We start from the raw sequence: 57,671 nt of genomic DNA, 5'->3' as shown, positions 1-57,671 counted from the left end.
TTGAAGAATCGGTTGGTGCACTAGCAATGGTTAGAGAATTTATTCATTCCTCTGCCCCAGATCGATCCTTCGATCCTACACGTAAAATTATAGTAATAAACGTCTACGCAGTAACACAGCGGCATCTACTTTCAAGAGAAACATGGGCACATTTGATTGCAACACTGATCAAAAATACTGACAACGCCTATTTTCTTTTCACACACGGTGGAGAGATGGATAGAGACACCTTCTATGTCGATGATATTGTAAAACTCGTACAAAAGGAATTACCTGAAGCTAAGGACAATATCATTATGCCGCGAATGAATGTCTACCCGCATATTAATAATATATTAGGGATAACAAGCGGGCTTGTAACGCTCGATACCGGCATGAGTCATCTTGCGAGCGGGGTGTACAACATACCTACCGCTATATTCACAACACCGAATATCATGCATTGGCTCACTCCTCGAGACAATGTAAAGCCTATAATACTTGTTTCGGAGTACGATCTCCTTATGTCGTATGCCGGCTATGATACTGATGTAATCAAAAAACGCGCATTTGAATTAGCTGAAAAAGAGTTGATCTCATTTGCTCATCTTATCGAAACTATGCCGGAACGGGCAGAATCACAAGCGGCAAAAGCAGCGGTTGCCTCTCCTTACGAAAGACATCGTTTAGATTTTGAACTGTTTAATAAAAGTGTTGAGATGCATCAAACAGAAAAACATTTGAGAGACACTTTAGAACACTACATAGACATTCTTGATATGAAAAAATATCTCGCCGCAATGAACATATCTTTAGAGCAATTGATCCCTCCGGTGAGATTTGTCAATAGTGCCACACAGACTGGCGTTGATATTCCCCGATTTAGCGCTAAATTATTTACCACACATGAGGGTAAAACTTTTCTTTTCGTTGATTTAAGCACACTGTCTGTCGCACCAACAGAAGACGGCGACACGGTAGCAACAATAAACCCTGACGTAATCAACTTTGATATTGTGCATGAAATACTCGGGCATATGCTTGCACGGCTTATGTACACTGAACTTCAGCAGTCTCATGAATGGAGACCGGACATTGATGAGAATACAATCCTTGAATTGAGAGCAGAAGAAGAACTGCTAGCACGATTTACGCTCTATCTTTGCCTCTATAGACTCGAAAAACTCGGCGAGATCCGCCTCAAGGAAAACCTCAGAAAAAGGCTAACACGAATGAGGGCCATTAATGATATAGATAGTTTTGTCAATATCACAACACGATTTGTAGGGATACTGATAAAGAATGAATGTCTCAGCACATTTCGCTATACCGGCCTGCTGCATAATAAAGAACTCACAAATAAAATTAAAAGCAAATTGAAACGCACCTATTTACCTCATATTTTGGAACTCTTCGGGTTGACGCATATGTTTAAAGACTATGTTCCACCTACATTAGAGTTATTCCCCCAGAGACCTACATCGCCAGTATCAACGAGTGCGTAAGCACTTTTTTCTTGTAGCGCGCTATGCATAGTTATACAATGATGCCGGTTTATTAATAACTATAATAACAGTTTCGTGCCATGGGAAGACAATGCACATATTGATTTTTCTCATTTTGTTTCCGCTGGTAATCGCGTGCGCCATTCTCTTCGCCAAACACGATTCATTCCGCAACACCATAATCACCGCTTCAGTTTTTATTATTATATGCGGGACACTCTTTCTTCTGGGAACACATTACCATAAAGAGCTACTATTTTATCCGGCACAATACGCATTCATTCAACCTCTCATGATAGTTATTGAGATAGCACTCGCAGGATATGTCTTGTTTACGGGCATTAAGCATAAACGACCACTCACCTATATACTCATATCTATTCAAACATCGATCATGATCATTTTTGAACTTCTCAGCACAAAAAAAATAGTTACTACCAACAATCTTTTTGTCGATAGATTCTCAATCATTATGGCGCTCATTGTCGGCATTGTTGGCGGGCTTGTCGCATTATATTCTATTGGCTATATGAAAGAACTGCACAATAACCATAAAGAATTAAAAGATAACAGAAATTTTTTGTTTTTTGTCGTATTCGTGTTTCTCTCGGCAATGTTCGGCATAGTGTTTTCAAACAATATTAAATGGCTCTATTTCTTCTGGGAGATCACAACTCTGAGTTCCTTCTTCCTGATCGGATACAAACAAACGGATGAGGCAAGAAGAAATTCTTTCTGGGCTCTCGAACTAAATATCATAGGGGGCATAACATTTCTACTGGCAATCATATACCTCAGTAATACATCAGGAGTGATCGAACTGGACAAGATGATCGCTATGGGTAAAGTTACCATGCTTATACCCGTAACCCTTATCTGCGTATCCGGCCTCATTAAAGCGGCGCAACTGCCATTCTCATCCTGGCTTTTAGGCGCAATGGCAGGACCAGCTCCATCATCTGCCCTGTTACATTCAAGCACCATGGTTAAAGCAGGTGTGTACATAATGTTACGCTTCTGCCCTATTTTTCAGAATACTTATACAGGATTTATTATCGCCCTTATTGGCGGAATATCATTTTTAGTATGCTCACTGATTGCTATTGCGCAGAAATCTTCTAAAAGCGTTCTTGCATATTCAACTATTGCCAACCTTGGATTAATCGTTCTCTGCGCAGGTATCGGTACTGCAGAAGCAATGTGGGCTGCATTGCTCCTCATAATGTTTCATGCAGTATCAAAATGTCTTCTGTTTCTTTGCGTCGGTACCGTTGAAAACAAGATTCACAGTATTCAAATTGAAGATATGTCAGGACTTATACTTCGCCTGCCAAAAATATCGATCATGATGCAAATAGGTATGGCAGGAATGTTTCTTGCACCGTTTGGCATGCTTATCAGCAAATGGGCTGCACTAAAAGCGCTTGTTGATTATAACCCTTTATTTTGTGTCTTTGTTGTATTTGGCGGAGCCGCAACTATTTTCTTCTGGATAAAATGGATCGGCACTTTAATTACTGTTACCGAAACTAAAACAAATATTGAGCATGACACACCAAAAAGTGAAATGTATTCTCTTATGACACTTTCATTTCTCACTGTCGGTCTTTGTCTTTTCTTCCCCCTTATATGCAACATACTCATCGAACCCTATCTCATTGAAATGTACGGTTCACCGGTAACCCTCGGCTACGACAACATTCTTATCATGATAACCATGCTTGCAATGGTTCTGCTCTTCCCGCTCAGTTTTTATTATTACGGAAAGAAAGTAAGGGTTACAAAGCCTTATCTTGGCGGCGCGAACACAGAATCAGATAACCAGTTTTATGGCGCGGCCGGTTCAATAAAGAATATGAGCATGGAAAACTATTACATGCAAAATTACTTTGGTGCTCAAATATTATCTAAACCATCGGTCATTATTACATTGATTCTCACACTCTTAATGGTAGGACTTTCATTGCTATGACAAAACTCATTATTGTTCTCATATATATTATTGGCGCCCCGATTCTTGGGGGACTTCTCTCAGGTATTGATCGAAAAATTACTGCTCGCATGCAAGGGAGAGTAGGCCCCCCAATCATACAGCCGTTTTATGACTTTTTTAAACTTTTGCAAAAAGAAACACTTGTTGTGAGAAGATCACAAAATCTGTACATCCTTTTTTATCTTATAATGACAATCTTTACCGGTGTAATATTTTTCGCAGGAGAAAATCTTTTACTGGTTATTTTCGCACTTACCTTAGCTGAGATTTTTCTCGTTCTCGGCGCTTTTAAAGCAAGTTCTCCTTACAGCACTATAGGCGCACATCGTGAACTCATACAAATCATGTCTTCTGAGCCTACACTTATTTTTTGTGCAATTGGCATGTATCTAACAACAAAAAGCTTTCATGTTTCACACATAATTACTTCGCCCCAAGCACTATTTCTTTATTTACCAGGCCTCCTTATCGCGCTCATTCTCACTCTTGTCATTAAGCTCAGAAAATCACCGTTTGATCTTTCAACATCTCATCATGCACACCAGGAACTCGTAAAAGGTTTAACGACAGAATTTTCAGGTAAGGCACTGGCAATGATTGAAATTGCTCATTGGTACGACAGCATTATTATGTTTGGTATAGTGTATTTGTTTTTCGGGTGCTATCCTGTCTTTGGACTCATAGCAGCATCCTGCATCTTCTCATTAGTACTTTTAATTGATAATACAACCGCTCGAATTAAATGGCAGCTCATGCTCAAAAGCTGTTGGCTTATTAGTATGATATGTGGATTTATTAATGTAATGATTGTATATTATGTAATGAGGTAACCGTATTATGTCATCACTAAAAAAATCACCGTGGGTATTCCACTACGACGGCTCAAGCTGTAACGGATGCGATATTGAGGTTGTCGCTTGTTTAACCCCAGTTTATGATGTCGAACGGCTCGGGATCATTAATACGGGAAATCCCAAGCATGCAGATATTCTCCTTATTACCGGCGCGATAAACGAACAAAATAAAAGTGTTGTAAAAACTATTTATGAACAGATGCCTGAACCAAAAGTTGTCGTAGCAATTGGTGTCTGTGCAACATCAGGAGGTATTTTCTCCGAATGTTATAATGTTGGTGGCGGTGTACATACCGTGCTTCCGGTAGATATTAATGTTCCCGGATGTGCCGCACGGCCTGAAGCAATTATTGACGGCATTAGTCAGAGCCTCACCATATTGGCACAAAAGAATACGTTACGTAAGGAGCGCTCATGTTAGAAGAACAAAAACTTGCCACAATACAAAAAGATGATTTACTTAAAAGCGTAAAAGAATATCATGATAAAGGATATCGCCTTATACAAATATCATGCACAAAGCTTGATACATTTGAGCTGACATATTCTTTTGATAAAGACTACGAATTTACCAGCATCCGATTGCAGATTCCTTTATCAAATCCCCAATTACCAAGCATAAGCAACATATACTGGTCTGCGTTTCTGTATGAAAATGAAATCCATGATCTTTTCGGAATAAAAGTTAAGGACTTAGCACTCGACTACAAAGGGAATTTTTACCGCATGTCACTAAAAACACCTTTTAATATTACTAAAAAGGAATAATGTTCATGGGAAAACGCACAATAATGCCCTTTGGGCCACAACACCCTGTTCTTCCGGAACCCATACATCTCGATCTTGTTTTAGAGGATGAAACAGTTATTGAAGCTATTCCTTCGGTGGGCTTTATTCACCGTGGACTTGAAAAGCTTGTAGAAAAAAAAGATTTTCATGACTTTGTGTATGTTGCGGAAAGAATATGCGGCATATGCAGTTTTATTCACGGCATGACTTATTGCATCGCTATCGAAGAAATCATGACCGTCGATGTCCCTCCCCGGGCACATTACCTACGCAGTGTATGGTCAGAACTCTCACGAATACACAGCCACCTTATGTGGTTAGGATTTCTCGCGGACGCATTTGGATTTGAGAATCTCTTTATGAACGCGTGGAGAATCCGAGAGAAAATACTTGATATCATTGAAGAGACAACCGGCGGTCGTGTAATATTCGGTTCGTGTAAAATTGGCGGCGTGAGAAAAGATATCGATACTGATACATTACAGGCTATTGTTCTAAAACTGGAAGACTACGCAAAAGATATTACTGATATCACCAATGTATTCTTAAATGACAGCACGGTAAAACACCGTCTTTTGGGTACCGGTATCGTAACAAAAGAGCAAGCGTATGATCTTGGGTCAGTCGGGCCAACGCTTCGCGCAAGCGGTGTTCCACAAGACATGCGTGTTCTAGGATACGCGGCATTTAACGCAATTGATTTTGAGCCGCTCATTGAAACGACCGGAGACAGTTATGCCAGGTGCAAAGTAAGAATTAGAGAAATATTTCAATCGATCGAGATAATCAAACAGCTTGCAGAAAAGATTCCATCAGGAGCTATAGAAACAAAAGTAACCGGTACGCCTAACGGTGAATTCTTTGCCCGAACAGAACAACCGCGCGGTGAAGTCATCTATTACGCAAAAGCTAATGGAAGTAATTTTTTAGAACGGTTAAGAATCAGAACACCGACATTTGCGAATATTCCCGCAGTTGTGAAGATGCTTGCAGGATGCCAGCTTGCCGATGTTCCATTACTTATACTAACTATTGATCCCTGTATTAGTTGTATGGAGAGATAACTATGCCACTTTTTAGCATGACAAAAACAACTTTGAAAAGTTTATTCAAAAAACCCGTAACAAGAAAATATCCTTTTGGCCCGCTTCGCACGCAATATAAAAATACGCGCGGAACACTCTGTATTGATGTTTCGCAATGTATTTTTTGTGGAATATGCGAAAAAAAATGCCCTACGCAGGCAATTTCGGTAATAAAAGAAGAAAAAATGTGGAAAATTAACAGGCTTCGTTGTATTATTTGTGGAAGTTGTGTTGAGCATTGTCCGAAAAAATGTCTTCACCTGGACAATACATACACTAAACCTGGAACAGGTAAGATGGAGGATACATACCACCATGCATGAATATCATATCGTTTCTGAGTTCATCAACCAAATCCTTGATACGGCACGAAATAATGATGCATCTAAAGTAACTGAAGTGGCTGTTGTTTTAGGGCAACATTCGGGTGTAGAAGAAAGTTCATTAAGGCTTCACTTTGAAACACTCGCGCAAGGAACATCCATTGAAGACGCACAACTTCTGGTTAGTTTTGTAAAAACACAACTGCATTGCACCAAATGCAATAAAAATTTCGAATGCAATAACAATACTTTCAATTGCCCAAAATGCGGAGAGCTCGGCTCACCTACTCAGATAGGTAAAGAACTCTACATAAAGAATATCGAGCTAGAAACACAATATACAACAGAAGTATTGACCTGCTAATTTTTCTGCAAGTTATGAGTGCTCGAGTAGAATTCTATTTCTTATCTTTTTTATAGATAATCACCGGTGGTTTTGTGGCTCTAGGCATCCTCATCCATGACTTGGTCATCTCTGACTTCATTGCTTAATTCCTGTAATGCAGGATCATTTACTGTTTTTTCACCACTCGTACCGCAACCACATTTACATCCGGCACAGCTTATACACGCTAACAAGGCTACCAAAAGTATTGCTCTTTTCATTGCAGTGCTCCTTACCTTATATATACTATAATTTTATGTTCTTTATACAGAATAAAGAATCAATATACCAACAAGTATCGGCAAACAGGCAACAAGTCTTAAAAATGGCTCTGACCTTTCCTGGTACCAATCAAGTACGTTCCTGCACCTTTCAAGCCCCATAGCAAAAATACTAATACCACCTATAAGAAGCAAAATACCGATAACAATTATCACGCCTTCCCATTTACAATTTGAAGCGGAAAGCAACAATATAGTCCCTACAAAAATTCTTATTACACCAATTGTGTAAAGCTTATTACCTTCTTTCATATTAAGCACAAACTTCTTCAACATCTTAGGACTTATAACAAATGTAATACCAAAACAAATAATAACAATGCTTATTATTTTAATTAATAAGAGCATCGCAACCCCCTTTCGTTTTGTGGGATATACTTCATTTCAATAACACGTACATTATACACCTTATCACACAAACCTGAAATAAGAATTTTACTCCCTATACAAATAATTACACTCAATACATACTATTTATATGTGCTATACTTACCGACTTACATAATAAATATTGCTCAACCTACAATAAACACGCTATGAAACCTAATTATTTCAAAGGTATAAGCAAAAATGTCTTACTCCTCGGTGTCATTAGTTTCTTTAATGACTTTAGTAGCGAGATGATAACCCCTATCTTGCCAATGTTCATAACAGCGTTAGGCGGGACAGGGATCATAATTGGTATCATTGGCGGGATACGCGACAATATTGCCAGCATCTTAAAGGTGTTTTGCGGGTACTGGTCCGATAAAACCGGTAAGAGAAAAATATTTGTTCTATCAGGATATCTTTCATCCTCAATATTCAAAATACTACTCGCATTTTCAAAAACCTGGCAGCACGTATTAAATTAGTGCCTGCAGCACATTCGTGATTGATTTATACTGATATTATTATTAGAATGTAAAAACAAAAAGGAGGAACCATGAATAAATATTTTGTTGCAGCACTTTTGGTAGCCATGATGGCAACCGTTTCATTGAACGGATGCGGAACAAAAAAAGCATCTTCAGGAGCTGAAGCAATCGAAATATCCGAGACAATGGAGACAACAAATAAAAAAGTCGATTTTCTTATTGTACAAGCAAAAGAGTTTTATAAATCTAATGATTATAATGACGCGACAACCGTCTTGAACCATGTATTAACGAAATTGGACACCGAATCGGAAAAAGCTAAAGATCTCTTAGCAAAAATGAAAAAAGATACTGAAGATTCGATAAAAGAAACAGCCAATGATCTTAAAAATAAGTATGACAACTGGAAAAAATAAATACCTACGGCGGTATCTCTATAAAGACAAAGAAAGCGCCCCAAATAATTTGGAGCGCTTTCTTTTTAATCTCTAAACAACACCAACCATCATTTCTTTATAAAACGTTTTCTTCCCGCTATAAAGAACCCCAATATACCCATACCAAAAAGTGCATACGTCGACGGTTCAGGCACGCTGTTCATTGCAAAACCGATAAGGTTGGGGTTTGTCATTTGTAAAGTGTCCGCCACATCTCCTACAGCATACTGTAAATTACCATCATATGTCCCCGCAGCTAGACTTCCTGTTAACCCAACGGATGATCCGTTACCGATCTCTCCTGTTGTCTTTGCGATATACCGGCCCTGAGACTGATCCGTATACGTACTAAAACCAACAGCGGTTGTCGCATCAATATCCGAACTGGTAACAATCTCAAGATTATACTGCGCGCCAACAAACACTTTTCCAGCTTCATCTAGCGTAAGGCTTGGCGACAATCCAGCTACATTTGTTAAAGTGGTGCTATTTGTCGTATCCGATGCAACTGTGGCTTGAAACGATTCAAAATGTTCGCCGGTTGCACCGCTATCCGAAAGAGTCACAGCAGCTAATGTAGCATTTTGTGTGATGATAGATTTTCCTGCATCGTCTGTCGATGTCCGTACGCGAACATTAAAAGTCCCCGTACTTGATAGTTGATCGGATACAGCCATGAGTGTTACAGAACCGGTATCACTGGTGCCGCTTAAATATCTCTGTGTAGAACTACCGATAGTGCTATATGTACCCGAATTAGGTGAGGTTTCAACCTGCAGGTCCCATGTACCTGTTCTTGCACCGCTACCTGTATCACCCGTTTCCGTCTCTATAGTACAAAAAACCGCAATTTTACCCGCACTGGCAAGCGCCACGCTTGTGGCTAAACCAGTTACCGCTGTGAGTGATTCCGAAGTATTATCATATGCGGCTGCATTATTTTTCATTCCACTATTAAGCACCACGCTCGAATCAGACGATGTAAGCGGTATAACGACGAGATTTCCGCTTCTCGTTGTAACACTTTTTGATGCGGTACTCTGATGCTGAAGCGAAATTGTATCGGTATTGGACACACCCGAAAAAACACTTACGGCTGAAACGAGTCCCAGATCATTTGCCCCGCTTAAAAAACGGCTTACTCCGGTTGAATTAGTTGTGCCATCAGTTAAACGCCACGAACCCACCCGCGATCCTCCGAGACCACCACTCTGAGAGGAAAATGTTGCTATCGCTAACACGCTGTGCAATCCCCCAGGCAAATTTGCCGTAGTAGAAAAACCTGTTACATCTACATACGTCGAGCTTGCCGTTGTCGCCCCAGTGTTATCTAAAGTATCGTTACTTGCATCAAGCGTTGCCGCGTTTACATACCCACATTGCAATACAAACACAAAAAATAGTATCCCAATTATACTGGAATTAAGTGAAAATATTTTTCTTGTTTTATTATACTGCATAACACACTCCTTTCAGATGTTCCTAGAAGATTTACAAGTATTAACACAACTCATACTTTCATGGCATTATGACAACATATCTTTATAATGTCCATGTGTATCAAGCACTTAAAAAATATACTTTACGCTAATACTGTACTATTTCTGTACAAGTTTTTTTATTTGTTCAGTATTTAATTCTTTAACAATGATCTTATTTCTAAGGGGTTGAGAAGGTTATTGAAATATTTTTCTAAAGCGTATAGCCCCTAAAAAAAACACTGTGGAGCCAAGCACAATAAGACTCACCACTTCTTTCCACATCAGTAAAAGCGTATTGCCTTTCAAGAATATTCCATTTACTAAATCAAGATAATACTTAAGCGGTGAAAAATAAACTATAAATCTCATCCATCCCGGCATTGATTCAAGCGGTATCCATGCACCCGATAAAAACATTACCGGCACAAGGACTAATAATGAGAATAAGACTGTTTCGGAAAGATTATTTGATAACGTAGATATAAAGAGCCCCAAACCGGTAATTGAAAAGAAGTAAATGATCGATACCAGAAAATACGACCAAATATCACCCCGTATCGGTACTCCCACTACAGCTTTTAGAATTACAAACACTGCGATAAAAGATGTAATAAAAAGAACAACGATCATCGGAACGATCTTTGAGATCATTATCTCATGAGTCCTCAGCGGTGTAACCATAAGCTGTTCTATGGTTCCAAACTGTTTTTCGTTCACCATGGCTGTTGCGGTAAGCATGATCCCGATAAGTGTTATACACATAAAAAATTCCTGCATACAAAACGACCACCTATCCGATAAATTCTCATTATACATATAGCGTATAGACGAACTCACATACGGCACAATCTTTTTTGTCACACTCGACATCTTCCATTTAGTGACCAGTATATCCATACCGTATCCGTATATGATATTGCTGATATATCTCAGTGCAAGCTCGGACGAGTTACTGTTTGATCCGTCAAGAATCACCTGCATTTGGGCCGGTCTATACGACGCTATTTTCTTCCCAAAATTCTTTGGAAACACTATAACAACAGATACCGTACCCTTTTCAATAAGATCAGTTATTTCATCTTCATTGGTAATAATATGGGTTATATCAAAAAAAGGTTCACGAATTACAGTCAAAACATCCCGGCTTTGTTCTGAATCATCAAGATCATATACTGCAATGGGATAATCTTTCACATCCATTGATACTTCACCGGCAGAATATATGTCAAATGTCGCAAAATAGAGGACAATAACTAATAGCGGTATATTTCTGAAAAATTGCAGAAATTCTTTTTTCATCAATAAATACATCCTAAAAAACATATGTCAACCAACCCTTTTTTTAAAAAGCTTAATACAGAGAACATATATCCCGATACAAAAAATAATTATTGCAATAGTATCCAGCCTAACATATGCAAACGTTGCGCCCTTTACCATTATCTTTCGCATAAAATCAATGTAATATGTTGCCGGCAAACTGTAACACATCCACCTGCTATTTTGGCTGATACTCTGCACGGGAACCATAAAACCACTATAGAGAAATGACGGTGTTAATGTTACTACGGTTGTAATAAGTATTGCCGCAACCTGAGTACTTACCAGTACCGCAACAAGCAGACCTACCGCAATGGCTGTAGCAACAAAAAAGAATGAAACAATCAGTACGAGAACTATGCTGCCACGCATTGGCACATTGAATAAAAATATCGATAACACAAAAAACAGCGCAAAATTGATATATGAAATAACAACATAAGGGAACATTTTTCCAAGCAAATATTCCGTTTTTGTAATACGCGAACAATACATATTAAGTATCGATCCTGTTTCTTTTTCTTTTGCGAGAGACACTGCCCCGACCATAGGGGGAAAAAACATCAACACCATTGCAATGATCCCGGGAAGAATAAAATCTTCACTTCTAAACGACGGGTTATACCATCCGCTGACCATAACATCAATAGGCATATACACAGCGCCCTGAGATCCAAGTTTCTTCAAAAAATATTCTTGAAGCACCTGCATTCTAAATGCTGTTATGATAGCTTCAACGTATGCACTATTTATATTAGCCATATTCGGGTACGTACCATCAATGAGCACTTGCACTGTTACCGGCTTACTTCTTAAAATATCCTTTGAGAACCCTGATGGAACAACTATAATCTGTCTTAAATTACCTAGATCCATCTCTCTTTCAAGCGGGGCATAGGTGCTTCCAACCATTTTTATATTGAATAAATCCGTTGCACAGGAAAATGTATCGATGAGCATTCTGCTTTTCGCGCTTTTATCCAAATCAACAACACCTGTGGGGATATGCTTTGAACTTAGCGGAAACCCGTATGCAAAAAGAAAATATAAGATTATCGGCGCTAAAACTGTCAGCACAAAGAAAAGCTTGTTGCGCTTTATTTCAAGAAACTCTTTTTTAGCTACCGCATTAAATCGCCTCAATGAAAACATATACCCTCTATTAGACTGTTATTCCCGCGGTTTTTTGAGAGTGCTCGCAAAAATAAACGAACACATCTTCAAACGGAATACTTGAGCTGCGAATATCCTTAATCTCAATATTTTGTTTCAAAAGCATATCTTGTATCGATTTTCTGGCCTGCGTTTCGTCATGAGTATATAAATGCACATACGGTCCATATACAGAACAATAGGGAAACAATGGTTTTAGTATCTCTACCGATGCAAAAACATCATTTGTTTTAATCTGTAAAAGAGAACCAATCTGGCTATTAACTTTATCTTTTAATCCCTGTGAAGTTCCTAAAGCGACAATATTGCCGTGTGTCATGAGCGATAACCTATCGCAATGTTCAGCTTCATCCATATAATGCGTGGTAACAAGTATTGTTACGCCCATCTTTCTCGATAAATAATAGATAACATCCCAGAATTTTCTTCGCGCAATAGGATCAACGCCTGAAGTTGGCTCATCGAGAAAAATACATCTTGGCTTATGAATAATCGCGCATCCAAGCGCTAACCTTTGTTTAATACCCATAGGCAAACTTCCCGTAATGGTGTCTCCCTCACCTTCCAAGTCAGCAATTTGCAATATCAGATCTCTTCTTCTTTTCAATTCCCGCGACTCAACCCCGTATATCCCGCCGTATAACTCAATATTTTCCGCCACGGTCAAGTCTCTATAGAGAGAAAATTTCTGTGACATATATCCAATACTTTCTTTTATTTTGAATTGGTTCTTAAAGAGATCAAGACCAGAAATAATACCTTTACCGGAACTCGGCGGATACAAACCACAGAGCATTTTGATCGTTGTTGTTTTACCCGCGCCGTTTGGCCCTAAAAATCCGAATATTTCACCCTGCTTAACATTAAAGTCAATTCGATTTACCGCGACAAATTTACCAAACTTCTTTTCAAGCTTTTCGGCAACAATCATGTCAGTCTCTTGTTTGTTCTGGCAAGACACATTTACAGAATCATCTTTGCCTGATGAAAAGAACTCATCAAAAGCTTTTTCTTTAATACCGGTCTCTCCTTCTGTGATCTTTGAAAGAAATACATCTTCAATACCAGCCTTCCCTTCAGTGACAGATGCAAATACAACCCCGACACCACCGGCATGTTGCACGATTGATTCTATAGTGCAACCTTCATATATGATATTTAGCTTGTCCCCCATTGCATACATTACCTTTATTCCGGGGATATCTCTCATTTTCCGTAACGCTTCATGCTGATTAGCTACGGAAGCTTCGATAAACGATCCTTCAAGCTGTAATGGCAATGTGTCAGGCGTCCCTTCTGCAATTACTTTTCCACGATGCATGAGACATATCTGATGACATCGTGCGGCTTCATCCATATATGATGTTGTAAGAAACACGGTAAGACCTTTTTCTTTTACCATAGTATTTATCAGCGTCCAAATATCTCGTCGTGATATAGGGTCAACACCGGTCGTCGGCTCATCAAGAAATATTAGTTCTGGTTCGTGTATGAGTGTGCAGCATAAAGCGAGTTTTTGTTTCATGCCTCCGGAAAGGTTTTTTGCTTCACGATCTCGAAATGGGTCAAGCTGCGTGCTTTCTAAAAGTAATTTTTTTCTCTGGTCGCGGACGTCCTTCTGAACATGGTTAATCTCAGCAAAATAATCAATATTCTCCTCTATACTGAGCTCGGCTGCGAGCGACAAACCTAGCCCTTGAGGGAGAAAACCTATTACTGATTTAACACCTTCAGGATCACGAGAGACATTTTTACCAAGAACGGTAATTTCTCCCTCTTTTAACTGCAATACACCGGTAGCGGTATGAATGAGGGTGCTTTTTCCTGCACCGTCCGGACCAATAAGACCGAAAATTTGTCCTTGGCGTACGGTGAGAGAAACGTGTGATAAAGCATGAACATCTTTATAGCTCTTCGATACATTGTTAACATGAATAACAGAACTCATAAAAGCCTCCCACTGAAAGGGGCAAGAATAACCAGCATTCGTCATGAAACAACACTATTATTTCTTGTACACATCCCAGGAAACAGCTTTATCTATTTTTATTACCGCATCCGAAGGCATCCCTGGTTTTAACCGAGAATCAGTGTTATCTATCACTTTCAGTTTAATTTGAAACACTAATTTAGCTCGTTGGCTCTTGGTTTCTACATTCTTAGGGGTAAACTCAGCTTTTTGAGCAATCTTATTTACATACGCATCAAATGCTTCATCAGGGTAACTGTCAGGATATATTTTCGCTTGATCTCCAAGCGATACTTTTCCTGCCTTATCGGTTGCTAAAAATACTTTTAAATACAGTTCGTTCATATTGATAATCGATATAATGGGTGTTCCTTCAGCAATAACCTCACCTTTACGAACAATCTTTGTAACAACCGTACCAGATATTGGCGCAACAATCTTTAGATCCTTTAAGTCTGCCTGTCTTTTCTCAACTTCTTTTTGCGCCCCTATAACTGCTTCTTTTTTGAGGGTATATCTATTATTAACGTGATCAAATTCCATTTTTGGAACAGCATTCTCTTCATAGAGCTTTTTGTAGCGCTCATATTCCAACTCAGCAAGTTCAAGATTTGCTTGCGCTTCTTTTAATCGAGCTTCTGATCTCCCCAGCATAGCTTCACGCTGTTCGGAATATATCAATGCTACTATCTGACCTGCTTTTACTGTATCGCTTTCTTTTACGTACAATTCGTCAACTCTTCCGGCAACCTTTGTCGCCGCATGATATTCTTTACCTTCTATTCTTCCGCTCACCTCTACAAACTGACGTCCCAGCTTCTGACTCTGAAAATACATTCCGGTAAACACATATACTCCATATCCTATTAAAATGAGAAATATCGCGCACAGCACAATAGAGACAATATTCTTTGAATGCATCACTTACCTCTTTCTTATATATCTTATCAACATTATTTCTTATCTTTTATAGAAAGGTCCATATGTATAGATGAACCTGTCGCCCGTTCAAGCTTTGCTAATGCAACATTATATTCAAAAAACGCTTTATAATAATTAAAATTCGACTTACGAACTAACACGAGCGCATCATTAACCTCCGTAGATCTCGCAACACGTTCCTCATACCGCAAACTGGTAATACGATAATTTTCTTCCGCATATTCTATACCCTTTTCAGCTACCGAAAACTTATTTTTTGCCGCAAGCATATTAAGATGCGCTTGCCTTATATCAAGAAATATTTTTTGGCCGATAATTTTTTGATTTTCGATCAATTGCTCGATTTCCTCCTTATTTGCCATCACATGATCACGAGCCTTAAACCAGTCAAAAATATCCCATTTAAATATAACTGTTCCCATCAATATATTGTTGGTGAAAAAATCATCTCCTTTTAAAGCAACTGTTCTTCCATGTCGATAATAACTTAATCCGGCGTTTACCTTTGGGCGGGTAGGAGTTTTGGCAAGCTCCATTGCTTTTTCTGCACGTTTTTTTAAGAACGTAAAAGCAACTAGAGACGGATTATGTGTTTTCGCCTCTTCATAATATTCATCAATAGAAAAGTCCGGTTCTTTATATGTGGTAATATCTTCAAGCTCAAACTTTGAATCTATGTTAATTCCCATACTAACTTTTAATGCGGCATTAGCGAGAACAAGATCTTTTTCTGCAACAATCAAATCCTGCTGAACATTTGCTCTCTTGGCCTGCACTTCCAAAAGGTTGTTCTTTCCAACAACACCTACCTTGAAGTATTTTCTTGTCATATCTTCATGCTGCGTAAATCGCTCAACGTTTTCTGCAACAACTTTCACATAATTCTGTAATTTAAGCACATTGAAATAATTAATAATGACTTCTTGTATGAGATCGGCTTTCGCTTCATAAAACCTCATTCTCGTAACATCAATCCCGAATTTTGCGATACTCTCTTTATAAGCAAGCGCACCGCCGGTATAGATAGGCATTTTCACATGCGCGCCCCACATAAAAGATGTGGTATATGCTATTGGAGTGGTTACTCCATCAAAATCTCCATCAAGCCCCTTCTGAAACCAGGTAAAATTGTAGTCAGTACTTACAACCGGTAGCCGTTCTTTCGTTGATGCCGAGTGGATATACACTGATTGCTGTACTGCATGTATCATCTTATTGATGTTCGGATTATGCTGCAGAGCAATCTTTAGAGCATCATTGATCGTAAGAGGACCTTCATGAGAAATTCTCGGTGCATCAGGAAAATGCACATCACTTTTTATTAGTATCGTATCTGTTTTACCAATAGAGTATTTTTCTGCACCCCATACACAAGACTGGATAACTATAGTAACACTTAAAACTATAAAAATATAACAAACTGTTTTCTTCATGGTAACTACCTATTTTTATATAGTTTATTTTCTAAACATATGTGAGAAATAATACTACAACAATATATGCACGTATTCTACTTTATATCTTCCATAAACTCAATCAAATGTCCGTCGGGATCATACCCAAAACATACTTTTGTTCCGCCATGCGGAGCTTTCTTTGGTTTTGATATAAATGTAAGGCCACACTTTTTAAGACGTTTATATTCATTATCAAGATCAGAGCTGGTAAGCGCAATATGATCATATGTCACTCTCGGCCTAAATCTTGGATTATGCCAATAATGCAGCTCAAACATAGGCTCACTTTTTTTGGACTGCTCCGGAGAGTGCAACTTAGCGTACGTTAATCTTACTTTTTTTCTTTGGAAAAGATAATCTGGATAAAGCCCGCTAACGGTAACTTTCTTACACAAGGAAAAACCGAGTCTTTTTGTATAAAATTCTATCGACCGGTCAATGTCCTTAACAACAAGGCATACATGCCTAAAACCTTTTATCATATATTTCTTTCATGTAAGAAAACTAATCCTATGGGACTTAGAAGTAATAATATGACCAACTTGGCTGAGTCGATTTTGGAGCGAAACAAGGAACGAAGAGCGCCGCGTATCCCCTGCGATACGCAAACGATGAGTGACGCAGTTGCAGCCCAAAAGCGGCCAGCCCCTTCGGGGAGGCACATCGTTGGCCGTCTGCTTCGTTACTCCTCCTTGACGTGCCGCAGAAGGGCACGCCAGCGTCGACGCGCCTTGCATACGGCTCAAATCTGAGCCTCCAAATTTGTCATATTATTATTTCTCAGTCCCTTATAAGCCATGAGCCAAGAGACACAGCTTTTTTAACTTGTCTATCAGTTAATTTCTGATCGGAAGTAGCGCACACCTTACCAAAATACAGTGATTTAACAGTTTTTGAACCCACCATCTTTGCCGCTTCTTTAAGTAAATAGGGGGCATTTGGCATAAGTATCTTTGCAAGAAATGACGGACACGAGCTTGAAGTGATAATTAAAGACTTTTTATATTTTTTCTTTATCCTGCTTTTCGGTATTGCCGCGCCCCACGGCCAGTATGTATATCCTATCAATCTTTCAATACATTGTTTCATAAGTGCGGTAACAGTGGAAAAATTAACCGGCGATGCAAAAATAACGCTGTCTGCGCTATCTATCTCATCGCATATTTCGTTTAAATCGTCATCAATGATGCATCTGCCTCGTTCGTTCTCTGCTTCAGCCTGTGTGCATGTTCTGCAATTCCTGCAATACTCAAGGTGCCGATCTATCAGGTGTATTTTCTTCGCTTCAACTCCATTTTGGTCAGCTGCCTGCATGACATTATTAACGATCTGATCTGTAATGCCATCCTTCCGGTAACTACCTATTATTGCCACAATTTTTTTTCGCATAATATCTCCTCCATTTAAGCTATAAAATAATAAAAACTATACTACGTGCGCTAAGCTTTTAGGGCTCGGGGGAGAGTAAAGGTAAATGTCGTTCCTTTTCCCATTTCACTTGAAACCCATAGCTTCCCACTGTGGAGTTCTACAAGATCTTTTGCTATTGGAAGACCTAATCCCGTTCCTTCCTGATTATCTTTAATGATCCGCTCATATTTATCAAATATCTTATCGTAATATTCTTTAGGAATGCCGGGCCCCGTATCACTTATCTCAAATTTTAGCTCATCTTTACTGCCACTGGCCTTGATTTTTATAGTGCCGTCACAAGGAGTATATTTGATTGCGTTCGTAAAAATATTGATAATTATTTCTGTGAGTTTATCCCTGTCAGCACATACTTTCCCAATATCATCTTGCATATCAACATTGAGTATTAATTCTTTTTGAGCCATGGTGTTTTTATACAAAGACAGTATATCATCCAGCAGTTCTTTTACATCAATAGTCTCTTTCCGCAAAACTGCTTTACCGGACTCTATTTTTGATACATCCAATAAATCCTCCACCAATCGAAGCAAGCGATCAATTGATTTTTTACCAAGCTCTATCGTATGTTTCTCATCCTTGGTAATATGATCGGTAGAATCCATCATAAAATATTCCAGAGACATTCTCATCGCGGTAAGAGGATTAATAAACTCATGCGATACATTTGCAACAAACTGTGTCTTTACTTTATCAAGCTTCTCTAACCGCTTGTTTGCATCCTGCAACTGCTCAATTAATGCTTCTCTCTCTTTTTCAATGATCATACGTTTAGTAATGTTAAAGTTAAGCATATACATTACGTAGATACCGATACATCCGGCTAAAGCAATTTCAAGGAAAAGTTCCGGCCAGTTAACGGGCGTTACGGAAAAACCGAAAAGATAATGAGGAATATCAAACACTTCATTGCCAAGTTCTAGCAAACCAAGCGCAATAAAAAGCATTGCTATTCTATATATGAGCCGCTTGTTCATGTATCTTCACCCAAACCTTTCCTCACTGTGCCGACCTTTTCCTTAGCCGCAAACTCACCTATTCTATCAACTATTGCGGTATTTTATTATTTTTACTTTTTCTATTGTAACTAATCCTTCAAACACAACGTCATCAAGAAAAAGAATAAGCTTCTTGAGATTATCTTCAATATCAATTATCTCGATTATGATCGGCATATCTTCTGATAACCTGAGAAGTTTCGCAGAGTGCATATGACTATCCACGCCAAAACCCATTATACCTCGTGTTACTGTTGCACCCGCAAGCTTTAATTCCCGTGCCTTTAACACGATTTGTTCATAAAGCGGTTTTCCGTGATACTTATCATTTTCACCAATAAAAATCCTTAGTAGCGTTCCTTCTTCCGGTAGTTTCATATAATCACCTCTCTATTTTACAAAACTTAGAATACTGCGAATAAAAAAATAACCTGCAAACACAACTATAATCCCAAGAACATTACTTACAAGAATATTTATTAATGTTACTTTCATTTCACCGTCACGTAACAAATGAAAATTCTCTAAGGTAAATGTAGAAAATGTTGTAAATGCCCCAAGAAGACCGATCATGAGAAAGCTTCGCACATTGACTGAAACTGTCACCGATTCAAAAAATCCCCACAGAACACCAATACAAAGTGATCCTATAAGATTAACACCCAATGTTCCTAAAGGGAAAACACCATTTGAATATCTGTAGAATATTCCGGAGACAAGATACCGCAGAACTGAACCGACCGCTCCACCAAGTGCAATGTAGATAAGCTTATCCATAGATATGTTCCATACTATACTATTAAAATACATAGCAACGTCAGAAAAACACTTTTCGATATTCTACTACAGAGTACTAAAACAATAAAGTGGAGATTATTAGTTTTATTGGAATGCTTTTCTTGTTTTCAAACATACCCTTACCAACATAAGCATTACCGGTACTTCAATTAATACTCCAACAACCGTCGCAAGTGACGCTCCCGAAGATAATCCGAAAAGCATTGCTGCAGTAGCTATTGCTACCTCGAAGTGATTGCTTGCACCGATAAGCGCTGATGGTGCCGCATCTCTGTATGGCAGTTTTAACCATCGTGCAAGCGCATAGGTAATAATAAAAATAAAGCATGTCTGGATAAAAAGCGGTATGGCAATTATAAATATGACCTGTGGTTGGACAATAATCAATTCTCCTTTAAGTGAAAAGAGAAGAACAAGCGTAACGAGTAGTGCCCCTATCGATACAGGGGTAAGATAATGAATAAACTTTTCTTCAAACCATTTAAATCCTTTATGAGCAATAATCCATCTTCTAGAATAATATCCCATTAAAAGCGGCAGTCCGACATAAATAACAACAGATAGTAAAATGGTCTGCCATGGTATCGGCATTTTATTAACCCCTAATAGCCACCCGCCTAAAGGAGCATACAGAAAAAGCATTGCAAGAGAATTTATTGCCACCATAACAAGCGTATGCCCGTCATTTCCTTTTGATAAGTGCCCCCATATGAGCACCATTGCAGTGCACGGCGCAATACCGAGCAGTATACAACCGGAAATATATGATCTATAGAGCTCTACATCCGCACCACCCTTTACAATCTCTGTCCCCGGCAAAAACTTCTTAAAAAGCACACCCAGAAATAGAGTAGCTATGAAAAACATGCTAAACGGCTTAACTAACCAGTTAATAAATAAAGTGAGCATTACCGGCTTGGGAGTTTTTCCTGCTTTGATAACTTCGCCAAAATCAATCTTTACCATGATTGGATACATCATAAAGAAAAGACATATTGCAATTGGTATCGATACCTTATAAAAGGACAGAGCATCTAATGAAACTGCGGCTCCAGGAAAGAACTTTCCGAGCCCAATACCTAACCCAATACACACTATCACCCACAGAGTTAGATATTTTTCAAAAATACTTAATTGGCGCTCTTCATGTACTACAATTGCCATGCTTATTCCTAGATCTTCAATTCCACTAGATTTCTCGGACTCAGCCTGTGAGTTTTACAGTCTCAGTGTATAGCAGGGGGATAATTCGTCTATAGTAACTTCGCATAGTTTTACTTGCGACTTTATCAGTCTCACTATTCTGATCTCTCAGTAATTTCAATAAGATGGAAGCCAAACTGTGTTCTAACCGGACCGTGTACTTTTCCTATATCTTCAGTAAATACCACTTCATCAAATTCTCTTACCATCTGCCCAGGTGAAAATTCTCCGAGGTCTCCGCCTTTTCGTCCTGAAGGACACGTTGAATACATACGCGCCATTTCAGCAAAATCAGCTCCGTTTAAAATATTGTTTTTTATATTTTCGCACTCATATCTACTCTTAACCAAAATGTGTCGTGCCTTTGCAGTTGTCGCAAAAGCAACAGATGCTTGCATGCCAACAATAACCAGAAAAACCACTGCTGCTTTAATAATACTGTTTTTCATATATGTTTCTTTCAATGTACCCCCCCCCTAGATTTTCTCGGACTTCGCCTCCAAAATCGTAAAACAGGGGGGATAGTTTCCCCTTCGGGGACCAAATCCTTGGAAACTTTACATAGTTTCCTAAGGGCGACTATGGTGAATTCGCATAGTTTTACTTGCGACTTCACCAGTCTCACTATTCGTTTCTCTCTGTAATTTCAATAAGATGATACCCGAACTGTGTTTTTATCGGACCGTGCACTTTATCAACGTCTTCAGAAAACACCACTTCATCAAACTGCCTCACCATCTGACCTGGTGAAAATTCTCCGAGATCTCCACCTTTTTGCCCTGATGGACACTGTGAATGTTTACGCGCCATTTCAGCAAAATCAGATCCACTTAAAATCTCGTTTTTTATATTGCTACACTCTTCTTCATTCTTAACTAAAATATGTCGTGCTTTTGCTGTTACCATATATTCCTCCCATCATTATTTATTATCTGCTCTTTGCGAACGACCCATTCTTTTTCGATCAATCTCATTTAAATATAATTTTCTGAGCCGTATATGTTTTCCTGTTATTTCAACTAATTCATCGTCGTCTATAAACTCTAACGCAAACTCAAGTGTCATTTGACGTGGAGGTATAAGCTGTATAGCTTCATCAGTCCCTACCGCACGAACATTCGTCAGTTTTTTTCCTTTGATCGCATTCACCACAAGATCTCTACCCTTATTATGCACACCGATAATCATTCCTTCATACATCATATCTCCGTGATGAATAAATATTTCCCCCCGTTCCTGCAGATTAAACAGAGCATACGCTACCGCTCCCCCTACAGTATGTGATATCATAACTCCAGTTTGGCGTGATGGAAGATCTCCTTTATAGGGCTGATACTCAAAGAAATTCTGATACATAACACCCGTACCGCGTGTCATCATAAGAAAATCACTGCGAAAACCGATAAGTGCCCGCGCCGCAATAATAAACTCCATATGGCTGGTACCGCTCGAAGTTGTTTTAAGCTCTTTTATTTCAGCTTTACGCGATCCTAAGGTCTGCATCACTGCCCCTTGATATTCGCTATCGACTTCAACAACCACTTCTTCGACCGGTTCAAGTGTTTTTCCCCCTACTTTCTTTAAAATAACCTGTGGACGTGACACTTCCATCTCATATCCTTCACGGCGCATGGTCTCAATCAATATAGCAAGATGCAATTCACCGCGTCCGGAAACCTTAAACCGTTCCCCACCCATTACTTCTTCAACTTTAATACCGACATTGATCATCGCTTCATGCTCGAGCCGTTCACGTATATGGCGAGATGTCAGAAATCTTCCTCCATCTCTCCCTGCAAGAGGGCTCGTATTATGTGAAAAATTCATTGATATTGTCGGTTCATCGATCTTTATTGTCGGCAACGCCTTCGGGTTAATGCTACAAGCAAGAGTATCACCAACTTCAGCATCATCTATTCCAGCAATCGAGATAATATCTCCCGCTATCGCTTCTTCAGTCTCTACACGTGCAAGCCCAACATACTTCATGATCTTCGTTGCCTTACCACGAGACACATTACCGTCAGGTTTGACTAATGAAACCTGTTCTCCCAAACGTATCGTACCATGAAAAATTCGCCCGATCGCTATCCGGCCGACATATGAATCGTAGTCAAGCATTGTTATCAGCATCTGAAACGGCTGTTCAGGATCAGCTATCGGTGGAAGTACCCTATGAAGAATTGTTTCTAAAAGCGGTTTTACTGAATCACACGGCTCATCAAGATCAAGTGTCGCATACCCGTCTTTTCCTGAAGCATAGACAATAGGAAAATCAAGCTGTTCATCTGATGCATTGAGCTCACAAAAAAGATCAAAGGTCATATCAGCTACTTCGTCCGGTCGCGCACTGGGACGATCGATCTTGTTTATGACAAGAATTGGTTTTAAATGTAACTCTAAAGATTTTTTCAGCACAAATTTTGTCTGCGGCATAGGCCCTTCAACAGCATCAACAAGGAGGAGAACTCCGTCAACCATCTTGAGTATACGTTCAACCTCACTACCAAAATCAGCGTGTCCGGGCGTATCAACAATGTTGCACTGTACACCTTTAAACTGAAATGAAGCATTTTTAGATAAAATAGTGATACCACGCTCTTTTTCAAGGGGATTTGAATCCATGACAGTCGCTTCGCCTTCCTTAAACTCATACGTACCCGTATATTTAAGGAGCGCGTCGACAAGCGTTGTTTTCCCATGATCAACATGCGCAATTATCGCTAAATTTCTAACATTTTTTCTTCTTTTTTGATTTGACATAATATCTCACATCTTTCTTTTGAGCGAGCATTATACATGAAATTACCTTATTTACGAGTACTATTTCAGTTTATTCCCATAATACTATGGCGCAATCTTCATGTATTGTGCTATAGTACGGCACTATGAAATTAGGGATAATAGGTTTAGAACAATCAGGTAAAACTACCGTTTTTAATGCGCTTACAGGGGCAAATAAAGCGGTCGGCACATTCAGCAAAATCAATGCAAATATCGCTGTTGTGAAAGTGCCTGATGAACGTATCAACTGGCTCGTATCATTATATAACCCTAAAAAGACGACGTATGCAGATATTGAGTTTGCCGATATACCGGGAAATATTAATGATTCTTCTGATGCAAAAATGGTCGCTACCGCACGCGAGGTAGAAGCCCTTGTTTTTGTTGTCCGAACATTTGAAAACGAAAATGTCCTTCACCCATTAGATACCATTGATCCCATCAGAGACGTCTCCGAAATCATGACCGGTCTTATTATAGCCGATATGTCCATAGCTGAAAAAAGAGCTGCAAGGCTCAGAGTATCAGTAAAAAAAGCGACTGAAAAACAAAAAGAAGAGATTATTGAACTTGCAGGAATTGAAAAGATACTGCAAAAACTTGAAGATGGAAAACCTGCATCCGAGGCAACACTTACCGAACAGGAAGAAAAGGCTGTACGAAACTTCCAGTTTCTTACACAAAAACAGTATTTCGTGCTCATTAATGTAAGTGATGATGCACTGAATTCTGATGCCACAAAAGAAATATTAACTAAGATCCCCCATTCTATGGCGATGTCTGCACATATCGAAGCGGAGCTTCGCACACTCGATGAAAGTGATCGTCAGGCATTCCTCGAAGATCTCGGTATTAAAGAACTTTCATTAAACGATTTTATCCGTACTGCCTACAATACTCTTGGTCTCATATCATTCTTTACTGTCGGTGAAGACGAAGTCCGTGCATGGACAATTGAAAAAAATACGAAAGCGGTTAACGCTGCAGGAAAAATCCATTCTGATCTTGAACGCGGTTTTATTCGCGCTGAAACATTCACCTATGATGACCTCAAATCAGCGGGAAGTGAACATTTAGTGAGAAATGCAGGAAAATTTCGTCTTGAAGGGAAAGAATACATCGTTAAAGACGGTGATATCATGTGCATAAAATTCAGCGTGTAAGCTTACTTCTCTATCTAGTTATCTTTAAACGTACAATTCTTCTTCTTTAATCACCCCGGCTATAGTATACTGTATAAATCATTTAAACATAGAACACAGTGAAAAGATCAATATCAATAAGGAGATCTCATGCACACTAAAAAATACAGTACAATTCTAGTATCTTTGACTATTTGTTTTATAGCCATTATATTCTCTTCTTCACGAATATATGCACTAGAAGAAACAGTTCAAAAGATCACTCAGTCCTTAGAAGAAAGCAGTACTACTGAAGAGGGACCTGCCGGTAACAAAACTGATGCCGTTGTTAAAAAAATTACCGTTGAGATCAAAAAAACAGAAGAAATACAAACTCCGGAAGAAGCCATACAGGAAGAACTTAAGAAAGAAACAGAAGAGAAAAAAGAAGAGATCAAGCAGGGTGAAAAGGATCTGGAAAAAGCAAAAACAGATGCTGAAAATATAATAGAAGATAAAGTAGTCCTCGAAAAAGAAGCCGCAGTGAAGGAACACGCAGCAGCGGTCGCGGTGCAGGAATTAAAAGTAATCAAAAAAGAAGCGGAGACAAAAAAGGATCCCGAAACGCTTGCAAAAGCTAAAAAACTCGCTGAAGAAGTCCAAAAGGCAAAGGCTGAATCTGAATTATATAAAGAAAAAATAAAGATCGTAGAATTCAAAGCTGAAACCGCTCAAAAAAAGCTCGAAGCGCGCCAGGCAAAAATGACTGATCTCAAGGAGGATTATGAACAGCTTCGCATAGATACCATCAAGCATCAGAGTATCTTTTATAAGTCTCAAAAAGGTCTCCTGATACTTGTTAGTGGCTTATTTCTTCTCTTTTTACTGCGGTTCAGTCTAGCTAGAGCAAAGAAGCTACTTACTAAAAAAGATGCCATTAGAGAAACTGAACAGGTACTGCATTTAAAAACAATTCTGGCCCTATTCAGATGGCTGGGCTCTCTCATTATATTTGGCTTAATAGTATTTTTTGTTCTCGATAGTTTCGGCTTCAATATGGCACCTCTTTTAGCGGGTGCTGGAATTATCGGTTTGGCATTCGGTTTCGGTGGACAGTATCTCATACGAGACATCATTAACGGTATTTTTATTCTTCTTGAAGGACAATACAGGATCAACGATGTCATCAAGATAAACGATACGGGCGGACTTGTTGAAAACATAACACTTCGCGTAACCAAACTGCGTGATCTTGAAGGGAGGGTCATTTATATCCCAAACGGTGAAATTAAATCTGTTATAAATTTTACGCAGGAATATGCCCAAGCACTACTAAATATCGGTGTTGCATATAAGGAAAACGTAGACCGCGTTATGGATGTCATTAAACAAGTTGGTGTCGGCATGAGACAAGATCCTCACTACGGAAGACTCATCCTTCAGAATCTTGAAATGCTCGGGGTAGACGACTTTGCCGATTCACAGGTTACCATTAAGTTCCGCATAAAGACTCTTGCTATGAAACAGTGGGAAGTTGCCCGCGAATTTCGAAGACGCCTCAAAAACAAATTCGATGAACTTGGAATCGAGATCCCATTTCCACACAGAACGGTATATCTTGGAACAGGTCCTGATAATGATTGGATAAAAGACTGGGCGTTTAAAGAAGGTACAAAAAAAGAAAAAGGCGAATAAGAATACCGCTCGAGTGGATATTTGATAGATATGCCGGCTATGTTTGTTGCGTTAACCACTTCAGCGCTTCATGATCGTCTTCAAAGACCATAACGGTGTTTTGTGATGAGAGCTTTTCTCCCTGAGACCATAGCTTATCCCACGCGTCCTTGTATCCCCGATCAAGAAGAATCGCTGATCTTCCCTTTCCTATTACCCCATCGTGCTCTTTGTGAAACGCTCTTATCTTCTCTAAGTCTTTGAGTGTCACATCACAAAAAGCAAGTTCTCTATGATCAAAAAGCAAATCAGCATGAAGTTTCCACTGAGGATGCCTCATTATGCCGCGTGCCATGGAAAGAAAATCATTGGCATTCATTTTACCGCTGGTCGTAACAGAAAAATATGATTCACAATACTCTATATTATAATCCATGATAATCATATACACCCTCCGCACATTCAATAACTGATAGTTTTATGATTTCACCATAACCAAGAGCATTTTAAAACGTTCTACTGATTTAAGCGCGTGAGGTTTATTTGCCGGCATCATGATAATATCACCAGCTTTTACCGTATGAGGCTTTCCGGCGATCATTATTTCTACCGTACCGTCTAGGACATATACTAATGCATCAAACGGTGCAGTATGTTCGCTTAATCCCTGCCCTTTATCAAATGCAAATAATGTGACTGTGCCCGTATCTTTACGAATGATCTCTTTACTCACTACCGAATCATCATTGTAACTCACTAGATCTGTTAGATTTTCTGCATGCTCAATGATTTTTTCCATTTTCTTATTCCTCTCATTTACCGGCTTTATCTGTTTCTTTGTCTCGTTTAACAGGATATTTTTTAAACATTTCAACAATCGCTTTTCGAAGCTTTTTGTTCCTCTCTTCCGGTTTCAACTCTTCTTCAAGCGGAAAATCTGCGCTTGCTGTCCAGAGGACTGAATCTGTCTGGCTATTGATCATATTAATTATAAGGTTTGCCTGTTTCCATTGATAATCAAGAACAAGCCAATTTCTCCCCCACTCGCGTGCAGCATAGTTTGACTTTTCAACAAAATCTTCTGGCAAATCGTCTCGTGGCCCCATATCAACTCTATAGGGTTTTTCCATATCCCGAAATGATATCGTATACCTGATAAAACAATCGGTATTACCACCCTCTTCTTTTACTAAATCTCTTAATCTCAGTTGTTCATCAATCGCACTTTTTATCAGCTCATCATCAAAAATGGGAGTTTTAGAAGACGATTGAGAAAAGCGGTATGTTTTTATAGCAGTAAAATCTACTGAGCGGTCTTGTGCATGATATGTTTCAATAGAGCTACAGCCGGAGAATGAAATAGACAAGAATAGAACGCAACAACTAACTAAATATGGAATATATTTCTTAAAAGGTATATGCATGGAGATAATTATATGTCACTTCTCACACATTCTCAAGAAAACAAAAACCAATTTCTTAAACTTTTTTCTTTCTCTTATGCGCAAGTATCTCCATTGCGAGATCCACATAAATAGCGATGTCCCTTTTTCTTTTGCTTTCTTCTATATGCAAGAATTCCTAACGCACCGAATGCTAATAGCCCTAATGTGCTTGGCTCAGGGACTTCACCGCCACCTTCAAGCCCACTCCCCAAATAAATATAATATTTCCCGTCAAGCATCGTCCATGAATCACCAATAACATGACCTTCATATCCGGGCAAATCACCGGCGATATAGCTCCAGGTAATACCGCCGATATCTATTGGGTCTGGACTTCCACCATTGTCACCAGCAGTATACAACTCAGCAAGCCTTAAAACGGTAATTTTTTTTGAGCCAGTCGTTTCCAAACCCTTCAACGCTTCAAAGGCCACTTTTGCTTTGAACTCCTTGCTGAATTGCTTCCTCATGCTTCCCATTCAGATCTCCTATGGTTAGTACCACCATTATACCTACTAAATAAATTGCATGAATTCACTATTTGAGCTACCATTAAAGAAGAGGTGAACTATGAAATTAACTATATCAATAGCACAAATAGATGTTGCAATTACAAGGCCACAAGAAAACATAAAGAAAGCCGAGCCGCTGATCACTGAAGCGGTCAAAAGGGGAAGCGATCTTATTTGCTTTCCTGAAATGTGGACAACCGGTTTTAACTGGGGATACAATGAACGTAATGCTCAAGATCACGAAAAGATCTCCGGGCAAATTTCACAACTGGCAAATAAATACAAGATATGGATAAACGGTTCTATTCTTTCCCTCAATGAGAATCAAAAAGTGTCCAATACATCAATTTTATTTGATAAAGACGGGGTTAAAGCAGGCGTATATCGTAAAACTCATCTTTTCAGTCTTCTTCACGAAGAGAAACATATGGAAGCAGGAGACAAACTCACTCTTGTCGATACACCGTGGGGGCTCATTGGTCTTACTGTATGTTACGACATACGATTCCCTGAATTATTCCGGACATACGCCCTAAAAGGCGCAAAGATGATTCTTTCACCCATGGCGTTTCCCCACTCACGACTCGATCACTGGAAAGTACTTGTACGTGCACGAGCAATAGAAAACCAAATGTTCATTATCGGGACAAATCAGGTCGGTACTGAAGACTTTGGTGAAGACGGGATAATTACCTATTGCGGAGACTCTGTTATTATCGATCCATGGGGACATACGGTTATTCAGGCATGTGAAACACAAGAAGAACTTCTTACCACGACAATAGATACTGACCTCGTCGATGAAACACGAAAGAAAATGGAAGTATTTAAAGACAGACGTACAGATCTGTATGAGCTTTAATAAACACATTTTATTCTTTGTAGCAGTCTGCGGCATAGTTATACACCGAGACACTCCATGCATCCTGGAACACCCTGTATGCAACATCTAACTTAGATGGTCATGAAGTTGTAGCAGAATGCAATCCCGGCCTCACTCCCGAACAAATTCCTGCAGGCGATGATTCATCTGATGCTGACAGGGCTTTTCGTGCTGTGTATCATTTTGAGAAGAAAACACAAACGAACCACACTAGTGAACCATTGATAATTTTCTTGCGCCAATAACAACAAACCCGCCTTTTCCAAAATCTTTTTTCGGTGTTTCAATTGAAGTTATTTTATCGGGCAGATCGAAAAGAGACTGATAACAGGTTATTTCACCAAAACCGGTCTTTATCAATAAATCATGCAATTCATCCACCCCAAAGAAATGTGCATGCTTATAAAATATGCTTTTCTTTTTCTGATAATACTTGCCTAAAAAACTGTTCTTATCAACTATACCGATAACAATTTTTCCATTTTTCTTTAAAACTCTCGCGGCTTCTTTTAAAACTTTCACATGGTCATTAACAAAACACAACGTAATAATAATCGCTGTGTAATCAAATGTGTTGTTCAAAAAAGGCAGCTGTTCACCAAAGGCTCCTAACACATTAACCGCACGTTTTTCTGCAATTTTAAGCATGCTTGACGAACAATCTACGCCAACGAAAATTCCTAACGGAGCGGCAAACCTACCGGTCCCCACACCGATCTCTAATCCCTTACCCTTTTTCGGCAAAACCTTTTTTATAGATTCAAGTTCTGATAAGTAAGCAAAATTGTTTCTGTCGTACCACGCGTCATATTCCTCGCAATTTTTATTGAATATTTCCATATTCACCTGCTCTTTATTCAGTTGTTTCAGATTCTGATTCTTCTACCGGATGTGTCGGCATACTAAGGGCTTCAACTTGTTTCTTGTGATACTTCTCAATGATTTCAGCAACGGTAAGGCCCTCTTCAACTTTGTATATGTCTACGTAATTTTCTTTGAGCATATAATATGATATTTCACCGATCTGGGACGTGAACAATATATCGAGCTTATATCTAATTACCGCTTTTATAACTTTAATCCCTATATGTTTCTTTATGCCAAGAAACTCGTTGTAATAGAAATCTTCTATTTCTACGTCTTCTGTATTGTTTAGTTTCACTATAACAAAATAGGGCGCCCGGCCAAAATGCCCGTGCACTTTTGACTCTAACCCATTAATTTCTTTAACAGGGATAATAGCAGAAACTGTCTTTCTCTTTGAGGGTTCAATATGTATAAAGACAGATTCTATGTGCTTATAGTTTTTTATAACAAAATCTTCCGCCTTGTCCGCAAGTTCATGAGCCCTATATAAAGGAAGATTGGGCGATGTCTCGATTTTGCACTCGACCATCTTAAATGGACCCGACTGCCGTATCTTAACTTCACTGACCCCTTTGACCCCATAGATCTTGTTTATTTTTTCCTCGATATCATGCTGGAGCTCGGGATCTAAATTTGCGTCCATTAAAACCAGTAAAGACATCCACACGTTTTCCAATCCCAATTTAAGAATCAAAAGAGAGATCAAGATAATAATAGAACCTTCAACATAAGGAATATTTGCGTACGCAAATATTATTCCCCCTAAAACAACGATTGAGGTCAAGATATCGAGAAAAGACTCTCCGGCATTAGCAAGAAGTGAATGGGAACCAATAGACATACCAACAGCTTTTTCTTTCTTCGCCACGAAATAAGCCGTGACAGCGGATACTATACATACAATAACAGGTATCATCGGAAACGTTTGCGCCGGAGCTATATAAAATAATTTTTGATACCCATCGCGCAATATCTCAATGCCGGCAAAAACAATTAAAGACCCAACTATAAGGGTAACCAATGTTTCCGCTTTGTATAAACCATAAGGAAACCTCTTTGATTTTTTCTTAGACGCGAGCCAAAGCCCAAAACCGGATGCGAATACCGCCAACAGATCGGCCCCGCTGTGAAAAGCATCCGCGATCAACACGCTTGAGTCGAACATATACCCCGCAAACACTTTCATAACCGCTAGTATTAATGTTACAAAAGCAGCGAAAAAGGCTGTTCTTTGCCCTCGTATCAATCCTTTTATATTGTCCCTATTATTTTCCATATGCATACACAGCTATCCTATTTTGTATGGTAGCCACTATCGTGTTTTCCCCGCAATCAGAATAATGTTTTATTCTTGATCCAGGAACTGCCTGGTCATAGCAGATCCACAGTTTGGACATTTCGTCTTGAAGCACGGTACTCCCCGGGTATGAGCACTCACCGTTTTACATTGGGGGCAAATGCAATTTGCGGGCGGTTGCCCTAAACTAGACCCTCCCGAGCCTTTCCCTCTGCCAAATCCTTGTCCTCCTGTTCCTTTCCCTTTTCTAAAACCAAATGGCATATTCACTCCTTTTTTTAATCTATGTGTTACCCTTACGGGATATTCTATTTAATGCACAGGCAGAACTTTGATTGTGCCGCATATCGCCATACATAGTCCATGCAAGAGGACAATAAGGCATATAAGGCTCGGTAATGTGCATAAGTCTACCGTCTGATATAATTATAAATGAAGAGAAATATCGTATACAATGAACGTCTCGGCAGGCATTTTTATGCTTTTCGACAATTTTTAGCGCACTTATACGATTCATTATTTTGTGGTTATTCTCTCCCGTCTAAATAATACAAACCGTTCTCATCCGCGTATGATCGTATACTTATACTTTGCCTCTTCTTTTCAGAGTGTCTTTGTTGCTGATAGGGGTAACATTCTTCTTTTCCGCTTTGTACACTGAAACAACGTTCATCCCGTGAAAATAGGTTTCTATGGTATCAATTTCTGATTTCGATAATGGCCTTGCGGCACATGGCCTTAAAGGGGTATTGATCTGCACCTCAGCCGGTTCGATTTCTCGCGCAATACGGGCAATCTCTTTTGCGTATTCTTTGTTCTCCCGAACAAACATACACTGCAACGCTAATTTTCCCTTATATATTTTCTTAAAATCCAGGATTGCCCTGAAAACAGTATCATATTGTATTGTATTCATCGGACGGTTCACTTCAGCGAATAGCGGCTGTGAACAGGCATCAAGTTTTACCGCGACATAATCAGCTAACAATAAATCGTCAACAACATCTTTTCTGTCTAATAATGAAGCGTTGGTAATCACCGCGATCTTGTCATTTCGTATTTTCTTAATCGCCTTTATCATGGAACCTAAATTCTCAGCTAATGTCGGCTCAGCATTTCCAGAGAAAGTTATATAGTCTACATGTAACGTAGAGAGCGAATCCAATTCTTTGATAATCTCTGTTACAGAAACATATGATTTTCTTTTATCACTATAATTATTTGTTCTCCCGAGCTGACAATATAAACAATCAAATGTGCATATCTTTTCCTTTTCAGAAACAGGATCAACACCGAGAGAAACCCCTAACCTCCACGAAGAAACCGGTCCATAAATATATTTGCAATCTCTTTTCACGACACATTTCCTTTCAGCGCATAGCGCGATTGCCCATGCGATACCGTCTCTTATCCATTATTCTTGATAAAAAGCTCGATCTTACCCACTATTTCATTCATGATCTTTGCGGTCTGATTCTCGCTTTTAAAATGAATGAACGGTTTGCCAGCGTCCCCGTGTTTAACCATTGCAGGATCAACCGGGATCTTACCCAAAAACGGCACGTTGAAATCACCCGCTGATTTTTCTCCGCCGCCGGAACCAAACCAGTCTATTTCTTTTCCACAATGCGGACATGACATACCGCTCATATTCTCTATTATTCCTACCACATTAACCTGTAAGTTTTTTGCGAATAAGACAGATTTTCTGGCATCCATTACCGCCACATCTTGCGGTGTCGTAACAACGATCGCGCCGGTAACAGCAGGAATAAGCTGGCAAACACTTAAAGGTTCATCACCTGTTCCCGGAGGAGAATCAATAATAAGGTAGTCAAGCGAACCCCAGTTGGTATCGCTTAATAATTGTTTTATTGTTACCATCTTAAGAGGACCGCGCCATATAATCGGCTGATCCTGATCCTCTATAAAAAATGACGTGCTCATGGCCTTTAAATTTGGCAATACTTCTACAGGCTCTATACCCGCGTCAGATACCTCCGGTTTTTTCCCTTCGACTCCGAGCATTTTAGCAATGTTCGGGCCATGTATATCTACATCAAGAATACCGACCGAATGTCCGTTAACAGCTAATTTATATGCCAGGTTTACAGCAACGGTTGATTTTCCCACACCGCCTTTTCCGCTAATAACGACCAGCTTGTTCTTTATATCAGCCATCTTGCTCAACAGCCGCTTATCCTGTTCAATTTCTTTTGTTGTCTGTTCTCTCACACGGGTCTCCTATCTTTTTTGCGCTTTTAGCAACCCTAGTTTTCAAGTAAATAATCTGCGATTGCCCTATAAAGTGTACTCACCGCTAATATCGAACAATGACAATGATCACTGGACAATCCTTTCAATGATGCAACAACACGTTTTGGAGATATACCGAGCGCATCATCGATCGTTTTTCCACACACAAGCCGAGCGGTTATTTCTCCGCACGCGGTGGTAGAAACACACCCTTTGGTATAAAACTTAACATCCTCTATACGTCTATCGTAAATACTGAGATAAAACTCCATTTCATCTCCACAGGGACCTTTTATATGCGCGGCGCTTGTAGGATCGTTCATTCTTCCGAAATGTCTGGCTTCTTTAGACACTGTCGCTATAAATTCAGGTTCTATTTTTTTCTCATCTACAGCAATTTTTGTTCTGTGATTTCTCATATACAGCCACCATTGAATAATTGTTTATATATTTTATACATCTGTCATCCAGCCGTCATAGAACCTTTTTAAATGTTCATCATAATCACTATACAAAGCATTCTTTTTGACATCCTTCTCTCTAAAAGAATATCTATATTCCGCACAATAGGCGATTATTATTTCTCTGGCATGATTAATTTCTTTGATCGTTTCTTCACATTTTACCTTATCTTCTTCTTTGCACTTGTCTGGATGATATTTAAGGCTAAGCTGTCGATAGGCTCTTTTTATGTCTTCTATGCTTGCTTCTTCATTTAAGCCTAGCATCTTTCTCGCATTGTCAATTTGTTTAAAATCCGCCATCTCTTCCCTTTTCTTTATTACATACTAACTTCCGTAAGCTACGCATTAATCTATTTGCATGGTCTTTCAGCTACCAATATTTCCTGATATTTACTTCTATGTTTTTCAATAGAAAAACCTTTCTCAGACAAATACTTGCTCATATCTGATAGATTTGTTTCCGATACTTCGTGTTTTCTACCCTCACTTGCATGAATCTTAGCAATTACTTCAAAACCTTCTTCACTGAAATCACCAAGGATAATTTTACCCCTAAATAAAATCACTCTGATCAATTCATCTATAACCTTAAATGGATTTTCAAGGTGATGGAGCACATTAATAGATAAAATAACATCAAAACTTCCTTCTTTATAACTTAAATGTTCAGCATTCTCTATATGAAAATCGACCTGTTTTTCCAGGCCAAAATATTCTATATTCAAACGGGCGTATTTCTGTTCTTCATCAGAAATATCGATACTAGTTACCTTGTACCCCTCTTTTGCAAGTGCAACGGTAAAATGTCCTTTACCCGTCCCAACCTCTAGAATATTGCCTTGAAGGGGATATGATTTTCCAAGAATAAATTTTCTCTCTTCTTCAACATCGTAGCCAAAACTTTTATGATAGCTACTTCTTTCAAGATATCTTTCATGGTTCTCTATTACAGCTTTTTCCATAATGATCCCCTTAACATTCTTATACTGCTTTTTTAGCTGCACTCACCGTGGTCCTGACACGCATCTATTCCGCCTAAGGCATCTTTAAGAAGTGCCTCAACCGCATCTTTCGCCCGCCCTGAACAGGCAAATATATTTACCCCTGCCTGTGCAAATTTATTCTGCGCGCCCATTCCCATACCGCCTGCTATCACGTGAGTGACATCGTGTTTTAATATTTCATCTACTGCAATACATCCGGCGCCACCGTGCACAGCGGTATTGGCACTAACCGTGGCATTTTTTATCTCATTGTTTTCAACATCAACAATAAGAAAATACTTACACTGCCCGAAATGAAGTGATACATTGCTTTCCAACCCTTTGTCATCATCTAAAGTAATACCTATTTTCATTTATACCCCCATGGTTTTATTTATTTTGGCATCCTCAGCGCTTCTTGTTTGCAGCATGCGCCTCTACCTGAGGCAATCGTACTTTAATAATGACAATCATTATCATTTACTAACATACCCTGCAATACTGATCTCTGTCAAGGGAATGATTTATATCGTCCAGGAGATATTATTTTGGGATTTAAGCTTTATGCCACACAGCTATCAATTTTCCGCACTCTAACAATTACCTACTGATTTTGTTGACACATTTACGTTTTTTGATAGAATAATCCAGAATCTGATAAATTATTATTATTAAGGACATGGATTGGATTATATGTTAGATAAATTAAAACCTCTTATCATTGGTGATCTGAAAATTAATATACCTATTTTTCAAGGCGGCATGGGGATCAGGGTATCTACCGCTTCCTTGGCCAGTGCGGTTGCTAAATGCGGCGCAGCAGGCATAATTTCCGGCGTTGTTCTGGGTTACGGTACAGACCTCAATGAAACAGATTTTGCCCAAGCTTCGATAAAAGGCCTTCAAAAAGAAATACGTATGGCCAAAGAAGCAACTGATGGACCAATAGGTATAAATATATTACTTGCAGTAAGCAATTATGAGGATTTAGTAAAAATTGCTGTTGAAGAAAAAGCCGATTTTCTTGTTACCGGAGCTGGTTTACCTTTAAAGCTCCCGGAACTAACTGAAGGCTCACCGATTAAACTGATACCGATCGTTTCTTCCGGAAGAGCCGCAGAACTTATCATCAAGACATGGAATAAGCGCTACAATCGTGTTCCTGACGCTATCGTTGTCGAAGGACCATTAGCAGGCGGGCATTTAGCGTTTAAGTCAGAAGATTTGAAAGCTGGTACAGCTGAGTCACTTGAAGATTTAGTATCAGATGTTCTAAAACCTGTGAAAGAATATGAGAATAGCTTGGGTGTAAGCATCCCCGTTATAGCTGCAGGAGGGATCTTTGACGGTAAGGATATCGCTAGGTTTATTAGGCTAGGTGCATCAGGAGTGCAAATAGCAACACGCTTTGTCACTACTCATGAGTGTTCTGTATCAGAAAAATTTAAACAGCTGTACGTTGACGCTACAAAAGACGACATTGTTATTCTCGATAGTCCCGTAGGTATGCCCGGAAGATCAATAAAGACCAAATTTGTTGAAAAAATAATGAACAATGAAAAGATTTCATACAAATGTCCCTACCATTGTCTTAGAGCTTGCAACCCTAAAATAGCTCCCTATTGTATGACCGGAGCTCTCTGTAACGCCGTAATTGGTGATATTGATAACGCGGTTGTATTTGCCGGAAGCGAAGTACATAGAATAAACAAGATCGTGTCAGTAAAAGAGCTGATAGACGAACTCGTTACTGGTGCGAACGAAGAGCTTAGTAAGGTTTAGAAGAATACTATCACATATATCCAAACATACTTCATCACAAACTCAAAAACTAACAGTACAGCCAACGCCTCCAAAAAAAATGTTTTGCGTGAGTATGTCTGACGGTGAATCTTTATCCCTGCTCGCTTTATCTCGATAGGTCCTGTGACGTCTTACCGAATGAGGCATGGTACAGGCGCGGTTACTGAGCTTCTGCCCCCTCCATATATAAGTACTTCCAATAGAGCTCCCGAATTCAAAACCTAAGGGGGAATGTTTTCCTATTTTTTCTAATGGGTCATCTATAAACGGGATTGTCTCAATACCGAGTTTCGTTTTACCAAAGACATGCTCTAAGTGTTTACCGGCAAAACTATCAAATACTTTTATGAACATCTTTTTGAGGAAACTGATTTGCCGTTTATTAGTTATTTTTACGATATAGCATAGTCAATCCAATATCAGTCATAACCATACAGGCGTTGAGCATATATAAAAATATTACAATGTTTCTTTCGCCAAAATATTGAAATAGCGTTCCTGCTATATACCCTGTAAAGATAATAAAGAGAAACAGAACGCTTTTACCGGCAGAGTTTTTTGACTTAAGCATCTTGTAAATTGAAAAAGGCCACGCCGCGCCAAAACAAACAAGCATTATTACTTCAAAAATATCAGGATTCATATGTATATATTCCTATATAATTTCACATTGACGGTTCAAACATTACAACTACACTTTTTTCTTCTCAAGATCATTTTTTGTTCATTATAGGAATCAATAAATACACTTTGCTTTTTTGAGCCGGTGGCATCCCTACTGTTAAGATCACTCTGATGATTGTATCCTCTTCGTATCATCTCCTCCACAAGTTTATTATGCCTTATGTAAAGAGCTGCTAATTTATTTTTCCACCTTAAAGTTTCAGGATGCTTGGAATACCCTTTCTTATTATTGGTGAGTATAGACCATATTGCGTGCAATTCTCTATGTTCTCCAAGAAGATGGTTTCGGCAAAGATTTTTTGGAGAAATATCCCATATTCTCATAATGTGATTCTTATTTTAAATGTCAAACATGTTCTATGTCAGTATGCTCTGAGAGTTCACTATTTGTCGTACACAAATCCGCAATTGACAGCTTATGCACATCATCGTTTCCAGTAAGACGAGCAAAATCTTTCAGCTCATCCGAGGAAACCCGTAGAAAATTCTCAAGGCGCTCGGATGAATGGTCGATATTAAATCGTGACCGTAATTCCGGATCTTGCGTGGTGATACCTACCGGACATTTTCCGGTATTGCAGCTCCGGTATTGCTGACAACCCAAAGCAATCAAAGCGGACGTGCCTAAGGCAACAGCATCTGCACCAAGTGCTAACGCTTTAATAAAATCAGCAGAAACCCTAAACCCTCCGGTAATAAGGAGTGATATCCCCTCGCATTTCGTATTATCAAGGAACTTTCTTGCACGGTAAAGTGAAAAGATCGTTGGAATAGATGTCGCCTGTTTGACAAATTTTGGTGCCGCACCCGTCGCACCTGCTCGCCCATCAACAGTAATAAAATCTGGCTGCGCGTACACAACATACTCAAGGTCTGCCTCTATATTACCTGCGGCGATCTTAACCCCTATAGGTCTGCCTTCAGACTTTTCTCTTAACCAGGATACCTTTTTCTTGAGATCCTCTTTATTAAGGATATCTTCAAAATGAGCAGGACTAATAATATCTTCCCCTTCAGGGAATCCACGGACCTCGGCTACTTCCTTGGTAACTTTCTTTCCCGGTAGATGTCCTCCCATACCGGGTTTACTTGACTGCCCTATTTTTATCTCAATAGCGTCAGCATTCTTTAAATTCTCATCGGTAATACTGTACTGGTTAGGAACATATTCCAGTATATATTTGTAAGAAAAGTCCTTTGCTTCCTTGAGTATACCGCCCTCTCCTGAACAGGTTGCTGTATGCACAGCGGCACTACCTCGCGCAAGCGCTATTTTTGCCTCTCGAGATAATGCTCCAAATGACATGTGGGTGACATACAAAGGTGTCTCAATAATAAGAGGTTGTTTCGCTTTGGATCCTATAACAGTCTGTGTTGTAACCGACTCGTCCTTATTTAAAGGCACCTTTGCAAGTTGGGCACCTTTTATAAGTATATCATCCCAAGAGATCACCGGTTTCTGCGAACGCATTGGTTCGATAATGGACTCACCTGTCACCGCGATGGTGTGGATGTCCTCCATATGCCCCTCAAAGGAATCGCGATCTCTTGCCCACTGGCTCAAATAAGTGTCTGTCGCATCTTCAGCTGTTTTAGGTGATGCAAGCACACTCTCAGCAGCAATAGGTTGAAAATAGCTCTTCTTAGATTCACAGACAGGACAAACCCAGTTGTCCGCTAAATCAGCCCAGCTGACACCTTCCTTTTCCTCATCATAACGATTACCACATACTGTACATTCATAAACAGCCATCGATTTGCCTCCCTTTATTCATAGAATTAGAAACTAAGACAATCCGGTTCATAATATTCTTTTGGATTCTGGCAAGCAGGACATTTTGGCGGTGGTTCGACGCCTTCATGCATATAGCCGCAGATGCTGCATTTCCATTTGATCGGGGTTTCCCGTTTATATACCGTGCCATTCTCTACCATTGCCAAAAGTTTTTTGTATCTTTCAGCGTGCTGTCGCTCGATCTTTGCTACTTGTCTAAACAACCGTGCAGCGTCAGCATTACCTTCTTCTTCAGCATCTTTAGCAAAATTAGGGTACATCTCCATTGTTTCGTGGGTTTCGCCATCTATTGCTTCTTTTAGATTTGTTTTTGTGTCTCCAATACCACCTAATAATGTAAACTCGTCTTTTGCATGCTGCATTTCATTCATTGCTGATTCCTCGAACATCTTAGCAATGTAATGATAGCCTTCCTTGCTAGCGATCTTAGCAAAATACGTGTACTTATTACGAGCCTGTGACTCACCGGCAAATGCAGCTAACAAATTCTTTTCGGTTTTTGAACCTTTCTCTACACCCATGTTGCTCCTCCTTATTTTTATTTGTTGCTCACTTTATCGCAAAAATTGATTGAACAATCCATACTTTTTCAGCTTTTTTCTTTTACGAACGGATCATTATCTTTATCAGAGTTCCAAACATATTCAGTCAGTTTTGCAACATCATTGCTTTCTTCTTTAGAAAACATTCGTTCTATTAACCCCAGTGCCATATCCATGCCCGCGGACACACCTGAAGAGGTAAAATATTTACCATCTTCTACCCAACGAGCTTTGGGGATCCAATTAACATTTCTATTTTGTTCTACAACCCAATTAAATGCTATTTTATTCGTTGTCGCATTACAATTGTTGAGTAGCCCCGTCTTTGCCAGCAATGCTGCACCGGTACATACAGTTGCAACATACTGTGCTTTTTTGGATGCGGTATAAATATAATCTATTACATTCTTATTGTTCACTTCTTTTCTTGTTCCAGGACCACCCGGAATGAGGAGAACATCAAGGTAGGGAGCTTCCTTAAACGTACTATCCGATATAATTTGAGGGCCTTGTCTACTGGTAACTATCTTTTCCTTTTCAGAGATCAACACAATTTGAATCTTATCATTAAGCATCCCAAACATCTCTAAAGGACCAAAAAGATCTAATAGTTCAAAGTCATCAAATATCAAGGCACCAAGTTTTATAACTTTATCATTCATACTTTTTTATCCAATAATACATAGCGCAAAGTATGGAACTACACTAAACACTATTACAGCAATCTTATATTTACCTAAATATTCAAAATATGCTTGTGATAGAAATTGTTCATCAAGATTAAACATTTTGCTATGAATGCGTACTGCGGTCTTACGAATGGCAATGATAAGAACTGACGACAAGACAAGCAATCCAATATTAATAACTGCGCACCAGCCAAAAAACTCTCTCATTACTTCAATGCTATCCATATACCCCCCTTTTTTTATAATTGTATCATTTTCATTTTATAACTGTATTGTAATAATTCCGGGAAATAGCCTTTTTTTTATTACCAATACAAAAGAATTTCGGTCTTTATGGCTTTCTCCAGTACACAAGTGTCGTCCCGCTTATATTGCTCAAACCGTAACCTTCCTGTTTATCCAATTCCTCGAGTGCCTTATTAACATCCTCCCATATCCCGTAATCATGCCAGATAACTACCCCGCCACTCTCAACCATATCCATTGCGGCTCGGGTATCACTCATCTCATAATCATAGCTGTGAGAGCCATCCACAAAAATCAGAGAACAGGTGTCTTTATATGGCGAGTAATCAAAAGCGGCTGAATCACCAAGCAACTGATGAACCCTTCCAATGAGAGCAGGATGAGTCTGACGATATGCTTCATACCGCAAGCCTGACTGTGGCTTGTCGATCATGTGCTGTTCCCCTGATGCAAGAGGAAGCTTTGTCTCAAGGTCCGGCGGCAAGTCAAGCGTATAGACCATGCACTCTGCTGGTGCATTCATCGCGAGATTAAGTGTCGTTCGACCATCAAAAGTACCGATCTCAAACAGATTGGAACCAGCTCGACAGTCAGCAGCAAGTGCAGCAAGAATTCCGAGCTCGCTGTAACGCACATTTCCATTTGTGTACTCGTGATCCCAGATTTTTATAAGACGCTGCTTTGTGCAGTTCTTCCAGGAAATTTCAGGTAATCGAGCACGAAGAAAACGGTCAGGTTTTCTCCTAAGCCCTCGAGAAAGCCTCCGTCCCCGTCGCGACATTTCGGAAAGGAACAAATATACATGTGTAGAATAACAACCGTGATATAACGTTTTTAATTGCACGTGATAAATTCCTATCTTGTTCATTTCACCAGCTTTCCCCAAATTGTATCACTTTCATTCCAAGAAGCAAAAGAAATCAATACATTCGTTGATTAAATACTGCAAAGTGATATAATAGATTTATACGATAGAGATATACTCTATTACAATCTGCGGGTAATCGGAATCCCTATTAAACACACCATTTAGTCTTTCCTTTTATCACAAACAGAAAGATTTTTTCTGAAAGTAACGCTCATTTCACTATTACATTACGATAATCTCGCTATGAGACTTTTATTTGCTCATCTGCGTGATAATGGTATGTCTCCGTCCTTTATCGGTTTTAAGCGGATGCATCATAAGCCCACGAAAACCTTAAAGAACGAATTCATCGAGATGAACGATTTTTATACAGAAGTCTCTGAAGAAGATATCAACACCCTTGTCACTCAACTTGAAATTCAAAAACCCTCACTTATCGGTATAGGGCTAAAATCAAGCCAGTATGCTATTGCCCAACAAGTTACACAGGCAATTAGAGCACGGTTAAAAGTCCCTGTCATATGGGGCGGCCCTCACCCTACAATTGATCCTGAAAATTGCATAAAACATACAGACATGATATGTGTCGGCGAAGGAGCTGAAGCTCTACTCGAATTATCACAGAGAATATCTGAGGAAAAACCATATCACGATGTAAGAAATATATGGGTCAATGACAATGGGAATATAATACGTAATGAAAGAAGACCGCTTTTAACGAACTTGGATGGTCTCGCGATTGCCAGTTATGACGGTGATAACAAGATATATATAGATGACGGCAAACTCCAGCCTACTAATAACATAGATTATTTCGGTTACGGTTTTACCGACGAACCTTTTAAAACAATGCACCAGACAATGACAGCCTACGACTGCCCGATGAAATGTTCGTTCTGCATAAATAGTGTAAACAGCTATAAATACCGCCGGCGGAGCGTATCTCATGTTATTGAGGAGTTGGTGAGAGCAAAAAAGAAGAATCTGCATCTGAAAATGGTTTTTTTCTGGGATGATATTTTCCAAATAGATAAAAAGTGGTGTCTTGACTTTGCCGCGCAATATAAGAAAAAAGTTAACCTTCCCTTCTTCACATATAGTCACCCACTCTATGTTAACGAGGAGATCTCTATCGCTCTGAGAAAAGCTGGCTGGATGGTAACAGTGATGGGTATACAGAGCGGCTGCGAAAAGTTAAGGAAAGAGATCTATGATCGGGACGAGACAAATGAACATATTTTAAAGTCTGTTAAAATATTAAATAAAGTCAGGAAGACAAAACGCTACCTGCCATTCAGGATCTACTACGATTATGTAAAAAATAATCCACTTGAAGGCAGAGACGAACTAAGGGACGGACTGAATTTATTTATGAAGATCCCCAAAGAATTCATTTTCCAGGCCTTTAATCTATCTTTTTTCCCAAATTACAAGCTTACCAAGATCTTCCTTGAACGAAAATTGATAACTGAAGAAAACATAGAGGGCACTATCGGAACATCGGCAACAAACTGGATTACAACATTCGACTCAAAAATGGAGTATAAAGGTTTTTTGCACATGCACGAATATTATTACCTTTTGTTATCCCTGACACAATTTAAGTATTTTCCCAATTCTTTAATAAAAAAGATCGAGGAAAAGAACTTATTCTACGATAACCTGCGAACACTCTACCGGATCTGTAAGGTAGTGAGGATAGTTGACCTCTATACTCATCCCACGAATTATATATGGATGCTAGGAATATTCTTAATGGTATCCTTTACGGCAAAAATTAAACACGGAACATTTTTGCGTCACAGGTAATATCAAGACTCATTAATACAACCTTGCTATATTCTCTTAAGAAACTCAAAGTTACCTAATCTGATTTCAGGTATTCCGTTTTTATCTTTCACTAATTCGCCGGATTCATTGAACGAAATTAAAAAATGATTGCCACGCAGATACAGATCTTGAATGCCCGCTTTCAGTAATTTCTCTTTCGCGATTTCCAACAAGATAATGTAGATGTCTTTTGTAATAACTCCCTCACGGTATGCACTTAACGCATTGATTCCTTCATAATAATCTCCGTCTTTTGCAACCAGCTTTTCGTCCGGACCGTTCCAATACCCCCAGATAACAATATATCCGCGATGTTTATTTAATATTGCTTCTCCTTCGGGCGTTAGGTGTTTTTCATGGCTTTCATACCGTGAAATATCAGAAATATTCTGAGGGATATTTGTTTTATTGCCTGTCATATATATAGCTCTGGGATAAATCGTTGGAACTCCCCTTTTGCTTAATTTTATAGCTATAGAGACCTCTTCAAACGGACTATTATATCCGTGTTTCAATATCTCGTTCTCATCTTCAATAAAAGGATCCATATCCGGCTGTAAGCCCACTCTTGACATCTTCCAGACAAGATGAATATTGTCCTTGGTTACCGTGTGGTACATTTCGCTGGAAACAGATATTTTTGTTCGTATCGTATGTTCCCATCGTTCAGGTAGGAAATAATCAAATAAATATGGATCTTTACCCACAACCCACAGCTTCCCCTTTGTACTTTCAGTATTTCCATAAATATAATCAACGCCAAGCACTGAGACATGACTCAAGTGCGGATGAAATTTCTTTTTCTCATTTGTTATAAATCTATCTCTCTGTCTTTTTAGATATTCCGCACGTTTTGCTTGTTTTATTATTTTTTCCTGTTCAGGTATTCTTTGCAGTAATTCAAAATCAACTAAACCGTACAGAATATTTCCATCTTTATCGCGTAAAATATTCCCGTCTTTTTTTGGGCGGATAATAATATGATTTGGTTTGCGATCGCGAACTGAGAAGCTATTGGTATTAATAACATCTTCGGTTTCTAGTGTCAGCTTTTTCACATGCTCTTTTGTTAATATTCCTTCACGAAACGCCTGTGTTGCATCAATGCCTTCTATCCACTCATATATCACTGCGTAACACCGGGACATATCGAGAAGAACATCTTTATGCGTAATGATTTTCCGCTGCATCTTATATTCTATACGACCTGTTTGCCACATCTTCACCTCGTCAATTGGCACATATATGGCAAGAGGCTTCTGGATTATTATTTTATTTGAGGGTCTATATAGTATATTTCTCAAGTCCATAACGAGAGAAAACTCTTCAAATGGACTATTATATTCGGCAGTCATCAATTCTTCCGCATCCTTGCTCCCAAGAATGTTTTTTCCCATGCGATTCCACTTTATAACAAGGTCTTTGTGTTTTCCGTTAACTTGTTTTGTCCTTACTTTGTAAACAGCACTTGTTCCTGAAAGAGGCTCAGAGTTTTCTTTAAACCATTCTTTATCCGATATATGATTTTCTGGCATGAGATTATCTATAAACGGTAATCCATGCTTCGTTACATAGAGATCATCTCTATTCTTTATAACGATATGGGCGTACTCAACATCAAGTATCTTCGCGATAGCGTTTTCATTACAATCTTTATTTTTGTGATACCATTCTTTGATTTTTTTATCTTTTATCATATCTTTTCCTAGAACAAATGTATTCTCAGCGTAATATCTACTTTTTGTTTTTCTTGGAACAGTTACAATTGCAACTACAGCCTTTATCTGATTTTTTTAGCGTTTCTTTATACTTATCTATGCTTTCCGTTTCGATCTTTTTTAGATCATCTCTATTAACAATGATATTCATACCATCTACCGGCTTTGTTTCGCATGCATATTCTTTTTTTTCATTTATCTCTACTACACACGATTTGCAACATTCCTTGCTCTTATTAGCTCTGTAACAGGGAGCTGGTATACCAATATGTGCCCTATCAGCGATATCAACTATATTTTTATCGTTAGCACTAATCTTTATTGTTATCCCATCAATCGTAACCTTCATTACTTTCTCCTTTATTTCCATTATATCAAAATAAAATCTCTCCATAAAAAGTTTGATAAGAGTGTTTATGTCTCCGGTGTTGTAGCGGTATCGATATAATCCGCGTTCTCAGGGAAATCGGCTTCATTTTTCATTTTCTTGAGCATATAAAACATTCTTATCAGTCCCGTCGTATAGACGAATAGTTCTTTAGCGCGCTGGCAATAATAAAGCACAAAAGGTTCGCTCGGCATACCGCGTCTTCGGCTCTTTCTATCTTTCACACGAACTCCCCCGCCAAGAAGCGGATGAACATTGTCGAGAAACACCGCCGAACAAAACCACATTAAGGAATGGATCAGAATACGTCGTCGGGGTCCTTTTCTGCGCAAGATAAGGGTTTTTAAATGTTCTTTGGAATAGAATGATTTCCACGCATCCTCATACGCTTTTTCAATTTCGCTCTTTGTCATCTGTAAACGATCCACACATGCATGTGCTGTATCATACAGATTTATATCCTGCTCCATTGAAATGTTATCTAGATAAAGTTTTTGATGATCCTTGGAGCCAGGCTGCGGAGTCATGATAAAAAATTCAGCAAGATCTAGAGGAAGTTCCCGCTTTAAGAACTCCATGTCTCTCATGATAGACTCATAGGTATCACCTTGAAAACCAATGATGTAGCCCGCGCACGTGAGCACTCCATGATTACGCCAGGTCTGAAGCATCCTGCGGTATTCATGCAATTGATTCTGGTGTTTTCCTATCTCTTTGAGATTATCCGGATTGACAGATTCCATACCGATGAAAACGCGACGGACACCCGCACGACTCATCTTTTCAATAAATCGAGGAATTTTATGAGCCATTGTATCTACCTGTATGAGCAATGACAGCCGAATACCCTGATTTTCTTTAAGATCAATCAATCGGTCTGCGATACCTTCCCAGTCACTGTGCCGGGCAAAGTTGTCATCCGCAATAAAAAATTGGTGATGTCCACGGATATATTGTTCACGAACGATTTTTTCTACGTCATCTGCACTGCGCCCCCGCATAATATTACCCTGCACATTGGTAACCGTGCAGAAAGAACACTTAAACGGACACCCTCGCCCGGTATCAAAACTTGCTTGTTTATTCAGAAAACGTTTTGAAGCACTGTCAGGTAGTGTCGGACCCGGAGTACCAACTAGAGCCGGTTTATCCTCGATAAAATTATATACAGGTTCCAACCGATTTTCATACGCCGCCTTGAGCAGATCACCCCATCGCTCTTCGACTTCTCCCGCTACAATCGTAATACCGTTTTCGACAGCCTCCTGTAACTCTGATGTTAAACGCGGCAACATTCCCAGAGAACCTGACACGTGAAAACCGCCGATCATGCAGCCAATCCCTTCTTTTCTGAACTCCAGACAGAGATCCAAAGCGCGGGCAAACTGATTCGTCTGTACGCCTACCATACAGACAATAGCCCGGTCTCCAGCATTTCGAATGTGCCTACCTAATCGCTTAACGGGAATTTTTTGAATGGTTTCATCAAGAACATGTACCACGGCTTCAACATCCACACCAAACACATTGTTTTCTACGGCATTTTTTGTTAAGGAGTAAAGACAAGCGAGGGAACCACTCGTAGCTATTCCAAACCGCCATTGGATGACATAGCCATCATCATCGTATTTGGATGGTTTGATTAGTATTATTTGGAAACGCTTTTTTGTAGCGCTCTTCGCATTACTCATTGGTTATAACTTTTTCTTTTGGCTGATAGCAACTGATCTTTCTATAAGATCGTAAAGTCTTTCTTTGTCATCCATAATTTCTTCGGTAACAAGCCAGTATGACATGGTAACCGGCTTGCCTTTACCCTTTGTATAAACAAACGGATGACTCTCTGCACGCTCATACTCAAATCGATTACTGTTATCCACTTTGAAATATAATTGGGCATCTATGATTATTCCAAAGATAACCCCGCATTTATATATCGCCCATCCACCAAACATTGCCCGGCTTGTAATGTACGGGATATCTCCTATGAGATCATAAACAATATAGTCGTGAAAGGATACATCTTTTGGCATATCTATTTCAATCAATCCTATAACTGTTTCTACTATCAAAAAGGGAACAGTCCCTTTTTTTCTACGCTCTACGCCTCTGATTAAATCTTCTAGTGTTAAACTTTGCCCACGCAGGAAGAGATAATGCTAATGCAATGCCACCGATTGCAGATAGGATATATTCATCAGGGCTTAAAATATTATTAGAGATTGCAACCCAGAAAACTGTGACAACATAGGGAAGAAACAGAAAAATAGCGGTTATCAGACCCGGATTATATCCCCTATGTCTTATTTGAAACAAACCGCCATGACCAATAATATTTATAAGTTCGAAGACTACCATCATCACACCAAACCACGGAGCTGTATTTGCCAAAAGTGCCCCTATAACAATTAGGATCCATGCACCCATATTGATAAAAAAGACCATTGGATTACCTAACGGCACATCTGATTCCGGTTGTGACAATGCCAGCACAGTTTTTGTATTAAGGAATTCCTTAAAACCTCCAGGAAAAATATATTCTTCAAATTCATGCAACATAAGCAAGGGCAAATGCAACCACAACAACCACTGGAATAAATATACTTTTGGATCGAGACAAAGCCATACGATCAAATATGCAATAATTAAAACGGCAAGTACTCCTGTGCTTCGCTGCCAAATTCTATTCGCTTTAAATAAGTTCATACCATTTTACTCTGTTTTTAACTAACGAGACCGTTAAACCATTTGGGGATTTCCGCGTCAAATGTTAGTTGTCTACCGTTATGAGGGTGATTAAATGTAATCGAATTAGCGTGAAGAGCTAAGCGTTTAGAAGTATCGCGTGCATTACCATATTTTTTATCACCCACAACGGGACATCCTTTATCAGCCAAATGAACACGTATTTGATTTTTTCTACCGGTTATAAGAGTAATTTCAAGCAAACTAAAATCTTTCGCTTCCTTGAGAACCTTATAAGCAGTATGCGATAGTTTTCCTTTTGAGATGTCGGAGGTTGAATACATCCTATGGTTTATATTTTCAACCAGGTAAGAACTTATGGTCCCCTCATTCGGGGAAATGTTACCACGAACTACCGTGAGATATTTTTTTTCGATGTTTGCCCATTGATCCTGAAGATAAAATTTCACTTTCTCACTTTTTGCGAAGATCAATAGCCCTGACGTACCTTTATCTAAACGATGGACAATAAAAATTCTGTTGCGAGATTTGCTTTGCCCCTTTCTCACATAGTCTGTGAGGATATAATAGGCAGTTTTTTCTTTCTCTCTGTCCGTCGCAATTGTCAGGAGACCCGGGGGCTTATCAACAACAAGGATATCTCTATCCTCATGAATAATTTCTATGCCTTTTAGATGGTTCTTTTTAGCTGTCACTTGTCTTTACTTTCTTTGATTGGGGGCAGTTTGATGCAAAAAAAGGTCACACCTAAGTTATATGCTTTAATCAATTTAAATAGATGTGACCTTTTTCTACTAGTGGCTTCTTTCTTGTTTTTTCTTTTTTGCGTCGTTTTTTACGCATTTTGCTTTATCTACTTGCTTGTTATGTTTATCCTTATCCTTCTTCCCTTTATCGCCCATGAAGGCCCCCTTTCTTTCTGGTTAACTTTTTTCCAGATTAAACATGTTCTCTTCACACCCATATGGTATCAAGGGAAATCCAGAGACACAATACCTATTTCTCTTTCGCTCTATGCTTTTTTTCTTATTGAACATTCAAAAGCATGGATGGCCCTTCAAAAGAAAACCCACACTTTTCTAAAATTCTCACCGATGCAGTATTTGCAGTAACACAGTCTCCGAATAATTTTCTGATATTTAAGTAATTCTTCGCGTAATGCAATAAAAATTCAGCACAGCATGTGCCAACTCCTTGACCCCAAACACTTGGCTTTAACTGATATCCTATCATCGCGACATTATATCCGTCAGGCATTCTACTAATACCACAGGTCCCAAGCAGCTCACCATTTTCAATAACCGTAAAAACAGCTGAATCAGGATACTCACCCTTACTTAAAGCCGCTTTTTGACATTCAATAATCGGCAGACAAAAAGCACGAAAACCCTCGATGGTAATTGGAGCAAACCAAAGATATTTTTCAGCCTCCGAATTCTGCAAGACATCAACAACTTTAGAGAGCTGTTCTTCAGTAATATAACTAAAAATTCTATTTTTGTATTTCCATGATAAGACCATAAAACCCTCTTTCTAATAATTAACCATCTCTGCCTCTTGAATAATAACTCTTTATTTGCTTTCCTAACGTATTTTACTCCAAAGCAAAACCCCTTACAACTTGAATAATTGCAAGGGGTTAAAAAAATAGAAAAGGACCGCTGCAAACCAAAAAAGTAGTTTTGCAACGACTCCATACTGCCTCCTCTTATTTCTAGAAGTACGAAGTGTTTTTGGGTTAACTTTCGCCATACAAAAGCTTATCAGAAACAAAGGCAGATCAGAATACATCATCGGAGAAGTATTACCTTGTGTATCAAATAAAGATCTTTAAAGAAAACAACCTGTCGGGAAGTGTGGAAGGGCATCCAAGCGAAGCGGTTTTGGGTTGCGTTTAAACTAGAAATAAGACAAACACTTAAGGGAAAGCAGGAATATTTAATAATATATCTTTAAGAAAACAATCCCGATAAGGCGGAAAGTGAAACGTATAGCCGAACCGCTGCGATCGGTACACTAACTGGCCAAGTAAACTGCTTCGATATGTGGAGGGCTATGTTTAGCCTGATATTTCTTCCTAATAAAAAGGAATGACTTGCGTCCCGTGACATGGGACTTACATCTACACACGTCTACCGACCACCACTCCCCAATAAGGAATGTTTATTGAAAGGCTTTGGGGATTTTTTGACAGGCGGCTGAAGGGGGCAGCCGCTTACGTTAGGCGGATATCAACACAATGGCGCTGGTCTTATAGGTCTGGATCTTATTCCAGTAATCGCTTGATGCGGGCATAACAGGCGCGCCGTAATTTGTTTTTTCCATATAGCCGAGCACCTCTTTCGTCTCCGCTTCGCCCAGTGTCTTGATAATCGCCGGGTCCTGACACGCTGCGGCAAGAAACACGCTGAAGGCATTAACCGTCATCCCCTCTCGGGGTTCCGGCACAATAATGTCAAGAGATCCCATCAATTCCTCATCTTTTTTGAAAGCCGTTTTAATGACCTTCTTCTTCGTTTCCGCTTCACGCAGCTTCGAGTCATACTGCGTCTGATTCAGCACTCTCAACTTCAGATATTTGTAGTCCTTCGTGACAAGCGCCTCGAATTTTCCGCGCTCCGCTTCATCCGCTATTTTAATCCATATCTCCTTGTCATTCTTTGCCAGCTCCGTCTCCGCCAAAATCACCCCGAGCTCGGCAAATGTCTGGTAATTGCTGAAAAGGTCGCTTGAGAAAGCCAGAATCTCTTTTCTGTCTTTCAAAAACTCCGGTTTTGTTATCAGATAATTGAACGGTTTGAACGCTTCGCCTTCTCCAAACAGTTTCGCGTATTTCTCTTTCAAATTCCTATGGAGCACCGTTTTCATGAACGCAAATGCGTCTATATAATTCGGATCAACCTCAGGTTTGATAAGCGTCTCATGTTTCTCTTCCAAACACCTTTCGCGGTACTCGTGTTCCAGCCAGCTCGCGAAATAGGCCGCATACGCTTCTTTCTCCGCCGCCATAGTCTTCAAGACATTCCAATCGATATAGGCCGAATTGACACCGACTCCCTTTCCGCCTGTCCCGTGATGCCCCGTAATCGGGAAATCGTTCATGGCAATAATACGAAGTGCCTTCTCAATACCCGGGACATCTTCAATTCCTTCAAGATATTTTTTATTCACACTGTTTTCCAAAACATATTTATAAAACACCTGCACAGCGGTCCAGTCACCCTCCGTCTGGAGTTTTCCCTGCAACGTCCGGCCGGAAGGATCATTCAAAACGCCATAGTCCTTATTCGCAAATCTATCGGCCATCAAATCGCACAGTTCGGGCGTGTCGGCGACCCCTTCATACGACTTCTTCTTGGATGATACCTTTACTTTTTTAAACGCGTTTGCCACAGCCGGGTCTTTGCTGACTAATACACTAATTGGTCTCTGTACTGCTGACTGACTCAAACCCAACTTGTCTGCAACCATTTGTTGCGTTAGTCTTTCCTTCCCTTCCGCAATCAATTCTTTTATCGCCTTAAGAACATTGAGTTCTGCTTTGGATAATCCTTTAAACGCGTTTGCCACAGCCAGGTCTTTGCTGACTAATACACTAATTGTTCTCTGTACTGCTGACTGACTCAAACCCAACTTGTCTGCGACCATTTGTTGCGTTAGTCTTTCTTTCCCTTCATCAGTCAATTCTTTCATCGCCTTAAGAACATTGAGTTCTGCTTTGGATAATCCTTTAAACGCGTTTGCCACAGCCGGGTCTTTGCTGACTAATACACTAATTGGTCTCTGTACTGCTGACTGACTCAAACCCAACTTGTCTGCGACCATTTGTTGCGTTAGTCTTTCTTTCCCCTCCGCAATCAATTCTTTTATCGCCTTAAGAACATTGAGTTCTGCTTTGGATACGTTTACTTTTTTAAACGCTTTTGCCACAGCCGGATTTGCGCTCACGCGGTCCGATACTTTTAAATTATTCACCTTTATCCTTTTTGCAATCATTCCTTGCGTTATCCTTTCATTCCCTTCCGCAATCAATTCGTCTATCGCCTGCAAGATTTTGGCATCTACCGCCGCTTCCTCGAGAAGTGACCGCTCTAAACCGCGTAATTCTGCGGTATCGGCAATACCTTCGTATGAAGAGGCTGTAATGGTACCCTCCTCGGGTGTTACCGCCGATGCTGCCCTGACCGCCGTAATCTCGGCCTCAAGCGCCGCTTCCTCGGCTTTCAGGGCGATAAGGGATTTCTTAATAAGTTTCTCTTTCTGATACTCCCTTGATTTCTCCATAACATATCCTATATCAGTTATGTACCCTAATTCGTTTATTATTTTCACCGGCGGAACATCCAACTTTATCAGCAATTCTATTATTACTTTCCTGCATTCGTAGTTAACGTAGCCAAAACGTCCCAAGTTATTCATTAGCACTGTTATGACATCTTTTTGCTTGGATCGCGGCAACGTTTCTATAACCCCGTTAAGTTTTTTCAACGATTCCGCCGTAAAAATACGAACTTCCCTGTTGGTATCATTCAACTTCCCTATCAACAATGTTATAACCTTTGTCTTATCGGAACGCGGCAATGTGTTGATAACCTCGCTAAGTCTTCCCAGCGATTCCACCGCAGAGGAACGCACATCATCATCAGGATCATTTAGCTTCCCCATCAATGCTGCAATATGCTCTTTCAACGCTGTTATTACTTTTTTCTGCTCAGCGGGTTGCGGCCATGTGTCAATGATTTTGCCGAATTTTTCCAACGATTTCGCCACAGAAACACCCACATCATCATTAAAATCATTCAACTTCCATATCAGCACCGTGATAACCTTTTCCTGCTCAGCCTGTGATAATATCTTAATAACCTCACCGAGTTTTCCCAGCGATTCCGCCGCGGATTCGCGCACATCATCATCAGGATTATTTAAATTCTCTATCAACGCTGTAATATGCTCTTTCAACGCCGTTATCACTTTTTCCCGTTCGGCCTGTGGCCACGTGTCAATAATCTTGATAATTTCTCCCAGTGATTCTTCCGCAGGAAAGCGCATATCCTTATCAGGATCTTTCAACCTCCTCATCAGCGCCGTTATAACGTCTTCCTGATTTCGCTGCGGCCATATTTTGAGAAGTTTATCCGCTAATAAGTTCGAACCTCGCGCCGGTAAAGGTTCCTTCTCCAAGTCAGTAAGCTGATTGGTTAGAGTTTTAATCTTTTCCTGCACCTCCGCAAGGCGGTTCCATACAGACGTCTCACCCAAAAGTTCTATATCCTCTTCCCCCACCAGATATCCATACGATACACCAAGCGCATTAGCAAGTTTCTGGATCATTTCTGTGTCAGTAACCGGCTTCCCTTTCCCGTTCTCCCATTTCCAAATCGCATTTTGGGATTTTTCAACCTTTTTACAAAGCTTTTCCAGGGTCAAATTTATCGCTGAACGCGCTGCCTTCAGGCGATCGGACACAAGTGCTTTTACCGCTTCAAATTCTATCTCCTCTTCTCCCACCAGATATTCATACGATACACCAAGCACATTAGCAAGCTTCTGAATCTTTTTTGTGTCGCTAAGCGGCTTTCCTTCCTCGTTTTCCCATCTCCAAATCGCATTTTTGAATTCCCCAACCTTTTTCCCAAGCTTATCCTGACTCAAATTTATCGCTGAACGCGCTGCCTTCAGGCGATCGGACACAAGTGCTTTTAACGCTTCAAATTCTATCTCCTCTTCTCCCAGTTCTATATCCTCTTCCCCCACCAGATCTTCATACGGCACACCAAGTGCATTAGCAAACTTCTGGATCGTTTTTATGCTGGTAACCGAAATTTCCCCGCGTTCTATCATGTAAAGCATATGATCGGTTATTCCAAGTTCTAACGCAGTCAGCTTCTTCTTTGAACGCGCAGCCTTTAAACGGCTCCACACGAGCGGTTTCCCCAACAGTTCTATCTCCTCTTTGCCCACCAGATATTCATACGTCACACCAAGCGCACCAGCAAGTATCTGGATCGTCTCCGTATTCCTAACCGGTTCTTCTCCTGCCTCCCACTCCAAAATCGTCTTTTGGGATTCTCCAACCTTCTTCCCAAGCTCTGAATGGCTTAAATCTTTCGCTAAACGCGCCGCCTGCAAGCGGCTCCACGCGAGCGGTTTCCCCAACAGTTCTATCTCCTCTTTGCCCACCAGATATTCATACGTCACACCAAGCGCATTAGCAAGCTTCCGAATCATTTCTTCCTTATTAAGTACATCATACTCATCTTCCCACCTGGAAATCATCCATGGAATGACCCGGACATTTCTACTAAGTTCTATCTCGGTTGGCCCTTTCGTTAAGCGTGCCACCTTCAGGCGTTCAGGCAGAAGTGCTATTACCTTTTTAAGTTCTACCTCCTTTTCGCCCACCAGATATTCATACGGCACGCTAAGCACAACAGCAAGTCTCTGGATCGTTTCTGTGTCCCTAACCGGTTCTTTCCCTTTCTCCCACTTCAAGATCATGCCTTGGCTTACTCCAACCTTCTTCTCTAATTTTGTCCGACTTAAACCTCCCGCTAAACGTGCCACCTGCAAACGGCTTCCCACAAGCGGCTTCCCCAACAGTTCTATTATCTCTTCTTTTCCTACCAGATATTCATACGACACACCAAGCGCATTGGAGAGCTTCTGGATCGTTTTTGTGTCCCTAACCGGCTTTCCTCTTCCTTGCTCCCACCTCGCAATCGTCGGGAAAGATACTCCAACCTTCTCCCCAAGCTCTGTCTGGTTTAAATTTTTCTCTAAACGCGCCCTCCGCAGGTATTCAGGCAAAAGTACTATTACCTTTTCAAATTCTATCTCCTCTTCGCCCACCAGATATTCATACGACACATCAAGCGCATTGGCGAGCTTCTGGATCTTTTCTGTGTCCCTAATCGGCTTTACTCTTCCTTGCTCCCACTTCGCAATCGTCGAGATGGATACTCCAGCCTTCTCCCCAAGCTTTGTCTGGTTTGAATTTTTCTCTAAACGCGCCCTCCGCAGGCGTTCAGGCCGAAGTGCTATTACCTTTTCAAATTCTATCTCCTCTTCGCCCACCAGATATTCATACGACACATCAAGCGCGCCGGCAAGTCTCTGGATCGTCTCTGCGTTCCTAACCGGTTCTTCTTCTGCCTCCCACTTAAAGATCGTGGATAGGGATTCTCCAACCTTCTCCCCCAACTCTGAATGGCTTAAATCTTTCGCTAAACGCACCACCTGCAAGCGGCTCCCCACGAGCGGCTTCCCCAACAGTTCTATATCTTTTTCCCCTACCAGATATTCATACGACACATCAAGCGCGTCGGCAAGTCTCTGGATCATCTCTGTGTCTCTTACCAGATCTTTTCCTGTCTCCCACTCCAAAATCGTCTTTTGGGATTCTCCAACCTCCTTCCCCAGCTCTGAATGGCTTAAATCTTTCGCTAAACGCGCCTCCTGCAGGCGTTCAGGCCAAAATGCTATTACTTTTTTAAATTCTATCTTTTTTTCGGCCACCAGATATTCATACGGCACATCAAGCACGTCGGCAAGTCTCTGGATCGTCTCTGTGTCCCTAACCGGCTTTCCTCTTCCTTGCTCCCACTTCGAAATCGTCGAGATGGATACTCCAACCTTCTCCCCAAGCTTTGTCTGGTTTAAATTTTTCGCTAAACGCGCCCTCCGCAGGTATTCAGGCAAAAGTACTATTACCTTTTTAAATTCTATCTCCTCTTCGCCCACCAGATATTCATACGACACATCAAGCGCGTCGGCAAGTCTCTGGATCGTCTCTGTGTCCCTAACCGACTTTCCTCTTCCTTGCTCCCACTTCGCAATCGTCGGGAAGGATACTCCAACCTTCTTCCCAAGCTTCGTCTGGTTTAAATTTTTCGCTAAACGCGCCCTCTGCAGGCGTTCAGGCCGAAGTACTATTACCTTTTTAAATTCTATCTCCTCTTCGCCCACCAGATATTCATACGACACATCAAGCGCGTCGGCAAGTCTCTGGATCGTCTCTGTGTCCCTAACCGGCTTTCCTCCTTCTTGCTCCCAATGCGAAATCGTTGAGTAGGCTATTCCAACCTTCTTCCCAAGCTTCGTCTGGTTTAAATTTTTCGCTAAACGCGCCTTCTGCAGGCGTTCAGGCAGAAGTGCTATTACTTTCTCCTCTTCTTTCACCAGATATTCATACGACACACCAAGCGCATCAGCAAGTTTCTGGATCTTTTTTTCGTCAATCTCCTCCGTTTTCCCCGTTTCCAACATGTAAATTACCCATGGATTGACATTAACCTTCTTACCAAGATCTATCTCGGTCAGCTCCTTCGCTAAACGCGCCGCCTTCAGGCGGCTTCCCATCAGTTTTATCTCCTCTTGGGAAACCAGCCTTGCTTTCGCCTGTCTTTTACTAAAGAGACTTTTCGGGGCAAGGACATGTTTCGTACAGCGCACAGCGCATTGCGTATAGCGTTCAGAATCAGGCACCGCTAATGCAACATTCTGGCAGAGAAAAGATGCCGTTACCGCGAGGACGATAACTCTAATTAATGCTTTATGACATTTTTTCTTTACGCAACTGTTCATTGTTTTCTCCAATTTTTATAGACACCTACTTATTAAATTCCTTAATCTGTTATACAAAATAGACACGGCAATTTTACTGCTCCATTACTCATCTGCTTTTGTTATATTATACACTATTTTTGTCATTTGTCAAGGGGTACGAGTTCCTCGCAACGATTCCGCAACAATACGCATAAGGTATGATTTTAAGCTTAATTAGAGGTTTTTAAACAAAGGGTCATATTCGCGAAAGGATTTCGCTTAAAAAATTGGATTACAAAAGACGATTATATC

At 39.9% G+C, this 57,671-nt stretch carries 60 protein-coding genes (1 of these 60 running past the window's edge); 15 read left to right on the top strand and 45 right to left on the bottom strand.

What is annotated here, in order from left to right:
* The 8 genes from P9M13_00575 to hypA all read left to right on the top strand — a co-directional run.
* Nucleotides 1–1,484, top strand: partial view of a hypothetical protein gene (locus P9M13_00575; protein ID MDP8261780.1) — the 3' portion only. Its footprint begins 943 nt before the window's first position; only the last 1,484 of its 2,427 coding nucleotides appear in the window; its start codon lies off the left edge, out of view; its stop codon occupies nucleotides 1,482–1,484.
* A 91-nt stretch (nucleotides 1,485–1,575) separates the two neighbouring features.
* Entirely contained in the window at nucleotides 1,576–3,456 is a 1,881-nt protein-coding gene (locus P9M13_00570) for a proton-conducting transporter membrane subunit (protein MDP8261779.1), read from the top strand.
* Nucleotides 3,453–4,307 (top strand): NADH-quinone oxidoreductase subunit H, encoded by an 855-nt coding sequence (locus tag P9M13_00565; protein ID MDP8261778.1) that lies wholly within the window; start codon nucleotides 3,453–3,455, stop codon nucleotides 4,305–4,307. Before P9M13_00570 ends, P9M13_00565 begins: the two co-directional genes overlap by 4 nt.
* 7 nt (nucleotides 4,308–4,314) lie before the next feature.
* The gene (locus P9M13_00560) at nucleotides 4,315–4,752 is read left to right on the top strand and encodes an NADH-quinone oxidoreductase subunit B family protein (protein MDP8261777.1); all 438 of its coding nucleotides are present in this window, start codon (nucleotides 4,315–4,317) and stop codon (nucleotides 4,750–4,752) included.
* Nucleotides 4,746–5,099: an NADH-quinone oxidoreductase subunit C gene (locus tag P9M13_00555; protein ID MDP8261776.1), complete on the top strand. Its 354-nt coding sequence runs from the start codon at nucleotides 4,746–4,748 to the stop codon at nucleotides 5,097–5,099. Before P9M13_00560 ends, P9M13_00555 begins: the two co-directional genes overlap by 7 nt.
* Before the next feature lie 5 nt (nucleotides 5,100–5,104).
* On the top strand, nucleotides 5,105–6,184 hold the full coding sequence (locus tag P9M13_00550; protein ID MDP8261775.1) for a nickel-dependent hydrogenase large subunit: 1,080 nt from the start codon (nucleotides 5,105–5,107) through the stop codon (nucleotides 6,182–6,184).
* Nucleotides 6,185–6,186: 2 nt separating this feature from the next.
* The gene (locus P9M13_00545) at nucleotides 6,187–6,528 is read left to right on the top strand and encodes a 4Fe-4S binding protein (protein ID MDP8261774.1); all 342 of its coding nucleotides are present in this window, start codon (nucleotides 6,187–6,189) and stop codon (nucleotides 6,526–6,528) included.
* Nucleotides 6,521–6,892 (top strand): hydrogenase maturation nickel metallochaperone HypA, encoded by a 372-nt coding sequence (hypA, locus tag P9M13_00540; GenBank protein MDP8261773.1) that lies wholly within the window; start codon nucleotides 6,521–6,523, stop codon nucleotides 6,890–6,892. The genes P9M13_00545 and hypA overlap by 8 nt, the downstream gene beginning before the upstream one ends.
* Before the next feature lie 80 nt (nucleotides 6,893–6,972).
* Here the strand turns inward: hypA and P9M13_00535 are convergent, their stop codons facing one another.
* Nucleotides 6,973–7,134: a hypothetical protein gene (locus tag P9M13_00535; protein ID MDP8261772.1), complete on the bottom strand. Its 162-nt coding sequence runs from the start codon at nucleotides 7,132–7,134 to the stop codon at nucleotides 6,973–6,975.
* A gap of 42 nt (nucleotides 7,135–7,176) precedes the next feature.
* On the bottom strand, nucleotides 7,177–7,542 hold the full coding sequence (locus P9M13_00530; GenBank protein MDP8261771.1) for a hypothetical protein: 366 nt from the start codon (nucleotides 7,540–7,542) through the stop codon (nucleotides 7,177–7,179).
* A gap of 188 nt (nucleotides 7,543–7,730) precedes the next feature.
* Between P9M13_00530 and P9M13_00525 the strand changes: the two genes are divergently transcribed.
* Nucleotides 7,731–8,048 carry a hypothetical protein gene (locus P9M13_00525; protein ID MDP8261770.1) on the top strand — a complete coding sequence of 106 codons (318 nt, stop codon included), beginning with the start codon at nucleotides 7,731–7,733 and terminating at the stop codon, nucleotides 8,046–8,048.
* 71 nt (nucleotides 8,049–8,119) lie between these two features.
* Nucleotides 8,120–8,467, top strand: coding sequence for a hypothetical protein (locus P9M13_00520; protein MDP8261769.1), 348 nt, complete (start codon nucleotides 8,120–8,122; stop codon nucleotides 8,465–8,467).
* 89 nt (nucleotides 8,468–8,556) lie between these two features.
* Here P9M13_00520 and P9M13_00515 read toward each other — a convergent pair whose 3' ends face one another.
* From P9M13_00515 to typA, 15 genes are all read right to left on the bottom strand, one after another.
* Nucleotides 8,557–9,948 carry a PEP-CTERM sorting domain-containing protein gene (locus P9M13_00515; GenBank protein ID MDP8261768.1) on the bottom strand — a complete coding sequence of 464 codons (1,392 nt, stop codon included), beginning with the start codon at nucleotides 9,946–9,948 and terminating at the stop codon, nucleotides 8,557–8,559.
* 216 nt (nucleotides 9,949–10,164) lie between these two features.
* Nucleotides 10,165–11,268 (bottom strand): ABC transporter permease, encoded by a 1,104-nt coding sequence (locus P9M13_00510; protein ID MDP8261767.1) that lies wholly within the window; start codon nucleotides 11,266–11,268, stop codon nucleotides 10,165–10,167.
* A 27-nt stretch (nucleotides 11,269–11,295) separates the two neighbouring features.
* Nucleotides 11,296–12,441 carry an ABC transporter permease gene (locus tag P9M13_00505; protein MDP8261766.1) on the bottom strand — a complete coding sequence of 382 codons (1,146 nt, stop codon included), beginning with the start codon at nucleotides 12,439–12,441 and terminating at the stop codon, nucleotides 11,296–11,298.
* Between the two features lie 10 nt (nucleotides 12,442–12,451).
* The gene (locus P9M13_00500; GenBank protein MDP8261765.1) at nucleotides 12,452–14,410 is read right to left on the bottom strand and encodes an ATP-binding cassette domain-containing protein; all 1,959 of its coding nucleotides are present in this window, start codon (nucleotides 14,408–14,410) and stop codon (nucleotides 12,452–12,454) included.
* 57 nt (nucleotides 14,411–14,467) lie between these two features.
* Complete coding sequence (locus tag P9M13_00495; GenBank protein MDP8261764.1) at nucleotides 14,468–15,352, bottom strand: efflux RND transporter periplasmic adaptor subunit; 885 nt, start codon at nucleotides 15,350–15,352, stop codon at nucleotides 14,468–14,470.
* A gap of 32 nt (nucleotides 15,353–15,384) precedes the next feature.
* Nucleotides 15,385–16,806 (bottom strand): TolC family protein, encoded by a 1,422-nt coding sequence (locus tag P9M13_00490; GenBank protein ID MDP8261763.1) that lies wholly within the window; start codon nucleotides 16,804–16,806, stop codon nucleotides 15,385–15,387.
* Between the two features lie 77 nt (nucleotides 16,807–16,883).
* A complete protein-coding gene (locus tag P9M13_00485; GenBank protein MDP8261762.1) occupies nucleotides 16,884–17,312 on the bottom strand; it encodes a VOC family protein in 429 nt (142 codons plus the stop codon).
* Between the two features lie 298 nt (nucleotides 17,313–17,610).
* Nucleotides 17,611–18,219 (bottom strand): flavodoxin family protein, encoded by a 609-nt coding sequence (locus P9M13_00480; GenBank protein ID MDP8261761.1) that lies wholly within the window; start codon nucleotides 18,217–18,219, stop codon nucleotides 17,611–17,613.
* A 50-nt stretch (nucleotides 18,220–18,269) separates the two neighbouring features.
* Entirely contained in the window at nucleotides 18,270–19,238 is a 969-nt protein-coding gene (locus P9M13_00475; protein MDP8261760.1) for a HAMP domain-containing sensor histidine kinase, read from the bottom strand.
* Between the two features lie 66 nt (nucleotides 19,239–19,304).
* On the bottom strand, nucleotides 19,305–19,637 hold the full coding sequence (locus P9M13_00470) for a DUF190 domain-containing protein (protein MDP8261759.1): 333 nt from the start codon (nucleotides 19,635–19,637) through the stop codon (nucleotides 19,305–19,307).
* 12 nt (nucleotides 19,638–19,649) lie between these two features.
* On the bottom strand, nucleotides 19,650–20,036 hold the full coding sequence (crcB, locus tag P9M13_00465) for a fluoride efflux transporter CrcB (GenBank protein MDP8261758.1): 387 nt from the start codon (nucleotides 20,034–20,036) through the stop codon (nucleotides 19,650–19,652).
* Between the two features lie 105 nt (nucleotides 20,037–20,141).
* The gene (gene arsB, locus P9M13_00460; protein ID MDP8261757.1) at nucleotides 20,142–21,221 is read right to left on the bottom strand and encodes an ACR3 family arsenite efflux transporter; all 1,080 of its coding nucleotides are present in this window, start codon (nucleotides 21,219–21,221) and stop codon (nucleotides 20,142–20,144) included.
* Nucleotides 21,222–21,355: 134 nt separating this feature from the next.
* Complete coding sequence (locus tag P9M13_00455) at nucleotides 21,356–21,724, bottom strand: peptidylprolyl isomerase (GenBank protein ID MDP8261756.1); 369 nt, start codon at nucleotides 21,722–21,724, stop codon at nucleotides 21,356–21,358.
* 160 nt (nucleotides 21,725–21,884) lie between these two features.
* The gene (locus tag P9M13_00450) at nucleotides 21,885–22,166 is read right to left on the bottom strand and encodes a peptidylprolyl isomerase (protein ID MDP8261755.1); all 282 of its coding nucleotides are present in this window, start codon (nucleotides 22,164–22,166) and stop codon (nucleotides 21,885–21,887) included.
* A gap of 15 nt (nucleotides 22,167–22,181) precedes the next feature.
* Nucleotides 22,182–24,023, bottom strand: a complete 1,842-nt coding sequence (typA, locus tag P9M13_00445) for a translational GTPase TypA (protein MDP8261754.1) — start codon at nucleotides 24,021–24,023, stop codon at nucleotides 22,182–22,184.
* 125 nt (nucleotides 24,024–24,148) lie between these two features.
* Here typA and ychF point away from each other — a divergent pair, with 125 nt between their 5' ends.
* Nucleotides 24,149–25,207 (top strand): redox-regulated ATPase YchF, encoded by a 1,059-nt coding sequence (gene ychF / locus P9M13_00440; protein ID MDP8261753.1) that lies wholly within the window; start codon nucleotides 24,149–24,151, stop codon nucleotides 25,205–25,207.
* A 129-nt stretch (nucleotides 25,208–25,336) separates the two neighbouring features.
* Nucleotides 25,337–26,860: a mechanosensitive ion channel gene (locus tag P9M13_00435; GenBank protein MDP8261752.1), complete on the top strand. Its 1,524-nt coding sequence runs from the start codon at nucleotides 25,337–25,339 to the stop codon at nucleotides 26,858–26,860.
* 37 nt (nucleotides 26,861–26,897) lie between these two features.
* Here P9M13_00435 and P9M13_00430 read toward each other — a convergent pair whose 3' ends face one another.
* The 4 genes from P9M13_00430 to P9M13_00415 form a co-directional block, all read right to left on the bottom strand.
* Nucleotides 26,898–27,284, bottom strand: a complete 387-nt coding sequence (locus tag P9M13_00430) for a hypothetical protein (protein ID MDP8261751.1) — start codon at nucleotides 27,282–27,284, stop codon at nucleotides 26,898–26,900.
* Between the two features lie 33 nt (nucleotides 27,285–27,317).
* Nucleotides 27,318–27,638, bottom strand: a complete 321-nt coding sequence (locus tag P9M13_00425) for a cupin domain-containing protein (protein ID MDP8261750.1) — start codon at nucleotides 27,636–27,638, stop codon at nucleotides 27,318–27,320.
* 13 nt (nucleotides 27,639–27,651) lie between these two features.
* A complete protein-coding gene (locus P9M13_00420) occupies nucleotides 27,652–28,263 on the bottom strand; it encodes a DUF4136 domain-containing protein (GenBank protein ID MDP8261749.1) in 612 nt (203 codons plus the stop codon).
* A 74-nt stretch (nucleotides 28,264–28,337) separates the two neighbouring features.
* Nucleotides 28,338–28,763 (bottom strand): PEP-CTERM sorting domain-containing protein, encoded by a 426-nt coding sequence (locus P9M13_00415; protein MDP8261748.1) that lies wholly within the window; start codon nucleotides 28,761–28,763, stop codon nucleotides 28,338–28,340.
* Nucleotides 28,764–28,854: 91 nt separating this feature from the next.
* Here P9M13_00415 and P9M13_00410 point away from each other — a divergent pair, with 91 nt between their 5' ends.
* A complete protein-coding gene (locus P9M13_00410; GenBank protein ID MDP8261747.1) occupies nucleotides 28,855–29,658 on the top strand; it encodes a carbon-nitrogen family hydrolase in 804 nt (267 codons plus the stop codon).
* Between the two features lie 231 nt (nucleotides 29,659–29,889).
* Here the strand turns inward: P9M13_00410 and P9M13_00405 are convergent, their stop codons facing one another.
* From P9M13_00405 to P9M13_00370, 8 genes are all read right to left on the bottom strand, one after another.
* Nucleotides 29,890–30,519: a class I SAM-dependent methyltransferase gene (locus P9M13_00405; protein MDP8261746.1), complete on the bottom strand. Its 630-nt coding sequence runs from the start codon at nucleotides 30,517–30,519 to the stop codon at nucleotides 29,890–29,892.
* Nucleotides 30,520–30,532: 13 nt separating this feature from the next.
* Nucleotides 30,533–31,822 carry a cation diffusion facilitator family transporter gene (locus P9M13_00400; protein MDP8261745.1) on the bottom strand — a complete coding sequence of 430 codons (1,290 nt, stop codon included), beginning with the start codon at nucleotides 31,820–31,822 and terminating at the stop codon, nucleotides 30,533–30,535.
* Nucleotides 31,823–32,426: 604 nt separating this feature from the next.
* Complete coding sequence (locus tag P9M13_00395; protein MDP8261744.1) at nucleotides 32,427–33,200, bottom strand: radical SAM protein; 774 nt, start codon at nucleotides 33,198–33,200, stop codon at nucleotides 32,427–32,429.
* Between the two features lie 50 nt (nucleotides 33,201–33,250).
* Nucleotides 33,251–34,078 carry an Mrp/NBP35 family ATP-binding protein gene (locus tag P9M13_00390; protein ID MDP8261743.1) on the bottom strand — a complete coding sequence of 276 codons (828 nt, stop codon included), beginning with the start codon at nucleotides 34,076–34,078 and terminating at the stop codon, nucleotides 33,251–33,253.
* A 35-nt stretch (nucleotides 34,079–34,113) separates the two neighbouring features.
* On the bottom strand, nucleotides 34,114–34,518 hold the full coding sequence (locus tag P9M13_00385) for an iron-sulfur cluster assembly scaffold protein (protein MDP8261742.1): 405 nt from the start codon (nucleotides 34,516–34,518) through the stop codon (nucleotides 34,114–34,116).
* Nucleotides 34,519–34,551: 33 nt separating this feature from the next.
* Nucleotides 34,552–34,863: a DnaJ domain-containing protein gene (locus P9M13_00380; protein ID MDP8261741.1), complete on the bottom strand. Its 312-nt coding sequence runs from the start codon at nucleotides 34,861–34,863 to the stop codon at nucleotides 34,552–34,554.
* A 50-nt stretch (nucleotides 34,864–34,913) separates the two neighbouring features.
* Nucleotides 34,914–35,525: a class I SAM-dependent methyltransferase gene (locus P9M13_00375; GenBank protein ID MDP8261740.1), complete on the bottom strand. Its 612-nt coding sequence runs from the start codon at nucleotides 35,523–35,525 to the stop codon at nucleotides 34,914–34,916.
* A gap of 32 nt (nucleotides 35,526–35,557) precedes the next feature.
* A complete protein-coding gene (locus P9M13_00370; protein MDP8261739.1) occupies nucleotides 35,558–35,920 on the bottom strand; it encodes a NifB/NifX family molybdenum-iron cluster-binding protein in 363 nt (120 codons plus the stop codon).
* A gap of 319 nt (nucleotides 35,921–36,239) precedes the next feature.
* Here P9M13_00370 and P9M13_00365 point away from each other — a divergent pair, with 319 nt between their 5' ends.
* Nucleotides 36,240–37,328, top strand: coding sequence for a nitronate monooxygenase family protein (locus P9M13_00365; protein ID MDP8261738.1), 1,089 nt, complete (start codon nucleotides 36,240–36,242; stop codon nucleotides 37,326–37,328).
* Nucleotides 37,329–37,370: 42 nt separating this feature from the next.
* Here the strand turns inward: P9M13_00365 and P9M13_00360 are convergent, their stop codons facing one another.
* The 8 genes from P9M13_00360 to P9M13_00325 all read right to left on the bottom strand — a co-directional run bounded on the left by P9M13_00360 (nucleotide 37,371) and on the right by P9M13_00325 (nucleotide 42,173).
* Nucleotides 37,371–37,703, bottom strand: coding sequence for a hypothetical protein (locus P9M13_00360; protein MDP8261737.1), 333 nt, complete (start codon nucleotides 37,701–37,703; stop codon nucleotides 37,371–37,373).
* A gap of 28 nt (nucleotides 37,704–37,731) precedes the next feature.
* The gene (locus P9M13_00355; GenBank protein ID MDP8261736.1) at nucleotides 37,732–37,992 is read right to left on the bottom strand and encodes a hypothetical protein; all 261 of its coding nucleotides are present in this window, start codon (nucleotides 37,990–37,992) and stop codon (nucleotides 37,732–37,734) included.
* 35 nt (nucleotides 37,993–38,027) lie between these two features.
* Entirely contained in the window at nucleotides 38,028–38,357 is a 330-nt protein-coding gene (locus P9M13_00350) for a pyrimidine dimer DNA glycosylase/endonuclease V (protein ID MDP8261735.1), read from the bottom strand.
* 22 nt (nucleotides 38,358–38,379) lie between these two features.
* On the bottom strand, nucleotides 38,380–39,786 hold the full coding sequence (locus P9M13_00345; GenBank protein ID MDP8261734.1) for a glutamate synthase-related protein: 1,407 nt from the start codon (nucleotides 39,784–39,786) through the stop codon (nucleotides 38,380–38,382).
* Between the two features lie 26 nt (nucleotides 39,787–39,812).
* A complete protein-coding gene (locus tag P9M13_00340; GenBank protein ID MDP8261733.1) occupies nucleotides 39,813–40,349 on the bottom strand; it encodes a ferritin family protein in 537 nt (178 codons plus the stop codon).
* A gap of 68 nt (nucleotides 40,350–40,417) precedes the next feature.
* On the bottom strand, nucleotides 40,418–41,032 hold the full coding sequence (locus P9M13_00335) for a DJ-1/PfpI family protein (protein MDP8261732.1): 615 nt from the start codon (nucleotides 41,030–41,032) through the stop codon (nucleotides 40,418–40,420).
* 6 nt (nucleotides 41,033–41,038) lie between these two features.
* A complete protein-coding gene (locus P9M13_00330; GenBank protein MDP8261731.1) occupies nucleotides 41,039–41,284 on the bottom strand; it encodes a hypothetical protein in 246 nt (81 codons plus the stop codon).
* A gap of 106 nt (nucleotides 41,285–41,390) precedes the next feature.
* A complete protein-coding gene (locus tag P9M13_00325) occupies nucleotides 41,391–42,173 on the bottom strand; it encodes a class I SAM-dependent methyltransferase (GenBank protein ID MDP8261730.1) in 783 nt (260 codons plus the stop codon).
* Nucleotides 42,174–42,416: 243 nt separating this feature from the next.
* Between P9M13_00325 and P9M13_00320 the strand changes: the two genes are divergently transcribed.
* Nucleotides 42,417–43,982: a cobalamin-dependent protein gene (locus P9M13_00320; GenBank protein MDP8261729.1), complete on the top strand. Its 1,566-nt coding sequence runs from the start codon at nucleotides 42,417–42,419 to the stop codon at nucleotides 43,980–43,982.
* A 26-nt stretch (nucleotides 43,983–44,008) separates the two neighbouring features.
* Here the strand turns inward: P9M13_00320 and P9M13_00315 are convergent, their stop codons facing one another.
* The 8 genes from P9M13_00315 to P9M13_00280 form a co-directional block, all read right to left on the bottom strand.
* A complete protein-coding gene (locus P9M13_00315) occupies nucleotides 44,009–45,700 on the bottom strand; it encodes a hypothetical protein (protein MDP8261728.1) in 1,692 nt (563 codons plus the stop codon).
* Nucleotides 45,701–45,737: 37 nt separating this feature from the next.
* On the bottom strand, nucleotides 45,738–46,070 hold the full coding sequence (locus tag P9M13_00310) for a 2Fe-2S iron-sulfur cluster-binding protein (protein ID MDP8261727.1): 333 nt from the start codon (nucleotides 46,068–46,070) through the stop codon (nucleotides 45,738–45,740).
* Nucleotides 46,071–46,135: 65 nt separating this feature from the next.
* Nucleotides 46,136–47,800: a radical SAM protein gene (locus P9M13_00305; protein MDP8261726.1), complete on the bottom strand. Its 1,665-nt coding sequence runs from the start codon at nucleotides 47,798–47,800 to the stop codon at nucleotides 46,136–46,138.
* Between the two features lie 3 nt (nucleotides 47,801–47,803).
* Complete coding sequence (locus P9M13_00300) at nucleotides 47,804–48,181, bottom strand: TfoX/Sxy family protein (protein MDP8261725.1); 378 nt, start codon at nucleotides 48,179–48,181, stop codon at nucleotides 47,804–47,806.
* Nucleotides 48,182–48,203: 22 nt separating this feature from the next.
* Nucleotides 48,204–48,815: an HXXEE domain-containing protein gene (locus tag P9M13_00295; GenBank protein MDP8261724.1), complete on the bottom strand. Its 612-nt coding sequence runs from the start codon at nucleotides 48,813–48,815 to the stop codon at nucleotides 48,204–48,206.
* 17 nt (nucleotides 48,816–48,832) lie between these two features.
* Entirely contained in the window at nucleotides 48,833–49,510 is a 678-nt protein-coding gene (locus tag P9M13_00290) for an RNA pseudouridine synthase (GenBank protein MDP8261723.1), read from the bottom strand.
* 331 nt (nucleotides 49,511–49,841) lie between these two features.
* A complete protein-coding gene (locus tag P9M13_00285) occupies nucleotides 49,842–50,336 on the bottom strand; it encodes a GNAT family N-acetyltransferase (GenBank protein ID MDP8261722.1) in 495 nt (164 codons plus the stop codon).
* 699 nt (nucleotides 50,337–51,035) lie between these two features.
* On the bottom strand, nucleotides 51,036–57,398 hold the full coding sequence (locus P9M13_00280) for a helix-turn-helix domain-containing protein (GenBank protein MDP8261721.1): 6,363 nt from the start codon (nucleotides 57,396–57,398) through the stop codon (nucleotides 51,036–51,038).
* Nucleotides 57,399–57,671: the final 273 nt, after the last annotated feature.

This window comes from Candidatus Ancaeobacter aquaticus, assembly GCA_030765405.1.
Lineage (GTDB): Bacteria > Auribacterota > Ancaeobacteria > Ancaeobacterales > Ancaeobacteraceae > Ancaeobacter > Ancaeobacter aquaticus.
Note: the sequence above shows the minus strand (reverse complement) of the source record. Positions and strands in the feature narration are given on the sequence as shown.

Bases quoted from the DNA above. Each gene is read 5' to 3' on its own strand.
- arsB (MDP8261757.1), bottom strand. From the start codon at position 21,221: ATGGCAATTGTAGTACATGAAGAGCGCCAATTAAGTATTTTTGAAAAA.
- P9M13_00555 (MDP8261776.1), top strand. From the start codon at position 4,746: ATGTTAGAAGAACAAAAACTTGCCACAATACAAAAAGATGATTTACTT.
- P9M13_00340 (MDP8261733.1), bottom strand. From the start codon at position 40,349: ATGGGTGTAGAGAAAGGTTCAAAAACCGAAAAGAATTTGTTAGCTGCA.
- P9M13_00350 (MDP8261735.1), bottom strand. From the start codon at position 38,357: ATGAGAATATGGGATATTTCTCCAAAAAATCTTTGCCGAAACCATCTT.
- P9M13_00410 (MDP8261747.1), top strand. From the start codon at position 28,855: ATGAAATTAACTATATCAATAGCACAAATAGATGTTGCAATTACAAGG.
- P9M13_00515 (MDP8261768.1), bottom strand. From the start codon at position 9,948: ATGCAGTATAATAAAACAAGAAAAATATTTTCACTTAATTCCAGTATA.
- P9M13_00490 (MDP8261763.1), bottom strand. From the start codon at position 16,806: ATGAAGAAAACAGTTTGTTATATTTTTATAGTTTTAAGTGTTACTATA.
- P9M13_00550 (MDP8261775.1), top strand. From the start codon at position 5,105: ATGGGAAAACGCACAATAATGCCCTTTGGGCCACAACACCCTGTTCTT.
- P9M13_00420 (MDP8261749.1), bottom strand. From the start codon at position 28,263: ATGCATATACCTTTTAAGAAATATATTCCATATTTAGTTAGTTGTTGC.
- P9M13_00530 (MDP8261771.1), bottom strand. From the start codon at position 7,542: ATGCTCTTATTAATTAAAATAATAAGCATTGTTATTATTTGTTTTGGT.
- P9M13_00375 (MDP8261740.1), bottom strand. From the start codon at position 35,525: ATGGAAAAAGCTGTAATAGAGAACCATGAAAGATATCTTGAAAGAAGT.
- P9M13_00480 (MDP8261761.1), bottom strand. From the start codon at position 18,219: ATGCGAAAAAAAATTGTGGCAATAATAGGTAGTTACCGGAAGGATGGC.
- P9M13_00310 (MDP8261727.1), bottom strand. From the start codon at position 46,070: ATGAAGGTTACGATTGATGGGATAACAATAAAGATTAGTGCTAACGAT.
- P9M13_00325 (MDP8261730.1), bottom strand. From the start codon at position 42,173: ATGAACAAGATAGGAATTTATCACGTGCAATTAAAAACGTTATATCAC.
- P9M13_00495 (MDP8261764.1), bottom strand. From the start codon at position 15,352: ATGCATTCAAAGAATATTGTCTCTATTGTGCTGTGCGCGATATTTCTC.
- P9M13_00525 (MDP8261770.1), top strand. From the start codon at position 7,731: ATGAAACCTAATTATTTCAAAGGTATAAGCAAAAATGTCTTACTCCTC.
- typA (MDP8261754.1), bottom strand. From the start codon at position 24,023: ATGTCAAATCAAAAAAGAAGAAAAAATGTTAGAAATTTAGCGATAATT.
- P9M13_00545 (MDP8261774.1), top strand. From the start codon at position 6,187: ATGCCACTTTTTAGCATGACAAAAACAACTTTGAAAAGTTTATTCAAA.
- P9M13_00280 (MDP8261721.1), bottom strand. From the start codon at position 57,398: ATGAACAGTTGCGTAAAGAAAAAATGTCATAAAGCATTAATTAGAGTT.
- ychF (MDP8261753.1), top strand. From the start codon at position 24,149: ATGAAATTAGGGATAATAGGTTTAGAACAATCAGGTAAAACTACCGTT.
- P9M13_00345 (MDP8261734.1), bottom strand. From the start codon at position 39,786: ATGGCTGTTTATGAATGTACAGTATGTGGTAATCGTTATGATGAGGAA.
- P9M13_00520 (MDP8261769.1), top strand. From the start codon at position 8,120: ATGAATAAATATTTTGTTGCAGCACTTTTGGTAGCCATGATGGCAACC.
- P9M13_00320 (MDP8261729.1), top strand. From the start codon at position 42,417: ATGAGACTTTTATTTGCTCATCTGCGTGATAATGGTATGTCTCCGTCC.
- P9M13_00365 (MDP8261738.1), top strand. From the start codon at position 36,240: ATGTTAGATAAATTAAAACCTCTTATCATTGGTGATCTGAAAATTAAT.
- P9M13_00385 (MDP8261742.1), bottom strand. From the start codon at position 34,518: ATGAGAAATCACAGAACAAAAATTGCTGTAGATGAGAAAAAAATAGAA.
- P9M13_00285 (MDP8261722.1), bottom strand. From the start codon at position 50,336: ATGGTCTTATCATGGAAATACAAAAATAGAATTTTTAGTTATATTACT.
- P9M13_00360 (MDP8261737.1), bottom strand. From the start codon at position 37,703: ATGTTCATAAAAGTATTTGATAGTTTTGCCGGTAAACACTTAGAGCAT.
- P9M13_00380 (MDP8261741.1), bottom strand. From the start codon at position 34,863: ATGGCGGATTTTAAACAAATTGACAATGCGAGAAAGATGCTAGGCTTA.
- P9M13_00370 (MDP8261739.1), bottom strand. From the start codon at position 35,920: ATGAAAATAGGTATTACTTTAGATGATGACAAAGGGTTGGAAAGCAAT.
- P9M13_00565 (MDP8261778.1), top strand. From the start codon at position 3,453: ATGACAAAACTCATTATTGTTCTCATATATATTATTGGCGCCCCGATT.
- P9M13_00475 (MDP8261760.1), bottom strand. From the start codon at position 19,238: ATGAACAAGCGGCTCATATATAGAATAGCAATGCTTTTTATTGCGCTT.
- P9M13_00560 (MDP8261777.1), top strand. From the start codon at position 4,315: ATGTCATCACTAAAAAAATCACCGTGGGTATTCCACTACGACGGCTCA.
- P9M13_00485 (MDP8261762.1), bottom strand. From the start codon at position 17,312: ATGATAAAAGGTTTTAGGCATGTATGCCTTGTTGTTAAGGACATTGAC.
- crcB (MDP8261758.1), bottom strand. From the start codon at position 20,036: ATGGATAAGCTTATCTACATTGCACTTGGTGGAGCGGTCGGTTCAGTT.
- P9M13_00435 (MDP8261752.1), top strand. From the start codon at position 25,337: ATGCACACTAAAAAATACAGTACAATTCTAGTATCTTTGACTATTTGT.
- P9M13_00430 (MDP8261751.1), bottom strand. From the start codon at position 27,284: ATGATTATCATGGATTATAATATAGAGTATTGTGAATCATATTTTTCT.
- hypA (MDP8261773.1), top strand. From the start codon at position 6,521: ATGCATGAATATCATATCGTTTCTGAGTTCATCAACCAAATCCTTGAT.
- P9M13_00335 (MDP8261732.1), bottom strand. From the start codon at position 41,032: ATGAATGATAAAGTTATAAAACTTGGTGCCTTGATATTTGATGACTTT.
- P9M13_00510 (MDP8261767.1), bottom strand. From the start codon at position 11,268: ATGAAAAAAGAATTTCTGCAATTTTTCAGAAATATACCGCTATTAGTT.
- P9M13_00415 (MDP8261748.1), bottom strand. From the start codon at position 28,763: ATGGGAAGCATGAGGAAGCAATTCAGCAAGGAGTTCAAAGCAAAAGTG.
- P9M13_00355 (MDP8261736.1), bottom strand. From the start codon at position 37,992: ATGAATCCTGATATTTTTGAAGTAATAATGCTTGTTTGTTTTGGCGCG.
- P9M13_00405 (MDP8261746.1), bottom strand. From the start codon at position 30,519: ATGGAAATATTCAATAAAAATTGCGAGGAATATGACGCGTGGTACGAC.
- P9M13_00315 (MDP8261728.1), bottom strand. From the start codon at position 45,700: ATGATAAAAGATAAAAAAATCAAAGAATGGTATCACAAAAATAAAGAT.
- P9M13_00505 (MDP8261766.1), bottom strand. From the start codon at position 12,441: ATGTTTTCATTGAGGCGATTTAATGCGGTAGCTAAAAAAGAGTTTCTT.
- P9M13_00305 (MDP8261726.1), bottom strand. From the start codon at position 47,800: ATGAGTAATGCGAAGAGCGCTACAAAAAAGCGTTTCCAAATAATACTA.
- P9M13_00295 (MDP8261724.1), bottom strand. From the start codon at position 48,815: ATGAACTTATTTAAAGCGAATAGAATTTGGCAGCGAAGCACAGGAGTA.
- P9M13_00450 (MDP8261755.1), bottom strand. From the start codon at position 22,166: ATGGTAACAGCAAAAGCACGACATATTTTAGTTAAGAATGAAGAAGAG.
- P9M13_00500 (MDP8261765.1), bottom strand. From the start codon at position 14,410: ATGAGTTCTGTTATTCATGTTAACAATGTATCGAAGAGCTATAAAGAT.
- P9M13_00470 (MDP8261759.1), bottom strand. From the start codon at position 19,637: ATGAAACTACCGGAAGAAGGAACGCTACTAAGGATTTTTATTGGTGAA.
- P9M13_00425 (MDP8261750.1), bottom strand. From the start codon at position 27,638: ATGGAAAAAATCATTGAGCATGCAGAAAATCTAACAGATCTAGTGAGT.
- P9M13_00330 (MDP8261731.1), bottom strand. From the start codon at position 41,284: ATGGATAGCATTGAAGTAATGAGAGAGTTTTTTGGCTGGTGCGCAGTT.
- P9M13_00570 (MDP8261779.1), top strand. From the start codon at position 1,576: ATGCACATATTGATTTTTCTCATTTTGTTTCCGCTGGTAATCGCGTGC.
- P9M13_00400 (MDP8261745.1), bottom strand. From the start codon at position 31,822: ATGGAAAATAATAGGGACAATATAAAAGGATTGATACGAGGGCAAAGA.
- P9M13_00535 (MDP8261772.1), bottom strand. From the start codon at position 7,134: ATGAAAAGAGCAATACTTTTGGTAGCCTTGTTAGCGTGTATAAGCTGT.